Raw genomic sequence first — 56543 nt, forward strand, 5'->3', positions numbered from 1 at the left:
AGCCATGGAATACGCCCAGGCTCACTGGTTGGCCGGGGCGATGCTGGTGTTTTCCTTTCTGGTGTTGCTGGCGCTGTACACCAGCCGCAAAACCCGTGCGGGCTGGAGCTGACCGATGATTGATGCACGTTTGAAAATCGGCTATTCCGGCTTTAGCCTGGACGTTGACCTGCACTTGCCGGGCCGTGGCGTCACCGCGTTGTACGGTCATTCCGGCTCCGGCAAAACCACCTGCCTGCGCTGCATTGCCGGGCTGGAACGTGCCGAACAGGCATTTATCCGCATCAACGGTGAAGTCTGGCAGGACAGCGACCATGGCACTTTCGTCCCGCCACACAAACGCGCAGTCGGCTACGTGTTTCAAGAGGCCAGCCTGTTCGCGCACCTGTCGGTGCTGGGCAATCTGCAATTCGGCCTCAAGCGCATCGCCAAGGCCCAGCGTCGGGTGGATCTCGCGCAGGCCACTGAACTCCTGGGTATCGGTCATCTGCTCGAGCGCCATCCGCAGCACCTCTCTGGTGGCGAACGTCAACGAGTGGGCATTGCCCGCGCCCTGCTGACCAGCCCGAAGCTGTTATTGATGGACGAGCCCCTGGCCGCTCTCGACAGCCAGCGCAAACGCGAAATTCTGCCTTACCTGCAGCGTCTGCATGACGAGCTGGACATTCCACTGCTGTACGTCAGCCACGCGCAAGACGAAGTGGCGCGACTGGCCGATCACCTCGTGCTGCTCAGCGACGGCAAGGCCCTGGCCAGCGGCCCGATCGGCGAAACCCTCGCCCGTCTGGATTTACCGATGGCAATGGGCGACGACGCCGGTGTGATCATCGAGGGTCAGGTCAGTGCCTACGACGCCGATTATCAGTTGCTGAGCCTGCAATTGCCGGCCACCCATTTGCACATTCGCGTCACCCACGCGCCGATGGCATTGGGTCAGGCCTTACGGTGCAAGGTACACGCGCGAGACATCAGTCTCACCCTGCAGAACACCGAGTTCAGCAGCATCCTCAATCGTCTGCCGGTCACCGTGGTCAGTGAACTGGCAGCGGACAACGCTGCCCATGTCCTGATTCGTCTCGATGCCGGCGGCACGCCCTTGGTGGCGCGTATCACGCGCTTCTCGCGGGATCAACTCGGCGTGCATCAGGGCCAGCAACTCTGGGCGCAGATCAAGGCGGTCGCAGTGCTGGCGTAAATCATTCGGCACGACGGCTACAGCGTGCGGTCAATCGTTTACAGACCACGACGCCCCCAAGGAAGCCGCCATGCCCGACACCGTGCTGACCGACGCACTGCCCCCAGACCTGCACTATGTCGATGACACCCAGCCCGGTATCACGCGCAAGAAACTGCGCGGCAAGTTCAGCTACTTCGAACCCTCGGGCCAGCGCATCACTGACCCGGACGAAATCAAACGCATCAACGCCCTCGCGGTGCCGCCGGCCTATATCGACGTGTGGATCTGCGTCGACCCGCGTGGCCACCTGCAAGCCACTGGGCGCGATGCCCGTGGCCGCAAACAGTACCGCTATCACGCGCGCTGGCGCGAAGTGCGCGATGCCGACAAGTATTCACGCCTGCGCGAATTTGGCCTGGCGCTGCCGAAATTGCGCAAACAGCTGGAAGCGCTGCTGGCCGCGCCCGGTTTCAGTCGCGACAAAGTCATGGCCACGGTGATCACCCTGCTCGATGCCACGCTGATTCGTGTCGGCAACACGCAATATGCGCGGGATAACCGTTCCTACGGCCTGACTACCTTGCGCAGCCGGCATGTCGAGGTCAACGGCAGTGCGATCCTGTTCCAGTTTCGCGGCAAGAGCGGGATCGAACATCAAATCACCGTCAAGGATCGCCGTCTGGCGCGAATCATCAAGCGCTGCCTGGAAATCCCCGGGCAGAACCTGTTTCAGTATCTGGATGAAAACGGTGACCGCCACACAGTCAGCTCTTCCGACGTCAATGCGTATCTGCAAACCCTGACCGGCGCCGACTTTACCGCCAAGGACTACCGCACCTGGGCCGGCAGCGCCCTGGCATTGGCGGTGTTGCGTGAGCTGACTCACGAATCGGAGACCGAAGCCAAACGCCACGTCGTCGAGATGGTCAAGGGCGTCGCCAAACAGCTGGGCAATACGCCAGCGGTGTGCCGCAAGTGCTATATCCATCCCGCTGTGGTGGAAAAATTCATGCTCGGCGCACTGGCGCAACTCCCCCGTCCGCGAGTACGCAAAGGGCTGCGCGCCGAAGAAGTGGCGCTGGCAATGTTTCTCGAGCAGATGAGCGAAATGACCGACGCGCCTTGATCCCCGCCTGGCAGTGCCAGCCGACGAGTTGATCTGCCTATTTTTTGCACGATCGCCGCAGCCTTCTATAGTTGATCTGACACGAATCAGCTGCGGTGACGCCATGGAAGACATTTTCGTCGTGAAGCGCTGCAACAAGATCATCATTCACGGTCGACGCGCCGGAGAAAGCCAGCATGATCCCGCCGAAGCCATTGGCTGGTTTCGTATCTGCGACACGCGCACGGGTGGCTTCATCGGCGATGGCTACGACAGGGAGCAAGACGCCAGGTTCGAATGCGAGCGCCTTAACGCAGCGAGTTCTCTACTACCGGTCCGCCAGTCTTCCGGCTGATGCCGATCACCGGCGGGTCTATACTGAAACCAGCTGAAGGAGCAGCACCCCAACGGCAGAAGGCTCGCGACTTGCGGGCTTTTTGCTGCCGCTCAGCGGTTTCATTGAACGGAGGTGTTCCATGTCCGAAAAAGAGTCCATCACCACCCTCCTCACCCTGCTCGACGCCCGGCAGGCCCGCCTCGCGGCCGCTTGCAAGGAGATCGCCGACTGGGTCGATCATCAAGGCGGACACCCCACCGCCCTGCGTATCCGCGATCGGCTGAACGACATCGAAAAGGATGCGCCGCTGATTCGCAATACACTGTCGGCCCTGAAGCCCGTTGATCGGCCGCTGCCACGGTTCAGATAACGACAAATCAGGTCATCGCGAGAGATGGTCATTGTTGCCGGGCGGCCTTCTGCCCGGCAGTTGCTTGTGTGAGCCGAAAAGTTTCTTTTCACGAAGCCATCACATCGACCCGCTTACAGTGAAATCACTCCTTTAGAGATCACTTTCAACGCCCGCCCGCATGCGGGTGTTTTTTTGTCTGCGATTTGTCTCGCCGAACGCGCATGGCTGCCAGTTGTCAAACCATTACACGTCACTCAGGAGACGGTTCATGGTCATTCATTTCAGCGTCGACGGTCATCTGGCCTGCGGTCACAAAGGTCAGCAACTCTCAGCGAGCAAAGAACTCAATCGCGTGAAGTGCCGTAGCTGCCGCAATACCGATGCGTTCAAGCAGGCAAGAAAAGACCAACGCAATGCAGCACGACGCACTGCCCGACAGGCAAAGAACACTCATGGCGCGGTTGATTGGCGCACACAATGGATTGAGCGGCTGACAGCAATGGCCGGACTTCAGCGCCTGCCGCGAGGTTTCAGTGGGCAGGCATTTGTTTAAAGCTACAAAAAAGCCCAGCTAAATAGCTGGGCTTTCGCTTAAAAAAAATGGCGGCTGTCAGGCCAGTGAACGTACGCAACGCCAATAGGCACAATGAAAATTGCGAACGATCAGAAGTATCCATTAGCGGTAATCCATGGGCATCCGATCAAAATACCGCCCCGGAAACAAACAAGGGCTTGCATCAGCTTTCGCCCGCAAACCCTTGATTAGAGATGGTGCCCGAAGCCGGAATCGAACCGGCACGCCCTTACGAGCGGGGGATTTTAAGTCCCATGCGTCTACCAGTTTCGCCATTCGGGCGGTAGCGCGGTGTTGCTCTCTCCTACTTCGCAGTGGCAATCCTGACAGAGTGCACATGCAAGCAGCAGAGCGGGAAATATATACATCACTTCCCGGTGAAGCAAGTTTGCAATGGCCGTTTTCAAGACTAAATCTTGCTGCGCACTGCAAATAAAAAAGCTCCGTAAATCATGGATCTACGGAGCTTGTTTATAGTGGAGGCCGAGGTCGGAATCGAACCGGCGTAGGTGGATTTGCAATCCACGCCACAAAGCCAAGCAGATCAATAGGTTAGCACGAATTACGTTCCGCAAGCTACTGATTTCAAAGCTCTTGAAAGCCGCGATCTGCAAAGGGTGTATCTGAAGTTGCGGAACATTTTTGGAGTGCCGTTGACACTGCTCACTTGGATCTGACGCAGGATCAGCATCAGCATTAAATCCTCATCTGTATTGCCAAATGATCGACCACGCGAGCCGCTGACATTGCTGTCGTAAGGCGACTCCCTTGGAGCCCTGGACGCTCCTCCCCTCGCGCATGGATCGCGGCCGCTTTCCCGTCCTGCGTGAGCCAAAGCATGCCGCTGTCACCGTGAAATGTTCCAGGAAACTCAACCGCGAGGACTAAATCACAGCGTTCACCCATAGCGTCGGCCTCTACGCCAACCACCACTGCCTCTCTCCAGTGATTCGTTGAACCTGGAGCATTCAGTGCGCTAACGGCAACCAGATTTGAACCTAGCAGCGAGCGAGTATTGCTGACAACGGAGAGCACCTGACCGGAATTTGCCCTCGCTTCCAAGGACGCATCATGAAGACTGAAAAGTCCACAATCTAGATACCCATAGTTACCCGCCAATCCAGCACCAGCGGAATAAGCCAGATAGACACTTTCCCCGGCTTCGACCCATCGCTGCTGATTATCTGCAAAATAGGCAACCTCAGTTGGCGTCGCTGGCCTTCCGTCAGCACCTACCAAGCAATGCGCACAGGAAATGCCGAACACTCCAGCATCTGATGAGGCAAAACAAGACAAGGTCCCTTGTGTTTTGCCATCACTGATGATCGTGGGTGTCGCTGTGTATTGCTCAATCATCCGAGGCCATTCGACAACGTCAGTCGTCACTATCTGATTACCCATTTTGAGAGTCATCGGTACTCTCTTACGCGGGCTCAGCTCGGATTTCGGAATTTTCTCTCGGACAAAGTAAGTGATGCCGAGTTGTCGGGTAAGTTTCCCACCACGTATCTTGATTCCTAGCATAGATCCAAGAATTTCGGTTCTACTTCCAACGCGGTCATCGAGCTCCTTGCGAATAGACGCGACAGCACTTATACGCTCAGTGCTGGGGCCTTTGGCACGGCTCATGACAATGAAACCTTACGCAGCACAGGCGCGGCTCCAGGTTGCTGGAGAATTTCGTAGAGTTCGAATGTTGGAAGATCTTCTTTTTCAGGTTGCGTCGTGCTAAATAGTTTTCTCAGTTCTTCTGCCCAAGCTTGAACAATTTGTAGTGAGTTATCTCTCGTCGTGCTCCCCGTTGGAGATGGGTATTTCTTCAAAATCTCACTTTGGGCGTTGATAACATCGAACTGCTGTTGTGCGAACGGTGCATTGGCAGGAGCTAGGAGTGAGTTTCCTGCCGCTTTCAAGGCCTGCGCTACAGTTTTCAGAGTCCGCAGTTCCTGATCGGTAAGCTCCGGAAGACTACCGTTGGTAGCTTTTCGAAGTATTTCATCCGCTATATCCAAAACCTTTTGACCGGCTACGGACGCCGGAATTGCTGATTGCTGGGTACCAATTGCAGCTCGTATTGATTTGGCCTCAGCCTCCGCCTTCTCTGCGCCTGCACGCGCAGTAACTAAGCCCGAAAGAGAAGTAATCAGCTCTGGCACCTTCGTGTCCGTTTGTTGTCCGAACGATGTCATCTGTCCACCAGCGAGGGACATGGTGAGATTTGCGGAGCCAAATCCCGAGCGAGGATAGGCGTAGATGACTTTTTCAGTATTGGGCAAATAAATTATTGATGCCTCTACAGGCTTGTCTTTAGCACCTGTACGAGACACAAGCAAATACGGTTTAGAGCCATAGACCGGAATGCCGGTTCGAGTTTGTAAGGTAGGATCGGTATAGAAGCTGACCCCGGCGCAGCCGCTTAGCACAGCGACCGCGAGAGCGGATAGCACAATCAAACTACTAACGCGATTCGTCACTAGAACCGTCCTTGGCTCAGAGGAGCCTAGCGAAATATGAGTGATCTCAAACCTAGGCATAGCAAAACGACATCATTTGTCAAGTCAGGTTCCGCCGGACTAGAGCTAAATATTTCTGATATTCAAGAAAACATGTTGGTAAGTTTTTAGTGACCTTGCTGGCAGGAAGCGTAACTCACTCTCTACAATGATGGATTGGGCGTAGCACTCTACCTACGACCCGGCCGGACTGGCTAACCTACTGAAATTGCTTCGCTTTGTAGCAATTTCTAAGCAAGCAGCGATTACTGCCTGACAAAGGTACTATGCTTCTACCTTTCTTGAATGGAGTCGATGCTATGTCAGGGGATTATTCGCTGTCGGATGTGCTCGAGAGGATGTACACCAACCAACTGGCGCTGGAGGCGGCCCTGATGGAGCTGACACTGCATGTAGAACAGCAAGGTGTGTCAGAGGTAGGGGCTAACGTTCGGGGTGCGCTTGACACCATTGGTGAAAACTCCGGCCACATCAAACAGGATCTGGCAAAACTTAAGTCCAAAAATCTTTAAGAAGCATTTGACACTTTTCGAAGGATAGTCGCCCCCCCTATTGTGGAACCGGCATTCAAGCAATAGCGTCAGCTATCCTGACGTGTCATAGCTGCCAAATTGACATCGATAAAAGTTTACAATATTTGTGTTTAGCGGTATTTCGCATTAGGCCAGGTTGACTTTTGGCATATTGCGAAAAATTAAAAATACATATAAATACATCCATATAATCACATGTCATTACCAAGGAAAGGATCGTGAATCAAATATTTAAGAAATTAGCGGAAGAATTAAAAGCGGTTGAAAATACGATCACCAGCATCATTCCAGAAGCGGTCATAATAAGTCAGCACGCTAACTATTGGGGATGTGCAGGCATTAATAGGGAGTACTTAATTAAACGCGTTCGGGCTTTGCATGAGATAGTCTCCGAAATTGAAATTGAAGTAGAGGACGGTTCGGTTGAGTCAAAAGACTTAGACTACTTCTTACCTGCTTTCGCTTTCATTCGATCCAATACTATCCCTAACATCCCGTCATCGAATGGTCAAGCAGCAATTCCTGCGCTCACGATCACACTTGATGCTCTAGCATTTGCTCTCACACCATATCAAGATTTTGATGAAAAGAAAGCAGTAGAAAATACAAAAGCCCTCCGTAAGTCAACGAATCAAATTCGAGGATTAGAGACTCGACTGCGAGAGCTAGCTCCAAAGACTGCCACCTTGGAGGAGATGATATCAAGAATCGAACAGGCATACGACGCAGCAGATCAACTCCCATCTGATCTCGAGACATTAAAAGAATCTCGACAGAAAATTTATGAACTTTCACAAGAAGCCGAAGCAGATAGAATAAAAGTTCTTTCTTCAAAAGAAGATTCCTCAAACATACTAGGTGAACTATCAAAAATAAAAAAAGAAGCAGATGACATTATAAAAAAATGTCAATCTGTTTTCTCTTCAGCTACAAGTGTCGGTTTGGCTACTGCATTTACTGAAAGATCAAAATCACTAGATTTATCAATGTGGTTTTGGCTAGCAGGTCTAATCGCTGCGCTTGGAGTAGGAGGTTACGTAGGTACAGGGCAATTGCAAGTTTTGACACAGCTATTAACCCGACCTGATGGAGCCTCGGGAACATTGGTCGTACTTAATATTACAATTGCTATTTTGTCAGTTGGCGCACCAGTTTGGTTTGCCTGGCTTGCAACGAAACAAGTTGGCCAGCGCTTTCGCCTTTCGGAAGATTATGCATTTAAAGCATCAATATCTAGAGCTTACGATGGCTATAGCAAAGAGGCTGGCAGAGTAGACCCTAAGCTCGAAGCTAAGCTGTTGGAATCCGCACTCTCTCGACTAGATGAACAACCCCTCCGACTCGTTGAGTCCGCAAGCTACGGTAGCCCATGGCACGAACTTCTCTCTTCTGATGCATTCAAAGACGCAATGAAGTCAGTTCCAAACTTTGCTAGCCAGATAACTAACTTTGCTAAAGAGTCTTTGACCAAAGGAAAATCTCGACCCGATAATTTAGCTGCAAATTCTGCTCAAGCAGTCGTTCCTCCTGGCGAATCAAAGGTCTGAGTAAAACTAAAGTTAACCATCCCTGTTGCGTAATGCGTAAGAGCTAACATTTTGTTGTTTATACAGCTGATCAGCGGCACCAGATGTTACGCTAGGCCTCCTACTGCTCCGGCCCAGAGCATGCCTGGGCTTGGGCAGTTGCGTAAATGTTCCTTAAATCGGCTGCGCGCGCCCCTTTCCATTGTGTTTCGATGGTTGGCTGATGACCATTAGCCCAGACTCTCTCTAAGCGGCTTTTTGAACGGGTGGCGACACCACCAAGGTTTCGCCTCTCGCTTCGCTCGCTCCCAGTCGTGTTTGAGTAAGAATGCCAGCCGCTTGGAAAACTCAGGGAGGCGCTTCGCAGGTTCTTTGCAGTCAGCAAGCTCTTCAATGCACTTGAGGATGGCGACATCTTCAGGATCATACGGATTCAGCAGCAGCTCAAATACCATCCGCAGCTCGGTTAGCGATGATTTTCTAACCTCGGTGGCTGGACCAATCGCTGCCTTGTGCACCTTGATCGCATTGACCCTAATCTGCTCTCGCCATTTAGCGCGCTCTTGGGTGACATTCTCGATTTGGATCTTCCGCTCTGAGTTCACGAGACTGACATAGCCTCCGACTAGAGCGGACACCACTGCGGATGTTAGCAACGTCTCAAGCATCAACGCATTTTTCCGTTAACTGGTTGGGTCGATCGAATGGCATTCATGGCCGACGCTCCCTCATTAGCAAGCAGGGCGTGTATGTGGGCGAGGTTGATCGCCCGACAGAGATCAACAGCACGGCCTTCTACACTGGTTACATCACCAACTCGCACGCCCGGAAGCTTTTCACCGTCGATCCACTCCTCCTCGTCCACCATGGTTGTGTAGCGTGCCATGTAGTCCGCAATATCGCTGACGTCCACGTGGTGGGCCCCCGCATGGGCCAGCGCATCGGCGTAGTGTATGAGGTTCCAGCCAAACCGTTCTTCAAAGCCGGCCACGCGTACGGCTAATGGGTCAGCAATGGTCAACTGCGGGGCGTGATCGAGGATGAGCTTCCGCATCCACTCGGCAGTTTTCATCCCTGCGTTGATGGCGGCAAAGTGAATACGCTGGGTTTCAAGTGCATTGAAACGTAGTGTTGGCTTGTACTCTGTTGACATATTCCTGCACCTCAGAAGGCTTGCCGGCAAGTGCCGGCACCGAATGCGCAAATAGTGCCGGCATTTGCCGGCACTGTCAACCTACCAGCTTTCCCTCTACCGCTATATGTTATGTTCGATCAGTTGCACCTGCACACCAGATCGAGTGTTACGGCGATCGTTCCTTCAGTACTCCTGTAACTCGTAAACCCCACCAGAACGGATCAAAAGCTCGCGAACCTGCGCCGTGGTGGCTGGTTCGTCAGGACCAATGGCCCATTCATCAAGACCGTGATGAACAACCCAAGTGTCTCCAATCACCCAAGTGATAGGCCACTTTCCGTTCCAACTGCAGAGCCGCGTCATAACCTCTATCAGCAAAGGATTCATCGGATCATCTGGTGCATCCTGCATCGCATTTTCCCAGCAGTTATTGACCGGTCGCTCTAGCTTTTGCCACCTCTACACCGAGAGCAAAAGCGAGAACGCCGCAGGCATTCGCCCACTCAGTGCTGGCCTTCTGGTACTCGGTGTGAAACTGCTCTGTTTGTGCCGGAGTTACCGGTGCGGTCAGCTCGCGATAAGCCTTAGCCAAGGCATAGCGAGGCTGATTGGCGGCATCAACAGCAGCTAGTAGCTCCAACAACGGTTCAGCGTCGATCATCAGTGCCATGTGTTTCTCTCCATTTATCAGTTTCGCGGACGTGAAAGCAGCGCCCCCTCTACGGGCTTAGCCAGCGCTGGGCGGGCTTGGTGGCACCGCGGACTTTCCTTGAAGCCCCGGCATACCAGGGCATGGTTCGTTACAGGCTCTTGGCCGATTCGAGGATTTCGGTAATCAGCATTTTGAGGTCGGCGGCATCTTCGGGCTTGAGCGAGATCTGCCAAAACAGGTCGCTGCTGCTACCACCACATACATTTACCACCGGAATCTTCTCGAAGGTCATCGTAGTGTCTTCGAAGCGCAGCTGGCCCAGTTTCACCGCCATCTTGGTGTAGGGTTGACCGATGTCGACATGCAGGAAAAACGGCGACACCTGAAATTTGACCGGCTGAGCGCCCGATAGGGCAGCAATTGGGTAGTACTCACGGGTTTGCATCAGCATTAATTGGATCCCTATTCAGTTGTTTTATTCTCTTGCGGGGACAGACACGTGCCAATTTTCTTAACTTACGGGTCTTATCCTGGTCGGTACGGTTGGAGCAACTGTTCTTGAGCGCGATCGGTCAAGCGCTTGAAGAATTCTTCCAGTCCATCACACGAAGCCATTACACCCACGCCGAGCGCATAACCGCGTGCAGCTCCTTTAGCATTAGCCAATTTCAGAGCGTCCTTTGAAGACAGCACTTCTCCAACCAGAATGGCTGCGAGCTTTTCAATTGTTGGCTCCAGCCGAAGAGTGCTCAAGTCCTTCAGGACAACTGCGAGATAATCCAGATCCACACCGGAGGTTTTCAGGTCCTGAAGGTACTCAACCTGCATGTTTTCAACAGAGATCATCTTTGCAACTCCTTCCATGGACGCGGTAATCGCGCCGGTAATACTGCCGCGGCCCAGCTCGATGGCTGGGCTTTGGCATGACCGGGAATTTCCCCTAATCATTCGAAGTTGACCAAGGTCCACTCAGGGAACCGAGCGCGTCCCACCTCGAAATGTCCCGCAATCTTACGAAGCAGATCACCGAATTTCTCTGCATCGATCTGTCCAGCGTCATGCATACACTGTGCATAGCCTTTGCAGTATTGGTGCGCTGCAATCAACGTTTCGGTATTAGCGGCGGTATCCATATCCAACATGGCAGCGTGCACAATCTTAAACATCTGGTCGGTTGTTTTACTCATGATTTCCTGCTCGCTCTTGAACCGCAAAAGCCGCGCTTCTCTACTGCCTCGGCCCCACGTTTTGATGGCGGGGCTTGGGGAAAAGCGGGCGATCTTCCTCTAACGTTGCGAATCCATAGCAAATCCCTCTCTGATCCATCGGTAGATCCGGTAGAGCAGCGCTGGAATCACATATGCCAAAATGGCGCACAGCACGACAACCAACCAGCCAATCGGCTTTACTTGAGTGAAGCCGTGAGAAAGGAAGCCGATTGCGGCGATCCACCAAACAACAAACAGCACGCCAACTACCGCGCAAACTCTGCGTACCCCTTCCGGTAGACGATTCATTCGATTCTCCCTTTCGCGGACGCAAAAACCGCGTCTCTTCACGTCCTCGGCCCCGGCTGTTTGACGGCCGGGGCTTGGGCTACAGCGGGCGATTTCTCCTGTCATTTGCGATTCAAATAGGAGAAAGCTCGGATAACGGCACGGCTCAACCCTCCAGACAGAATCACTAGCATCCCATCAAGCTCAGTTTGTTCCAATTCCATCGTAATGATTTCGAACTTGTCGGGAAGGGCATAGACGGTACGGGGCTGTCCTAGCTTGATGCTCGATGTTCCAACGTGACACGTCAGCCCGGAAAGAATGGACCAGCTTTGCGCGTACTGACGCTCGTCAATCAAACCTTGCGAAAGCAATGAAGAAAGCTTCAGGTCGATAGCTTCATAACCGATATACGTTGACTGATGTTGAGGAATATTCATGATCTTCCGTTATTCGTGGAGCTGGTGGTGACGCGATCCATAGAGAGCAACCAACTGGCCTCCAGTAAAGCCTACCACCACTTATTTCGCGGTGTTCACGGAAAGTATCAAGGGACGCTCAGAACAGTCCACCCAACGCCACCGGCTCCCAATTCGTGATCACCAGCTCGCCGCCCACCTCGGCTTTGCTTTGCCGCTGGTTGGTATTGGAGTAACGGATGTCGAGTGTCTCGAAGTGGAAGCCTTCGAACACACGGCGGATGTCTGGGTGGTCGTTGATACCAACACTCAAGCCAGGCACACAAAGCGATTACCAAAAGGGCCTTAAGCAGCTCCGGAATGCATTCGAATCGGCCCCAATCGAGGCAATCTCGCCACAAGTGATTGCTCAATATCGTGACGCGCGCACGGCAAAGGTACGGGCGAACCGGGAGATAGCCCTACTATCTACCATGTTCACCTTTGCTCGCGAGTGGGGCCTGACTGACAAGGCCAACCCCTGCTTCGGCCTGCGGCGGAACAAGGAGACGCCACGGGACTTCTACGCCGGCGATATCATTTGGAATGCGGTCTACGACGAAGCTGGGCAGGATCTTAAGGATGCAATGGACTTGGCATACCTGACCGGACAGCGTCCGGCTGACGTGCTCAAGGCATCCATCACCGATCTCAATCATGGCTTTCTGATGGTTGGCCAAGGCAAAACGGAAAAGCGCCTTAGGATCCGCCTCTACGACGGCGACAACGAGACGGACCTTTGCGTCCTCATCAACGGCCTACTTGATCGACGAGCCCAAGCTGGCACCAGAACATCGACTCTGATCACCAACCAGGCCGGCTTACGCATGAGCTACAACATGTTGCGCAACCGCTGGGACGAAGCCCGGGAAAAGGCAGCGTCCAAAGCAGCTATCGACGGTGACTCGGAGCTGGCCAGTTCGATTCGGAAGTTTCAATTCAGGGACATCCGACCGAAGGCAGGCAGCGAAATCGAAGACATAAAGGCGGCCAGCCGCCTACTTGGCCATTCAACGGAAGAAATGACTAAAAAGGTGTACAGGAGGGTTGGCGAAATTGTAAGTCCAACCAAATAGCGCACACCCCTCCTCCAAATGCCGCAGTTTGTCTTAAGCTGCGGCATTTACGTTTTTTGTTCAGGGTCTACGACGCTTCCACTACCATGCGCATTCCTAGGCCAGCTTTTTTTCGACAATTCTCGCGCCTCATTTGCAGTGATACCTAAAGCCTCAGCTGCTCTGTCAAACTCATAGGAAGCAAGACTGGCGCGTGCCGCACTTCCGACGATCCCATTCCCGATCGATCCCAGCCCTAAAACAGTGCGCACATTGCTAGGATAACTAACTTCGATAGCTGGTTCCGGGCTCAACGCTACTCTATGTTCAAGCTCGCGAACACGACCCGAAAGGGATCGCGTATTGGCTAAAATTTCAGCCAAGATACTGTCTTCCGATCGCGGCTCAACATACTCTTCCTGCGGGGAAGCCAATAACGTTGCAGCAAAATCAGCCTCAAATTTTGGCCAGTATGTATCAAATACTTGCTGAAGGATGCGCTCATCCAAGCGAGCAGCTTCCAGGCATGAGTTCAACGAGCTTATTAGACCCCACATCGAAGTTTGGTCCGGAGTTGTATGATTGAACTGTGCCAAAGGATCCTCTATATCAGCGGGTCCCAAGTCAATCAGAAACGTACAGACTCTGTTGGTGCTCAAGCCCTTGGCGAGAGCTCCGGTTTCAAAAAGAATCCAAGGTTTGTTTTTATTTTCTTGGGTTAAACACACAATACCTGCCGCCGTTTCTCGCAACTGATCGGAAATTTCAGAAAACCATATTGCGCCCTTATCGATGTGGCGCGTGGAGATCCAAGGTTGAGAAGCCTGCAATACACATTTAATCCAATCACTCAACAACTCGGCCACAAGTTTGCTTCGTTTGCCCGACCAACTTACAAAAACTTTCATTCCGTGATCCTTTTTATCGAAAACCCAATCACAATATGTCACACGCATGTTGAGAAAAACACACTGACACAGCTTAAAGATGGCATTCCGCCATGGAACCATGTACGAGGTTCATGACGCTACGATTCAAGGTGAAAAAAGGCTCGATTGCGGAACACCTGTCAAAAATTGCGGAACACCCCGCTTTCTCGCAGGCAATAAAAAACCCCGTAGATCATTGATCTACGGGGTTTTCAATAGTGGAGGCCGAGGTCGGAATCGAACCGGCGTAGGTGGATTTGCAATCCACTGCATAACCATTTTGCTACTCGGCCTCAAAGCATTTGCTGTCAGTAGCACAACAACAAACACGTACAAATTGGAGCGGGAAACGAGACTCGAACTCGCGACCCCGACCTTGGCAAGGTCGTGCTCTACCAACTGAGCTATTCCCGCTTGGTGATGCGCATTCTATAGAATTAAGAAGCTCCGTCAACCCCTTGATTCAAAAAACTTTTATTTCTTTTCGACGTCGGTCTTCAGATGCGGCCAGGCGGCGCGAAGGTATTGAACCATCGACCACAACGTCAGGCCCGCCGATACCATCAGCAAGGCGTAACCCAGAACAACCCAGAAGCTGAAGTCCTTTGGGTTGGCCAGCAGGATGACCAGCGCAAGCATCTGTGCTGCGGTTTTCCATTTACCGAGATTGGAGACTGCAACATGGGCACGAGCGCCGAGTTCCGCCATCCATTCGCGCAATGCCGAAACGACGATTTCGCGACCGATGATGACGGCAGCCGGCAGTGTAAGCCAGAAGTTACCGTGTTCTTGCACTAACAACACCAGCGCCACGGCAACCATGAGCTTGTCGGCCACCGGATCCAGGAACGCGCCAAACGGCGTGCTTTGTTCCAGTCGACGAGCCAGGTAACCATCCAGCCAATCCGTTGCAGCGGCAAAGGCGAACACCGAAGCGGAGGCCATATAGCTCCACTGGTAAGGCAAATAGAACAGCAATATGAAGATCGGGATGAGCAGGACGCGTAGAACGGTAATCAGATTAGGGATATTCATCGGCACAACTGGCTACGAGGTGAGGGGGCATTCTACTCGCTATGCAGGTTTGCATAAATCGACTCTGCGAGCTTTTTACTGATCCCCGGGGCTTTGGCGATCTCTTCGATGCTTGCACGAGACAGCTCCTGCAATCCACCAAAATGTTTCAACAAGTCGCGACGACGGGTTGGCCCGACGCCCGCAACGCCTTCCAGCGTTGACGTTCGGCGGGTTTTGCCACGACGTGCACGGTGGCCGGTAATCGCGAAACGGTGGGCTTCGTCGCGAATCTGCTGGATCAGGTGCAGCGCTGGCGAGTCACCACGCAACGTGAACTCGTGCGCTGCATCATTCAGATACAACGTTTCGAAACCAGCCTTGCGCGTGGCGCCCTTGGCGACCCCGAGAAGGATGAGATCCGGCACTGCCAGTTCGTTGAGCACATCGCGGGCCATCGACAGCTGCCCCTTGCCACCGTCCACCAACAGGATGTCCGGCAACTTACCCTCGCCTTCCTTCAGCTTGCTGAACCGGCGCGTCAGTGCCTGGTGCATGGCGGCATAGTCGTCCCCCGCCGTGACACCTTCGATGTTGTAGCGGCGGTAATCCGACTTGATTGCGCCTTCCGGGCCGAAGACCACGCAAGAAGCGACCGTCGCCTCACCGCTGGAATGGCTGATGTCATAGCATTCCAGCCGCTGCGGCGGCTCATCCAGATTCAACACTTCAGCCAGGGCTTCGAAGCGCGCGGCAGTGTGCTGACGATTGGCCAGTCGCGCACCCAGCGCCTGCTCGGCATTGGTGACGGCCAGTTGCTGCCAACGCGCTCGCGTACCGCGAACCCGATGACTGATGGCCAACTCCCGGCCACGCAACTCATGAATGGCTTCGATCAATGTCGGAAAGTCTTCGTGCACGACGTTGACGATCAGTTCGCTGGGCAAGTCGCGTTCGGGACTGCTGATGAAATACTGCCCCAGGAACGCCGCCATGACTTCGGAAACGTCTTCTTCGATCCCGACCTGAGGGAAGAAATTCTTGCTGCCCAATACACGCCCGCCACGAACACTGATCAGGTGCACACAGGCGCCACCCGGGTTGACGAATGCGGCGATGACGTCGATATCCCCGGTGCCCCCCTCCATGCTTTGTTGATCCTGAACCCGACGCAACAGCGCGATCTGATCACGCAACTCGGCGGCGCGCTCGAACTCGAGATTGATCGCCGCCTCTTCCATCGCCGTGGACAATTCATTGGTCAAGGCATGACTGCGCCCTTCAAGGAACATCACCGAGTGACGCACATCTTCGGCGTAGATCTCAGGCTCGACCAGTCCGACGCAAGGCGCCTTGCAGCGTTTGATCTGATACTGCAGGCACGGCCGGGTACGGTTCTTGTAGTAGCTGTCTTCGCATTGACGGACGAAAAAAGTCTTTTGCAACAAGCTGAGACTTTCACGGATGGCACCGGCACTCGGATACGGACCGAAATACTTGCCCTTGGCCTTTTTCGCGCCTCGGTGGATGCTCAGCCGCGGGAACTGTCCATCGGACAAAAACACATAGGGGTAAGACTTATCGTCGCGCAGCAGGATGTTGTACGGCGGCCGCCATTCCTTGATCAGCGTCTGCTCAAGCAGCAACGCCTCGGTTTCGTTGGCCGTGATGGTCGTTTCGACTTGAGCGATGCGCCCGACCAGCGCCGCAGTTTTCGGTGCCAGGCCGGTCTTGCGAAAGTAGCTGGCCAGGCGCTTCTTGAGGTTTTTCGCCTTGCCGACATAGAGCAGGCGCGCGTCGCTGTCGAACATGCGATACACGCCCGGACGCCCACTGACCGTCGACAGAAAGGCGCCGGAATCGAAAGTTTCAGTCATGGTCAGGCGCTGGCATCGACCATGCCGTGACGCACCGCCAACAATGTCAGTTCGACGTCGCTGCTGATCGAGAGCTTCTCGAAGATGCGGTAGCGGTAAGTGTTCACGGTTTTCGGCGACAAACACAATTTGTCGGAAATGATCTGCACCTTCTGACAGCCAACGATCATCAACGCGATCTGGATTTCGCGTTCGGACAGGGCGTCAAACGGCGAATCATTGGTGGGCTGGAAGGATTTGATCGCCAACTGTTGAGCGATCTGCGGGCTGATATAGCGCTGACCGGCAAAGACCAGACGAATCGCCTGGACCATTTCCGGCAACCCGGCGCCCTTGGTGAGATAACCGGCAGCACCTGCCTGCAGCAGCCGCGTCGGAAAAGGATCCTCTTCACACACGGTGACGGCCACCACTTTGATGTCGGGGTGACTGCGCAAGAGTTTGCGCGTGGCTTCCAGGCCACCGATGCCAGGCATCTTGACGTCCATCAGGACCACGTCAGGTTTCAACTCACGGGCCTTGATCAGGGATTCTTCACCTGATTCGGCCTGACCCACCACCTGCAAGCCATCGATATCGGCCAGCATGCGTGTAATGCCTGTACGAACGAGATCATGGTCGTCGACCACTAGCACCCTAATCAAGCAGACACCTCGCGATATGGTCTTATTGGGATGCGGGACACCTTAGCAAAAAGTGCCGGGCAGACCTAGCGGAAAGCCGTATTTAAAAAGTTTCATTTCATCTTTCAGGGCTTGCCAGCCAAGGGTTTCAGCGCACAGGTGTACTGATATCAAGCTGCATCCGCAAGAAACACTCGTCTTCACCCTGGACCCGTAGTCCTTTTCTTTCATACAAATATTTTGCCGGGTTGTTTTCGAACACCGTGAGGCGCATCGCCGGTCGTCTTTCCTTGCGGGCCATCCCGATAACCTGATCAATCGCCCAGGATCCCGCGCCCTGCCCCTGAAACGTTTCTGCAATTTGCAGTTCACGGATATACAGCGCTCGCGCATCACGACTCAGGCTGAAAAATCCCACCACCACATCAGCGCGCACGATCAGCCAGCTTTCGCGTCCCGACCAGGCCACATCGAACGCTTCGTCCAGCCACAACAAATCATGTTGAATGTAGTACCGCAGCATATTCTGACAGGTGAGATTGCGCGAAAACGCCAGATCATCAGGCGTGGCAATCCGTAACCGGTAGGTCATTGTGCCTCCGTCACGGCAATGACTTGCCCCTGCCAGGTCCCTCCCTCTTGCCGGGCAACGACCAACACGTCACCAGCATCCGGCGCAGCGACGATCAGCGAACCGTCGGCGGACCAGATCGCGCTACGCCCGGCTGACACCCATCCGCCAGTAGAACCACCGTGGTTAGCCATTAACACGACCATCGAATGTTGACGAGCGTATCCCTGCAGCAGAGCGGTATCGGGGGCATAGCCTTTTTCGCTGATCAACACGCCAGCCGCGTAAATATCGGCTCCCTGCTCAGCGGCGGCAGCGGCATGACTGGCGTAGCTGAAGTCGGCGCAGACCGCCAGTGCTACGGTCTTACCGGCAACATCCAGGGTCGGCCCGCCTTGCCCCTCGGCATAGATCACCTCCTCTCCTGAATGCAAATGCTGTTTGGTGTACACACCCAGCGAACCGTCAGCCCCCAGTATCAAAGCACCTATCAACACGACGGGCTTCTCCGGCAATCGAACCGGCATGCCCACGACCGTCGTGACATTCAGCTCACGAGCCAGATCGCGCAAGGGTTGCAATACCGGGTCTTGCGGATGGATGGCCAACGATGCAGCCACCGCACCTTCGTACCCGGTCAGGGACAATTCCGGAAACACCAGCAACTCGACACCCTGTGCCGCCGCGACCGTCATGAAGCGCTTGTGACGGGCAATATTGGCGGCAAGATCGCCAGCAATCGAGATGGCCTGGGCAGCGGCGATAATCAGCGTCGACATGAATCTTCCTTGCTGGTTCAGATGAGTCATGGAGTGTGTCACAACTTTTGAGGCGCTCGATCAATAGGCATTGAACGGCCTACGCAATAGCATTTTCTGATTGCTCCAGCCCATTGGCCTCTAGTAAGCTCGGCGCAACCATCGGAGACAACCCATGTTCAACGCCCTCTCTCAGCTACGTACCGCCAGCGCCTTGCGCTCGGTTTCGGCTGCGCGGGCGACTGACATTTGCGCTCCGGTCAGCTTTTATTTTGGGTATTGGTTTAGCCACTGGCGCGCCTGATACCCACACGGCGCCCATAAAAACGGGTCGCCACCAGAGAATTCTCAACCCCCGGTCGGCCTCCCGACCGGGGGTTTTGTTTTTTCAGGCCCGAACCTTTTTCAGCGACACACCAGACACTTTGAGGAATTACCTAATGAACTACGCCACTTATTACCGTTACGACAGCTTTAGCGCCTGGCGATTTACCAGCTTCCGCTCGGGACAGCCTGCCGCCTCCGATCGGTCACCTACAGGTGGCAAGCACACACACGTAGCCAATACGGCCAATTGTCGAACACCCCAGTAGGGCCGAGTGCGCGGGAAGAACCCGCCGCCTGCCCAGGAAGACCGAATATGAACTCGTCCGTTTCTGCTCTGCCACTGTCCACACTCGACTCCGCCAACGAAGCGCTGACACTGCGTCTGCCCAGCTCGTTGCAACTCAAACAGCAACTGCCTTTAAGCACCGTCCTGAGCCAGCAAGTCGCCGCTCAACGTCAGGCAGTTCGCGCGATCCTCAACGGTGAAGACCAGCGACTGCTGATCATCGTTGGCCCCTGCTCCATCCACGACCCACAGTCCGCCCTTGAATACGCCGGCAAACTCGCCCGACTGGCTGACGACGTTCGTGACGACATGCTGCTGGTGATGCGTGCCTACGTCGAAAAACCACGCACCACGGTCGGCTGGAAAGGCCTGGCCTATGACCCGCACCTGGATGGCAGCGATGACATGGCCGCAGGGCTGACGCTTTCCCGCGAACTGATGCTGGAAATGATCAGGCTGGGATTGCCGGTGGCGACCGAACTGCTGCAACCCATGGCTGCCGGTTACTTCGATGACCTGCTCAGTTGGGTGGCCATTGGCGCCCGCACCACCGAATCGCAGATCCACCGCGAAATGGCCAGTGGTCTCGGTATGCCAGTGGGCTTCAAGAATGGCACCGATGGCGGCGCGGCCATCGCCGTCGATGCCATGCGCTCGGCAGCCCACCCACACCGGCATTTCGGTGTTGACAGCCAGGGCCATCCGGCGATTATTCAGACCCCGGGCAACCCTGATACCCATCTGGTGCTGCGTGGCGGCCACAAGGGCCCGAACCATGATCGCGAGAGCGTGGCCAAAATCCATGCCGATCTGGATCGACTGAAAATCCCGAGCCGAATCATGGTCGATTGCAGTCACGCCAACAGCGGCAAGGACCCATTGCGTCAACCCGCTGTTTTCAATGATGTACTCGAGCAACGCCTGCAGGGTGATCGTTCACTGATCGGCATGATGCTGGAGTCCCATCTGTTCGAAGGCTGCCAACCCCTGAGCACCTCACTACGCTATGGCGTATCGATCACTGACGGATGCCTCGGTTTCAACGCCACCGAACGCTTGCTACTGAATGCCGCGCAGCGTCTGGGCGCGCATTCCGCAGACTGACCAGAAGGCCTGCCCTCCGGCATCATTGAGAACCGGAGGGCTGACGCCGCTGCCCTCAAGCTTCTATCCGCACCTGTGTCACTGCAGATTCCTGACTGACCTCGTCCAGACGTTCCACGGTATAGGCAACCCGCACGGTTCCTCCGTGATGTTCGCGCCAGAACCGATGGGGCACGATAAAGATCAGCGGCTTCCCTGCGGTTTCCAGAGTAATTTCCCGGTCATCCCGGTGATTGAAAAAGTCACCGTCACACTTCAGGTAGACCAACTCGCCTTCTTGCGTCTGTGGGTTGCCGATCACAACGGTCACCCCATCTATCGAGTTTTCCGTACTGAGCACGCCATCCTCGGCTTCCAACACATCGGGAGCGTGCAGTTCGCCACGATGGAACGGAGTAATGCGAAGCCTGGTCGGCTCCGATTCGCGCACTGCCCCACCGACCTGCTCCACGCGGTAACTTACCGTCACCTCACCTCCAAGCTGCGCGGCGATGTGCTCGGGAGCGACCCAGAACGACAAGGGTTGCGCAACGGCGAAGGTTTCGATCTTCAAAGCATCGTTGAACGCCGCCGGCGACGTGTCGCCACACCATGTCAACGAGACCCGATCGCCTGAAGACATTCGGGCGTAAGGCTGAAACATGACGAGCACACCATCCCTCACCCGGGCCGGATCGAGCGTACCGCCGATGACACCTTCGACATGCGGCGCCAGCAGCTGCGGCTGTGCATCCCCCACTGACAGCTGCAACCGTGCAGACATTGCGGGTTCGGGCAGGTTCGCGCTGACCAGTGTCCAGTAAACCTCAAGCGAACCACCGTCCAGTGCAGCAATGTGCATACCCTTGATAACAAAGATCACGTCTTTGCCAACCTGGGATTCGCTGACGAAGCGAACCATTTCATGCTGATAGGCAAAGCCTTCTATATCCAGGCCGTCCCAGCTCAACAGCAATTGATCGCCACACGCCATGTTTGCATAGGGAGCGATCCTGACGATGACCTTGTTCAGGGAAGGATCCAGCGCTGCGCCTTCGAGGGCATCGAGCGTCGCCGCCGGCAACGGCACCTCGGACTGGCACATGCTGACGGGATGGCGCATCCGATAGCAAAACTCGATTTCGTGGGTGTTCATTCGTGGCTCCATTCCTTGGATAAGACGCCAGCTACATCAATGGCGTCGACGACAAATATTGAACGCCATTGTGGTGGTCTTCGCTGTCAGCAAAATGCGCCACAACCCTCGGGCAAAAGCCACGGACCAAGTAGGCCGGCAGGCAATAAATCCGCTTGATCCGTCAGAGGACGTCCACAACTTCCGATTCGGGCCTCACAAAAAACAGAAAACACCTACGTCATCTAGTCCAGATTCATCCGCGAACCTGGGTTTCTTCGTACTTCTCCAACCGTATGAGTGTTTTAGAGTGACCCACAGATTTTCCCGATGAACTTCTGTGATAAAGGTAAGAACATGCGACGGAATGCTACAACTCGCTATCCCATACTGTTGATACACGGCCTGTTCGGATTTGAACGCATTGGCCATTTCGAGCTCTTCCACGAGGTCAAGGAAGCACTTAAGACAACAGGCAACCGCGTGTTCATTCCGCATCTGTCGGCCACGCACAACAACGAGGTGCGGGGCGAGCAACTCCTCAGGCAAATCGATCGTGTCCTCGCAGGCACCGGCGCTGCAAAAGTCAATCTCATCGGTCACAGCCAGGGCGCACTCACTGCCCGGTACGCTGCTGCGCACATGCCACACGTCGTCGGCTCGGTCACGTCGGTCAGCGGGCCGAACCACGGCTCGGAGCTGGCTGACTTCCTGCGCAAGGCGCTGGTACCGGATCAACTGCCGGATTCCGTGGCCCTGAATGTGGTCACACTGTTTTCCGAGTTTTTGACCCTTATGAGCGGCAGCACAACGCTGCCACAAAGCGCACTCGCCGCGCTCAACGCCCTGACCACCGAGGGTGTCAGTCGCTTCAATGACAAATACCCGCAGGGCCTGCCACACACCTGGGGCGGGCATGGCGCGGAGTTGGTTGACGGTGTTCGCTATTATTCCTGGAGCGGCACCTTGCCCACGACCAAAGCCGCCATGCTCGACCCGGTACACGCCCTCTGCCGTGGATTGTCGGAATATTTCACTACCGAGGCCGGACAAAACGACGGATTCGTCGGCCGCTACAGCTCGCACCTGGGCACCGTGATCCGCTCCGACTATCCGCTGGATCATTTGAGCAGTCTGCGCCGGCCTGTTATCGGCGCATCCGCGCTGCCGGACCCGATCCTGCTGTACATCGAGCATGCCCTGCGCTTGCAAGCCGCAAACCTGTAAAAGCCAACAGCGATCACCGAACGGAACTTTGCCGAGAATTCGCCCACTGAATCCGGTAGGCTCCACACTTTACTGAATTAGATTGGAGAGTTTCCCCATGGCTAAAGCCACTGCCCGCCACATCCTGGTTGCCACCGAAGACAAGTGCAACGAACTCAAGACCCAGATCGAAGCTGGCGCTGATTTCGCTGAAGTTGCCAAAAACAACTCCACCTGCCCTTCCAGCCGTCAGGGCGGCGACCTGGGTTCCTTCGGTCCTGGCCAGATGGTCAAGGAATTCGACACCGTGGTCTTCAGCGCACCGATCAACGTCGTGCAAGGCCCGGTCAAGACCCAGTTCGGTTTCCACCTGCTCGAAGTCACCAGCCGTCAGGACTGATCCGTCGCCTGATTGCTCTGCAACGGCCCGCCTTTTGGTGGGCCGTTGTGTTTCAGTTACATATACGGCTGGCGACTGACGCGCCTCTCGCGTACAAATTGCGCTTATCGATTTCCCGGTTCCAAGGCTGACAATGCGACTGGTTTTTCCCACATTGATGCTCACCGCCCTCGCCCTGTTGTCGGGCGCCGCCGGTGTGGACGCTGCACCGCAACACGCGTTGACCGTTTATGGCGAGCCGGCCAAATATCCTGCCGGTTTCAGTCACTTCGACTACACCAACCCGCAGGCGCCCAAGGGCGGCACGATGCGCCGCTCGGCGATCGAGATCGGTCACTTCGACCATGTATTGCCGTATATCGACAAAGGCATCGGCGTCACGCAAATCGACGGACTGCTGTACTCGCCGCTGGCTCAGCGCTCGATGGATGAACCCTATACCGTTTACGGGCTGGTGGCAGAAAAGATGGAGCGCTCGGAGGACGGACTCGCGCTGCGCTTTTTCATCAATCCCAAGGCTCGCTTCGCCGACGGCAAGCCGATCACCGCCGAAGACGTGCGCTACACCTATGAACTGCTGATGACCCAGGGCAGCCTGCGTTATCGCACGCAGTTCGCCGATGTCAAAGGCGTCGAAGTGGAAGCACCGCTGATCGTACGCTTCGATTTCAAGAACAACGAAAACCGCACGCTGCCTCTGGATATCGCGACCCTGCCGGTGTTTCCCGAACACTGGTGGAAGAGCCGCGACTTTGCCGGCGGTGGCGGTTACGAACCGCCACTGGGCAGTGGCCCCTATCGCGTCGGCAAGGTCGACTCGGGGCGCAGCATTACCTTCGAACGCAATGCCGACTGGTGGGGCAAGGACCTGCCGGTCAGTCGCGGCCTCTATAACTTCGACCATTTCAGCATCGAGTACTTTGGCGACACCGACGTCGCCCGTCAGGTGCTGCGCGGAGGCGCGTATGACTACAACCGCGAGTTTTCCGCCACCGGTTATTCGATCGGCTACGACAGCCCCGCCCTGAGCGACGGGCGCCTGCAAAAGGCTCATCTGGCCACCGAAGCGCCGCAATCGGCCCAAGGGTTTGTGTTCAATCTGCAGAAACCGATGTTCAAGGATCGCCGTGTGCGCCAGGCACTGGCGATGCTGTGGGACTTCGAGTGGAGCAACCGGCAGATGATGCGCAACCTGTACATCCGCCAGCAAAGTTACTTTTCCAATACCGATCTGGCCGCTCGCGAGTTACCGGACGCAGCGGAGTTGAAGATTCTCGAACCGCTGCGCGGACAGATTCCCGACGAAGTCTTCACCACGGTCTTCGAGGCACCGAAGACTGACGGCAGTGGCTTGATCCGCGATAAACAACTGCAAGCCCTGGAACTACTTGAGCAGGCCGGCTGGAAACCGGACGGCGATCAACTGGTGAATGCCGATGGCGAACCGCTCAGCTTCACGTTCCTGGTCAGCCAGAACGGCATGGACCGCCTGCTGCTGCCGTACAAACGCACACTGAAACAGATCGGCATCAACCTGGATATTCGCCGCATCGACTCTTCGCAATACGTCAATCGCCTGATGAGCCGGGACTACGACATGATCGTCACCGGCTATCCGGTGACCACCTCGCCGGGTGGCGAACTGCTCAACTACTTCGGCTCTGCGTCGGCCAACGACCCGGGGGCCAACAACTACATGGTGCTGAAAAACCCGGCGGTCGACACCTTGATCAACGGACTGATCCGCGCCTCCACGCAATCGGACATGCTGCACTATGCCCACGCCCTGGATCGGGTGCTGCAATGGAATTACTACTGGATTCCCAATTACTACCCGCCGGGCACTTCGACCGTGTGGTGGAACCGCTTTGGCATCCCTACGATTCAAGCCAGTAATGATGAAGCGATCGAGAGCTGGTGGGAAATCAGCCGCACGCCGCTGACCAACCAACAGATGACCGCCGAAAAAATCGGCCGTGGCAGACCCGGAGGGCCGCACTGATGTGGGGTTACATACTGCGGCGCCTGCTGCTGATCATTCCGACGCTGGTGATCATTCTGCTGGTCAATTTCGTCATCATCCAGGCCGCGCCCGGCGGTCCGGTGGAACAGGCGATCGCCCATCTGCAAGGCATCGGTGGTGGCGGCAACGTCGGCGGCGGTTCGGGTGAAACCATGAGCGGCACCTCGCGCGCGAGCCGGGGCCTGGACCCGCAACTGATCAAAGACATCGAAAAACAGTACGGCTTCGACAAACCAGCCCATGAACGCCTGTGGCTGATGCTCAAGAATTACGCCCGACTGGATTTCGGCAAGAGCTTCTTTCGCGGTGCCACGGTGACTGACCTGATCCTGGAAAAAATGCCGGTCACCATTTCTCTCGGATTATGGGCGACGCTGATTACCTACCTGGTCTCGATCCCGCTGGGCATCCGCAAAGCCGTGCATCACGGCAGCCATTTCGATATCTGGAGCAGCACCGCGATCATCATCGGCTACGCAATGCCGGCGTTCCTGTTTGCGATGTTCCTGATCGTGGTGTTTGCCGGCGGCACTTCGCTGAACTGGTTCCCGGTACGCGGCCTGGTCTCGGACAACTTCGAATCACTGTCGACCCTGGGCAAGATCGCCGATTACTTCTGGCACCTGGTGTTGCCGGTCACGGCGCTGGTGATCGGCGGCTTCGCCACCCTGACGATTCTGACGAAAAACTCGTTTCTCAATGAAATCACCCGCCAATACGTGGTGACCGCACGGGCCAAGGGCTTGAGCGAACGTCGGGTGCTTTACGGCCACGTGTTCCGCAATGCGATGTTGCTGGTGGTGTCGGGCATTCCCCAAGCCTTTATCAGCGTGTTTTTCGCCGGCTCGTTGCTGATTGAAGTGATTTTCTCCCTCGATGGCCTCGGTCGCATGAGCTACGAAGCGGCCGTCTCGCGGGACTATCCAGTGGTGTTCGGCTCGCTGTTCATCTTCACCCTGTTCGGCCTGCTGATAAAACTGATCGGCGACTTGTGCTACACCCTTGTCGATCCGCGCATCGACTTCGCCGCGAGGAACGCCTGATGCTCAAGCTCTCGCCGTTGGGCCGTCGCCGTTTCGAGCGATTCAAGAAAAACCGCCGGGGCTGGTGGTCGTTATGGCTGTTCATCGGCCTGTTCCTGCTGACCCTCGGCGGTGAGCTGATCGCCAACGACAAGCCGCTGGTGGTCAGTTATCAGGGCCAGTGGTACTTCCCGGTATTCAAACGCCACACCGAACAGGAGTTCGGCGGGCAACTGCCGTTTCAGGCCGACTACCGCAGCGACTATGTGCAGAACCTGATTCGCAAGGACGGTGGCTGGCTGCTGTTCCCGCCGATTCCGTTCAGCGACGACACGCCGAACTATGACCTCAATAAACCGGCGCCGAGCCCGCCGACATCGGTCAACTGGCTGGGCACCGACGATCAGGCGCGGGATGTCCTCGCGCGGGTGATTTTCGGCGCCCGGGTGTCGATTCTCTTCGCGTTGATGCTGACCTTTGTCAGCGCCCTGATCGGCATCGCTGCCGGTGCCTTGCAAGGTTATTACGGCGGCTGGGTCGACCTGCTCGGGCAGCGCTTGCTTGAAGTCTGGTCGGGGTTACCGGTGCTGTACCTGCTGATCATCCTCTCCGGGTTTGTCGAACCGAACTTCTGGTGGCTGCTGGGGATCATGGCGCTGTTTTCGTGGCTGGCACTGGTGGACGTGGTACGTGCGGAGTTCCTGCGCGGGCGCAACCTGGAATACGTCAAGGCTGCACGGGCGCTGGGCCTGACAGATCGCAAGGTAATCGTCCGGCACATCCTGCCCAACGCCATGAACGCGACGTTGAGTTACTTGCCGTTCATTCTGACCGGGGCGATTTCCACCCTCACCGCACTGGACTTTCTCGGCTTCGGCATGCCCGCCGGCAGCGCCTCGCTGGGCGAACTGATCGGTCAGGGCAAACAGAACCTGCAGGCACCGTGGCTCGGGCTGACAGCGTTCTTCACCCTGGCGCTGATCCTTTCTTTATTGGTGTTCATCGGCGAAGCGTTACGCGACGCGTTCGACCCTCGATCCTGAAGCGTGGCCATGACTGACAATCTGATTGAAATCCGTAACCTCAATGTCGCTTTCCATGGCCAGCGCGTGGTGCGCGACCTGTGCCTGGACATTCGCCCCGGTGAGTGTCTGGCGCTGGTTGGCGAGTCCGGTTCGGGCAAGTCGGTGACGGCCCACTCGATTCTGCAATTATTGGCAGACAGCGAAGCGCAAACCACTGGCAGCATTCGCTATCGCGGTCAGGAGCTGGTCAGTGCGGACCCCAAGGTCTTGCGTGAGCTGCGCGGTAACCGCATCGCGATGATCTTTCAGGAGCCGATGACCTCGCTCAATCCGCTGCACACCATCGAAAAGCAGATCGGCGAAACCTTGCTGCTGCACCGCGGCCTCGGTGGAAAAGCGGCGCAACAGCGCATCCTCGAACTGCTCGAACTGGTCGGCATCCAGAAACCCAAAGAGCGGCTCAAGGCCTACCCGCACCAATTGTCCGGTGGACAACGACAGCGGGTCATGATCGCCATGGCCCTGGCTTGCGAACCGGAATTGTTGATTGCCGATGAGCCGACCACTGCCCTCGATGTCACCGTACAGCGCAAGATTCTGCTGCTGCTCAAGTCCCTGCAACAACGCCTCGGCATGTCGCTGCTGCTGATCAGTCACGACCTCAATCTGGTGCGCAGCATTGCCCAGCGTGTCTGCGTGATGAAGGCCGGAGAAATCGTCGAACAGGCGCCCTGTGAAACGCTGTTCAGCGAACCGAAGCATCCTTACAGCTGCGTGCTGCTCAACGCCGAACCCGAAGGTGAAGCCCTGCCCCGGGATGAGCGCGAGAATGTGCTGGAGGTCGATGATCTGCGGGTTGAGTTTGTCGTCGGTGGCGGTCTGTTTCAGCGCAAGCAATACCTGCGCGCCGTGGATGGCATCAGCCTGAATATCCAGCGCGGCAAGACCCTGGGTATCGTTGGCGAATCCGGTTCGGGCAAGTCGACGCTGGGACAGGCGATCCTGCGTCTGCTCGATTCCGAAGGCAGCATCCGCTTTCAGGGCGAAGCGCTCGACGGCCTCAATCAGAAACAGCTGCGTCCCTGGCGTCGGCAGATGCAGGTGGTGTTTCAGGATCCGTTCGGCAGCCTCAGCCCGCGCATGTCGGTGGCGCAGATCATCAGCGAAGGCCTGGAAGTACACTGCGAATCGAACGCCGAGGAGTGCGATGAGCAGGTGATTCGTGTGCTCAAGGAGGTCGGCCTCGACCCCGCCAGTCGTCATCGTTACCCCCACGAGTTTTCCGGCGGCCAGCGTCAACGCATTGCAATCGCACGGGCACTGGTGCTCAAACCGGCGCTGATTCTGCTTGATGAGCCGACTTCGGCGCTGGATCGCACGGTGCAGAAACAAGTGGTTGCCCTGCTGCGTCAGCTTCAGGAAAAGCACGGCCTGACCTATCTGTTCATCAGCCACGACCTAGCGGTGGTGCGGGCACTGGCCCACGACATGATCGTGATCAAGGACGGCAAGGTGGTCGAGCGCGGCGCCAGTCACGAGGTGTTCGATTCGCCGCAGCATCCTTACACCAAGGAGCTGTTGGCGGCGGCGCATCCGGGGTAGGCATAATCGGCGCTCGTCTTGAAACCGGGTCGCGGCCTTCGCGAGCAAGCCTGCTCGCGAAAAGACCAGCACACACCACCCAAAATCTGGATCAAACCACCCATGAACACCACCGAAAGCCTCAAGGACTACCAACGGGTTCGCACCCTGGCAATCCGCTCGCTGTTCGAGATCATCGAGCAGTCGAGCGAAGGCACGGTGATTGTCGATCGCGACGCCAACATTGTCTGGATGAACGAGCGCTACGCGCGCCGCTTCGGGCTCGAGTCGGCCGCAGGTGCAATTGGCAAACCCTGCGAAAGCGTGATTCCCGGCAGTCTGTTGCGTGAGGTGGTGCGTACCGGGCGGCCTATTCTGCTAGACATGCAAGACACCCCGAAAGAGCCGCTGGTGGTGATGCGCCTGCCGATCCAAGACGATGTCGGCACGGTAATCGGCGCGATCGGTTTTGCCCTGTTCGATGAACTGCGCACGCTGTCGCCGATGCTCAAGCGCTACTTGAGCATGCAGGAGGAACTGGCTTCGACCCGCTCGCTGCTGCGCGCGCGGCAGACCAAATACAACTTCGCACATTTCATCGGCACCAGCGCCGCCAGCCTCGAAGTCAAACGCCGCGCCCGCCGCAGTGCCAGCACCGAGTCGCCGGTGTTGCTGCTGGGCGAAACCGGCACCGGCAAGGAATTGCTGGCGCAGGCGATTCACAGTGCTTCGCCGCGAGCGCACAAAGCCTTTGTCAGCATCAACAGCGCGGCGATTCCCGAAACATTGCTGGAGGCCGAGTTCTTCGGCACGGCTCCGGGCGCCTTCACTGGCGCTGACCGCAAGGGCCGCACCGGCAAGTTGCAGATCGCCCAGGGCGGCACGTTGTTTCTCGACGAGATCGGCGACATGCCATTGCCGCTGCAAAGCAAATTGCTGCGGGTGCTGCAGGAAAAGGAATTCGAGCCAGTGGGCTCCAACGAGGTCATCCAGAGTGACGTGCGGGTGATCGCCGCGACCTCGACCGACCTGCAAACGGCGATCAAGCGCGGTGAATTCCGCGCTGACTTGTACTACCGGCTCAATGTGCTGCCGATCATCGTGCCGCCGTTGCGCGAACGCCTCGACGATCTGCCGGCACTCAGCGAAGCGATCCTCGAAGAGCTGCGCAGTCAGCATGAACTGAGCCGCACGGCGCTGGATCTGCTGAGCCAGCATGCGTGGCCGGGGAACATTCGAGAGTTGCGGAATGTGCTGGAGCGGGCGGCACTGCTCAGTGATGACCTGATCCTCAGCGAAGCAGACATTCGCGGCTCCATAGGCACGTTTACCCCGGTTGAACGCCCCGCGGCGCCCGCGCTGGAGCCCTTGGCCGACGAGACATTCGCCCAGGCGCGCCAGCGGTTTGACCGGCAACTGATCGAGTCGGCCCTCGCGCAATGTGCGGGTAATGTGCCAGAGGCGGCAGCTCGTCTGGGGCTGGGGCGGTCGACGTTGTACAAGAAGATGCTGGCCTTGGGCATCGCCCAGTCTCAATAAAGAGACTCTAATCTCCATTAATAGAAATGAGCAGAAGCTTCGCGAACGGCCCGCTCCCACAGTGGAATACCTTGCAAATGTAGGCGCGGACCTGCTCGCGAAGGCGTCATCACTTCCAGCATGAATCTCAAAAAAGAGACAAATCTGCGATTCTTTGCAAATCAAAATCCATAAAACTCTTAAATTTCAATGAGTTGTGCATGTGGCACAAATCTCGCTAACACCTCTCCCACACCGGTTTCACCCACAAAAATAACAATTCTGGAGAGACACACCATGAGTGTGATCATTGCCTTGGCCGCCCTCGCGCTGCTGATGCTAGCCGCCTACCGTGGCTACAGCGTTATCCTGTTTGCTCCGATCGCCGCCCTCGGCGCTGTCCTGCTCACCGACCCTTCTGCCGTCGCCCCTGCATTCACCGGGGTGTTCATGGAGAAAATGGTCGGGTTCATCAAACTCTACTTCCCGGTCTTCCTGCTCGGTGCCGTGTTCGGCAAGCTGATCGAACTGTCGGGCTTTTCGCGCTCGATTGTCGCCGCGGCGATTCGTCTGCTGGGCACCCGCCAGGCCATGCTGGTGATCGTGCTGGTCTGCGCCCTGCTCACCTACGGCGGTGTGTCGCTGTTCGTGGTGGTGTTTGCGGTGTATCCGTTTGCCGCCGAGATGTTCCGCCAGAGCAACATTCCCAAACGGCTGATCCCGGCGACCATCGCCCTCGGTGCGTTTTCGTTCACCATGGACGCCCTGCCCGGCACCCCGCAGATCCAGAACATCATCCCCAGCACCTTCTTCAACACCACTGCGTGGGCGGCGCCGTGGCTGGGCGTGATTGGCACGATTTTCGTGTTCTGCGCCGGCATGCTGTTCCTCCAGCGTCAGCGCAACAAGGCCCAGCGCGCCGGCGAAGGCTATGGCACCGAGCTGCGCAATGAGCCAGAAACTGCCGAAGACCTCAAACTGCCGAACCCGTGGATCGCGCTGTCGCCGCTGCTGGCGGTGGGCATCATGAACCTGTTGTTCACTCAGTGGATTCCCCAGTGGTACGGCAAGACCCACAGCCTCGCGCTGCCGGGCATGGCCACGCCAGTGACCACCGAAATCGCCAAACTGACGGCGATCTGGGCGGTACAGGCGGCGTTGCTGGTCGGCATCCTCATGGTGCTGGCGTTCGGCTTCAAAGCCATTCGCAGCAAACTGGCCGAGGGCAGCAAAAGCGCGGTCAGCGGTGCGCTGCTGGCAGCGATGAACACCGCTTCCGAGTACGGTTTTGGCGCGGTGATCGCCTCGCTGCCGGGGTTTCTGGTGCTGGCCGACTGGCTCAAGCAAATCCCCAATCCGCTGGTCAACGAGGCGATCACCGTCACGCTGCTGGCGGGCATCACCGGTTCGGCGTCGGGTGGGATGAGCATTGCCCTGGCGGCGATGTCCGAGCAATTCATCGCCGCGGCCCATGCGGCGAATATTCCGCTGGAAGTGCTGCACCGCGTGGCCGCCATGGCCAGTGGCGGCATGGACACGCTGCCGCACAACGGTGCCGTCATCACCTTGCTGGCGGTGACCGGCCTGACTCACCGCGAAGCCTATAAAGACATTTTCTGTATTACGCTGATCAAGACCCTGGCGGTTTTCGTAGTGATCGGTACTTTCTACGCCACTGGCATTGTGTGAGGTATTCATGACGACTCTTTCCGGCAAGACCGCACTGGTAACCGGTTCCACCAGCGGCATTGGCCTAGGCATCGCGCTGAGCCTGGCCAAAGCCGGCGCCAATCTGATTCTCAACGGTTTCGGTGATGCCTCGACGGTGATCGCCGAAGTCGGCCAGTTTGGCGCCAAGGTCGGCCATCACCCCGCTGACGTCAGTGACCCGGCACAGATTGCCGACATGATCGCCTATGCCGAACGCGAATTCGGTGGCGTCGACATTCTGGTCAATAACGCCGGAATCCAGCATGTGGCGGCGGTCGAGGAGTTTCCGGTGGAACGCTGGGATTCGATCATTGCGATCAACCTGTCTTCGGTGTTCCACAGCACCCGCCTGAGCCTGCCGGGCATGCGTGCCAAAGGATGGGGACGGATCATCAATATTGCCTCCGTGCACGGCCAGGTCGGTTCGACCGGCAAGGCGGCTTACGTCGCCGCCAAGCACGGGGTGATCGGCCTGACCAAAGTGGTCGGCCTGGAAACCGCGACCAGCAACGTCACCTGTAACGCGATCTGCCCGGGCTGGGTGTTGACGCCGCTGGTGCAGAAGCAGATCGACGACCGTGCGGCCAAAGGTGTCGATCCGCAGCAGGCGCAGCATGATTTGCTGGCCGAGAAGCAACCGTCGCTGGAGTTCGTCACGCCGCAGCATCTGGGCGAGCTGGTGTTGTTTTTGTGCAGTGAGGCCGGTAGCCAGGTGCGCGGGGCGGCGTGGAATATTGATGGTGGGTGGTTGGCGCAATAACCTCCACAGAACGATGTGGCCAGGGCGCTTGCTTCCTGGCCACAGGTTACCCACGGTCACAACTGCGTGTATGAACCCGATAAAAAGAGGCAAACAATGTCCGACATCCTCTGGCAAGCCGATGCCAAGCGTATCGCCGGGTCCCGCATGGATAGATTCCGGCGCGCACTCAATCAGCGTCATCACCTGCACCTCGACGACTACCCTGCCCTGCACCAGTGGAGCATCGAGCAGCGTGCCGACTTCTGGCAGGCCATCGTCGACTTCTTCGATGTTCGTTTCCACACCCAGCCTGATGCGGTTTTACGTGAAGGCCGGCAAATGCCCAGCGCCGAATGGTTTCCCGGTGCCACCCTGAACTTCGCCGAACACCTGCTGCGCCGCCGCGACGATGCCGTCGCCGTGGTGGCCGTGGCAGAGCACGGCCAGCGCGAACAACTGACCTGGGCGCAACTGGCCGAGCATGTCAGTGGTTTTCAGGCCAGCCTGCAGGCAGCCGGCGTCGGCCTCGGTGATCGGGTTGCGGCGTGCATGCCCAATACCTGGCAAACCCTCGTGGCGATGCTGGCGACCACCAGCCTCGGTGCGATCTGGTCATGTTCTTCTCCAGACTTCGGTACCCACGGGGTGATCGACCGGTTCGGCCAGATCGAACCGAAGGTGCTGATCACCTGCGGCGGTTATCGTTACGCCGGCAAGACGATCGAGCAGACCGGCAAGCTCAATGAGATTCTCCTGCAACTGCCCTCGCTCAAGCAGTTGATCATCGTGCCCTACGCGCACCCGCACGCACGCATCGAGGATTACCGGACCCGCGCCGAGGTCAGCCTGTGGGATGACTTTTACGAGCCCGGTGGCGAACCGGATTTTATTCCGGTGCCCTTCAACCATCCGCTATACGTGTTGTATTCCAGTGGCACCACCGGTGTCCCGAAATGCATCGTGCACAGCACCGGCGGCGTACTGTTGCAGCACGTCAAGGAACACGGCCTGCATTGCGATCTCGGGCCCGGCGACCGGTTGTTCTACTACACCACGTGCGGCTGGATGATGTGGAACTGGCTGGTGTCGGCGCTGGCCGTCGGCAGCGCGGTGGTGCTGTATGACGGATCGCCGTTCCACCCCGCCCCCGAGCGCTTGCTGGATTTGATCGACGACGAGCGCATCAGCGTGTTCGGCACCAGCCCGAAATACCTCGCTACCCTGGAGAGCAGCGGCGTCAAACCGCGCGCCAGTCATGATCTGGGCAGCCTGAAAACCCTGCTCTGCACCGGTTCGGCGCTGTCGCCGCAAAGCTACGACTTCGTGTATCGAGACTTCAAGGCCGACGTGTGCCTGGCCTCGATGTCCGGCGGTACGGACATCGTCTCGTGCTTCGTCAACGGCAATCCGTTGTCAGCCGTGCGCCGCGGCGAAATCATGGGCAAGAGCCTGGGCATGGCGGTCGAGGTCTGGAATGACGCCGGCCAGCCCGTGATTGGCGAGAAAGGTGAGCTGGTCTGTACCCAGCATTTCCCGGCAATGCCAATTGGCCTGTGGAATGACCCGGACGGAACAAAATTGCGAAAATCCTATTTCAGCCTGTTTCCCGGCGTTTGGGCCCAGGGCGATTACGCCGAAGAGCTGCCGCACGGCGCGATGATGATCCATGGCCGCTCGGACGCCGTACTCAACCCCGGCGGTGTGCGCATTGGCACGGCGGAGATTTATCGCCAGGTGGAGAAAGTCCCGCAAGTGCTCGACAGCGTCGCCGTCGGTCAGCAATGGCAGGATGACGTACGGGTGGTGCTGTTTGTGCGCTTGCACGACGCGGTTGAACTGGATGAAGCCCTGCAAGCGCAGATCCGCCAGGTGATCCGCGCCAACACCACGCCTCGGCATGTGCCGGCGAAAATCCTCAGCGTGACCGACATTCCGCGCACCATCAGCGGCAAAGTGGTGGAGCTGGCTGTGCGCAATGTGATCCACGGCGAGACGGTCAAGAACACCGACGCCCTGGCCAATCCCGAAGCGCTGGAGCAGTTTCGCAATCGCGCTGAACTCGAGACTTGAACCCAGAGGCTGAACCGTTCAGTCCATCAGGCCCCACTCCCCCGTCGTGGGTGGGGCCGGTGTGACATCGCCCTGCAACTTCAAGCGCAGGCGCAGATTGTTCACCGAATCGGCATGTTTGAGTGCTTCTTCCTCGCTGATCGCACCCTCCACCACCAGGCCGTGCAACGCCCCGTCGAACGTCTGCATGCCCAGTTCGGTGGACTTTTCCATGATGCCTTTGAGCTCACCCAATTCATTACGCCGGATCAGGTCCCCGATGGTCGGCGTGCCCAGCATCACTTCCACGGCTGCCCGCCGCTGCCCCTCGAGCGTGCGCACCAGGCGCTGGGAAACAAAGGCTTTAAGGTTGTTGCCCAGTGCATGCAGCAACTGTGGCCGACGCTCCTCGGCAAACAGGTTGATGATCCGGTCGAGCGCCTGATTGGCGTTGTTGGCGTGCAGCGTCGATAAAACCAGATGACCGGTTTCGGCGAACGCCAGCGCGTGCTCCATGGTCTCGCGGTCGCGGATTTCGCCGATCAGCACCACATCGGGTGCCTGGCGCAGAGTGTTTTTCAAAGCCGCGTGAAAACTGCGGGTGTCGACACCGACTTCACGCTGGTTGATGATCGACAGCCGATGCCGGTGGATGTACTCGATCGGGTCTTCAATCGTGATGATGTGGCCACTGCTATGGCGATTGCGATGATCGATCAGCGCCGCCAGCGAGGTCGATTTGCCCGAATCGGTGGCGCCAACAAACAGAATCAGGCCTTGTTTGAGCATCACGGTTTCCAGCAGCACGCGGGGCAACTTGAGGTCTTCAAAGCGCGGAATGTCCAGTTTGACGTTGCGGATCACGATCGACACGTCATTGCGTTGCTTGAACAGATTGACCCGAAAGCGGCCGATGCCGGTGCGCGAGATGGCCAGGTTCATTTCCAGATCCCGGTCGAACTCCCGGCGCTGTTCGGCGTCCATCAGGGAATTGGCGATGACCGCGACTTCACCCGGCTTGAACGGCTGCTCGGCCAACGGCGTCAATACGCCTTGAAAGCGCGCGCTGGGTGGCGCTCCGGTCGACAGGAACAGGTCCGAGCCATGCTGGCTGGCCAAGCGTGTTAACAGTGCATCGATTTCCATGGTCAAATTCACCGACGAAGCATTCAATATTCAGACATGGCCCGCTGTCGTGACGCAGCGGTGCATTGAGCGTCTACCCTCTCGAAGGATAGTAGACGCCGCCTTACCGAATGACGCCCAGGACTAACGCAATGAACGCTGTACCCGGCAACGACGATGCGCAGGCGCTGATCACCCGCACTGACTGGAGTAACAGCGCACTGGGCGACGCTGGTCAATGGCCGCAGAGCCTGCGCACCGCGGTGGACATCGTGCTGCACTCGCCAATGCCGATGTTGCTGCTGTGGGGGCCGCAGCTCACCCAGATCTATAACAACGGCTTCGCCATGCTGGCCGGCAGCAAGCATCCGCACGCTTTCGGACAACCGGCGCACCTGATATGGCCAGAACTTCGCGACTTTACCGACCCGATTTACCGCGCCGTCCTGCAAGGTCAGGTGCGGACCTACAGCGAACGACGCTTTACCCTGCAACGTGACGGCAAGGATTCCGACTTCTGGCTGGATTTGACCTACAGCCCGATTCGCGACGAAACCGCGCAAGTGGCGGGGATCCTGGTCACGGCCATCGAAACCAATGAGCGCCGACGCATCGCGCTGGAACTGCAACAGCGCTCCGAAGACAGCCTCAAGGCGCAACAGCAAACCGAAGAGCGCCTGCAACTGGCCCTGGCAGCCACCGATGCCGTCGGCACCTGGGATTGGGATATCGGCGAAGACCGCTTCATCGCCGACGCTCATTTCGCGCAGTTGCACGGGGTCGATCCGGCGCAGGCGAGCCAGTTGCCGATCAGCGACTATTTGCAGGGTGTGCACCCGGAAGACCGCGCCCTGATCGCGCGCAGCATCAAGCACTGCATCACCCACGGCACCGAGTACGCCGAGGAATATCGTCTGCTGCAAGGCGATGGCGACATACGCTGGGTGTTTGCCCGTGGCCGCTGCTACAAGGATCACCATGGCCGGCCGGTGCGCTTTCTCGGCGCGGCGCTGGACCTGACCGAGCGCAAACACACCGAACAGGCGCTGCGCCAGAGCCAGACCGAACTGCAGCTGATCATCAATGCCATGCCGATCCTCATCAGCTACGTCGACCATGAGGAGCGCTTCCGCCTCAACAACGCCGCGTATCTCGACTGGTATGGCCTGACCCCGCAGGAGCTCTACGGGCGCACCATCCGCGAAGTGATCGGCGAAGAAGCCTATTTTCTGCGCGCGCCGTACATCGCCGAAGCGCTGGCGGGCAGGCCTTGTTCATTCAGCCTGTACACCCCTCACCGCGATGGCAGCATCCGTCACGCGTTGATGAATTACCTGCCGCGACACGGGGCCGACGGTGCGGTCAACGGTTTCTACATCTTTGTGATCGACGAAACCGAACGCAAGAAAACCGAAGAAGCGCTGCGCAACCTCAACGAAACCCTCGAAGAGCGCGTCAGCGCCCGTACCGAACAACTGGCCCAGGCCAACCAGCGCTTGCAGAACGAGATGTTCGAGCGCGAGCGGGCCGAAGATGCCTTGCGCCATGCGCAGAAGATGGAAGCGGTCGGCCAGCTCACCGGCGGTATCGCCCACGACTTCAACAACATGCTCACCGGCATCATCGGCAGCCTCGATCTGATGCAGCGCTATATTGCCGACGGCCGCGCCAACGAGATCGGCCGGTTTACCGAAGCGGCCGTGTCCTCGGCCAATCGGGCGGCGGCGCTGACCCATCGTCTGCTGGCGTTTTCGCGACGCCAGTCGCTGGACCGCAAACAACTGAACGTCAACGAACTGATCCATTCGCTGGAAGACCTGATCCGCCGCACCAAAGGTGATCAGATCGAGCTCAAACTGCAGCTGGCCGACGACCTGTGGCCGGTGAGCACCGATGTGAGCCAGTTGGAAAATGCCCTGCTCAATCTGGTGATCAATGCGCGTGATGCCATGCCCGAGGGCGGCGAACTGCTGATCGAAACAGTCAACGTCTACCTCGACGGCAGCGACATCACCACGCTCGAACCAGTGAAGGCCGGCGATTACCTGATGCTGGCGGTCAGCGACAACGGGACGGGCATGACGCCTTCCGTGCGGTCCAAGGCGTTCGACCCGTTTTTCACCACCAAACCCATCGGTCAGGGCACCGGGTTGGGCCTGTCGATGATTTATGGCTTCGCCCAGCAGTCGGGCGGCCATGTCAGTCTCGACAGCCTGCCCGGACAGGGCACCTGTGTGCGGCTGTATTTGCCGCGTCTGTATGCACTGGAGCCGGAACACGCGCCAGCCAACCCGGTCGAGCCGCCCGCCCACCTGCCGAGCGGAGAAGCCGTGGTCGTCGTCGAAGACGATCCCGCCGTGCGCATGCTGGTGCTCGATCTGCTCAAGGAACTGGGTTATCGCGCATTCGAAGCCGAGGACGCGAAATCCGCGCTGCCCCTGCTGGAATCGGACCTGCGGGTGGACCTGCTGGTGACGGATGTCGGCCTGCCCGGCATGAACGGCCGTCAGTTGGCGGAAGTCGCCCGCCAGCATCGTCCGGGCCTGAAAGTGTTGTTCATGACCGGTTACGCGCAGAAAGCCGCCGAACGTCAGGGTTTTCTCGAGGACGGCATGGACATGGTCGCCAAACCGTTTGCCATTGAGCTGCTGGCGAGCAAGATCCGCACGATGATCAGTCAAACCCGGTGACTTGAGGCATAATCCGCGCCCCGCCGTCACCCCGTTATCAGGTATCGCACGATGAAAGCCCAAGCCCGCCACATTCTGGTGAAAACCGCCGAAGAGGCCGAACAGCTCAAACAACGCATCGCCAAGGGCGAAGCGTTCGATGTGCTGGCCAAGAAATTTTCGACCTGCCCGTCCGGCAAGCGCGGTGGCGATCTGGGTGAAGTCCGTCCGGGGCAGATGGTTGGCGCGATTGACGCGGTGATCTTCAAAAAGCCGTTGCGTACCGTGCACGGGCCGATCAAGAGCAAGTTCGGCTATCACTTGGTGCAGGTGTTTTACCGCGATTGACGGGTTGGCTTCAGGGCCCTTTCGCGAGCAGGCTCGCTCCCACATTGAGAATGCAATCCCCTGTGGGAGCGAGCCTGCTCGCGAACCGATTGCGCCGCAAGCGGCCATTCAAATCTATTTCGGGATCAGTGCTCCTGGCACCTGAATCACCCGACTTGCCAGCAGATGCCCGGCCTCGGCAGCCTCCGCCGGACTCCCGCCCTGCAATCGACTGGCCAGATACGCCGCACTGAACGAATCCCCGGCCGCCGTGGTGTCGACGACTTTCTCGACGGTCTGCGCCGGCACCTCGAACGCTTCGCCATCACAGCGAATCAGGCACGCGTCGGCACCGCGCTTGAGCACCACTTCCGGCGTATCGAACTGCGCGTAAGCCGCGAACACCGCATCGCCGTCGGCAAATCCGAACAGCGCCTGCTCGTCATCCACTGTCAGCAACGCCAGATCAACGTAGGGCAACACGCTGCGATACGCCGAACGCGCCTCTTCGACTGAGGCCCACAAACGCGGCCGGTAGTTGTTGTCGAACACAATGCGTGCATCCCGCTGGCGGGCCTCGATCAGCGTCTGGATCAGCTTTTCCCGGCCCAGCGCACCAAGCACAGCGAGGGTGATACCGCTGAAATACAACACGTCGTAATCGGCCAGCGCCGCCAGAATCGGCTCGGCCGCCGGGGTGGTGAAACAGTCGCGGACGGCCGCTTCGTTGCGCCAGTAAAGGAAGCGGCGTTCGCCGTTGGCGTCGGTCTGGATGCAGTAGAGGCCCGGCAGACGCCCGGGCAGACGTTGCACCAGGTCGAGGCCAATGCCTTCGCTGCTCCAGATTTCACACATCGCGTCGCTGAAGCTGTCATCGCCCAGCGCGGTGACGTAATCGACTTGCGCTTTATCGCCAAGGGCGCGGGACAGGTAAACCGCCGTGTTAAGCGTGTCGCCGCCGAAGCTTTGCTGCAGGCTGCCGTCGGCGCGCTGTTGCAGTTCGATCATGCATTCGCCGATCAGCGCGATGCGCGGGATGTTCGGGCCCAGAGGGCTGAGGGTGGTCATCGGGTGTGTCTCTGCTGATTCGGTGGTGTTTGATCCGGCCTCATCGCTGGCAAGCCAGCGCCCACATGATCTTCACAGTCCATGAGATCCCTGCGGGAGCTGGCTTGCCTGCGATTGGCCGCAACTCGGTCTCAAGCCCTAGAAGCAAGTCTCCATGCTCTCAACCACCGCCAACTGCTCATCCACCAGCAACCCCACACGCCACTTGTCGAACGTCAGGCACGGGTGCGAGGTACCAAAGGAAATAATGTCCCCCACCCGCAGCTCAACCCCCGGCGCCACACTCATGAACGCGTGTTGGTCCATCACCGCCGTGACCTTGCACGCGCCCACGTCATCGCCCACCGCCGGCACAATGCCGGCCTTGTAACGCCGCAACGGCACCGGCAAACCGGCATCGAACGCCACGTCGCGCTTGCCCAGGGCAATCACCGCGAACCCCGGCTCCGGCAACGACTGCACATGCGCCCAGACCTCCAGCGCCGGACGCAAACCCTCGTGCAAGTCACTGCGACGGTCGAGCACGCAGCACTGCGCCTCTTTGTAGATGCCGTGGTCATGGGCCACGTAACTGCCCGGACGCAGCACGCTGAGAAAGCGTCCGCTTGCGTTCTGCGCTTCGAACGATTCGGCGATCAGGTCGTACCAGGCCGAACCCGATGCGGTGATGACCGGCTTGGGAATGGCGAATGCGCCGCTGTCCTGCAGTTGCACCGCCAGGCGCACCAGCGACGCGGCGAATCGGCGAATGCCGCTGACCGCGTGGTCGCCGTGAATCACACCTTCGTAACCTTCGATGCCGGTCAGGGCCAGCGCCGGTTGGGCGTTAATCGCCTTGGCCAGCGCGATAACTTGCGCCTCACTGCGGCAACCGCAACGACCGCCGACCACGCCGTACTCGATCATCACGTTCAGCTTCACCCCGCGCGAGGCGAAGTAGGCGCCGAGATCGGCGACGTTGTCCGGGTGATCGACCATGCAGTAGAAATCGAACGTCGGATCAGCCAGCAGATCGGCGATCAGCGCCATGTTCGGCGTACCGACCAACTGGTTGGCCATCAACACCCGACGTACGCCGTGGGCATAAGCCGCGCGGGTCTGGGTCGCACTGGCCAGGGTGATGCCCCAGGCACCCGCGTCAAGCTGACGCTTGAACAGCGCTGGAGTCATGCTGGTCTTGCCGTGGGGCGCCAGCTGCGCCCCGCTGTCGCTGACGAATGTCTGCATCCAGCGAATGTTGTGCTCCAGCGCCCCGCGATGCAGCACCAGGGCCGGCAGGCTGACGTCACGCACCAGATGCGCGCCGATCGCGGCATCGCCCTTTTCCACAGCAGAATTGATGGCAGTCGTCATGGTCGAACTCCTCACTGTCGCGGCCGCAGGCAGCCGCGCTTATTCGTTGATTCGTCGGGCGAGGCTGTTGGCGCTCTCGATCAAAACCCGGCGATAGTCGTTGTAATTGTTCTTCGCATCGGCCCGAGGGGCGACGATGCACAGGGTGCAAATGGCCACGCCGTTGGCGTCTTTGACCGGGGCGGCGAAGCAATGGGTAAAGGTGTCGGCGACGCTGTCGAACGAGAAGAAGCCATCGAGGCCGGCCTGACGGATTTCCGCCAGAAAACGTTCCAGCGGCAGACGCTCGCCGTCGGGCAGGATGAAATCGTCTTCGTCGATCAGGTCGATGATCTGTTGGTCGCTCAAATGGGCGAGCAGCAGGCGCCCGGACGCGGTCCACGGGATCGGCGCGTTTTCACCGATATCGGAAGAAATGCGGAAATGCCGCTCGCCCTCCTTCATCAGCGCCACCGTGTATTTGCGCCCGTTAAGCAAGCACATCTGCGCGGTTTCCCGGGTCTGGCTGACGATCTCCTGCAAGGCGTGATCGGCCTCGCGGCTGAGGTCGAAATGACGCAGATGCGCCTGCCCGAGAAAATACAACTGCCGGCCGAGATAAACGTGACCGTCCTTGCCCACCGGCTCCAGAATCCGTCGCTCCAGCAGTGACGCCACCAGTTCGTAGACCGTGGATTTCGGGCTGCCGATGCCGTTGGCGATGTCGTTCGGACGCAGCGGCTGGCCGATTTCCTTGAGGAAATCGAGGATATCGAACGCCCGGTCCAGACCACGGGCCCGGCGTTTGATGGTGTCTTCGGTCATGTCTTCAATTCCCAATGAAAGTGCCGGGAGTTTACCGAGAGTGCGCTGTCGACGGTTAGATCGCTTTCGCGAGCAGGCTCGCTCCTACACGACAACGTATTCCAACGGTAGGAGTGAGCCTGCTCGCGATAGGGTCACCTCGGTTCAGGCCTTCTTCTTGTAAGCGATACAGTCGATCTCGACCTTGCAATCGACCATCATGCTCGCCTGCACACAGGCTCGCGCCGGGGCGTGCTCAGGTTTGAAGTACTCGCCGAAGACCTTGTTGAAACTGCTGAAATCCCGTGGATCGTCCAGCCACACGCCGGCACGCACCACGTCTTCGAGGCCATAACCGGCCTCTTCGAGAATCGCGATCAGGTTCTTCATGGTCTGGTGGGTCTGCTCGACGATGCCACCAACGATGATCTCGCCATCCACCGCCGGCACCTGGCCGGACACATGCAGCCAGCCATCCGCCTCAACAGCGCGAGCGAAGGGACGTGGCTGACCGCCGGCGGCGGTGCTGCCGGTGCCGTAACGCGTAATGCTCATGGGTATTTCTCCTGATTACAAAACAACAGATTAAAACCGCGTGCTTTTGAGAAACTCCGCCAGACGCGGCGATTGCGGGCGTTCGAACAGTTCCTTGGGAGGCCCCTGCTCTTCGATCCGCCCCTGATTCATGAACACGATCTTGTCCGAGACCTCGAAGGCGAAACGCATTTCGTGGGTCACAAGCAACATGGTCATGCCGTCTTCGGCCAGGCCCTTGATCACGTTCAGCACTTCGCCGACCAACTCCGGGTCCAGCGCCGAGGTGACTTCGTCGAACAGCATCAGGCTCGGGTTCATCGCGATCGCCCGGGCAATCGCCACGCGCTGTTGCTGACCGCCGGACAACTGCCCGGGAAAGTGATTGCGCCGCTCCAGCAGGCCGACGCGTTCCAGCCATTTTTCGGCGAGCACCACGGCTTCGTCCTTGTGCATTTTCTTCACCTTGAGCAGACCCAGGGTGACGTTCTGCAACGCCGTCAAATGCGGGAACAGGTTGAATTGCTGGAACGCCATGCCAGTCATTGCGCGATGGCGGGCGATGACTTTCTCGGCATGCCGCACGCGTTTGCCGTTGACCTCGTCGTAGCCGATGGATTCGCCGTCAAGCAGGATCTGCCCGCCCTGGAACTCTTCGAGCATGTTCACGCAACGCAACAGTGTGGTCTTGCCCGACCCGCTGGAACCGATCAACGTCACGACGTTGCCGCGCTGCATGCTCAGATCGACACCTTTGAGCACTTCCACCGCACCGTATTGTTTGTGCAGGCCGCGAATGTCCAGCAACGCCTGATTCTGTGAGGAAACTTGAGCTTGAGTCATGGCAGGACCACCCGCTTTTCAATGTACCGGCCGAGTAATTCGATGCCGTAGTTGATGACGAAGAACAGAAAACCGGCGAACAGGTAGAACTCCAGGGTCATGAAGTTCCGGGCGATGATCTGTTGAGTACTGAGCAACAATTCGGCCACGCCGATCACCGAGAGCAAGGTCGAGGCCTTGACGATTTCGGTGGACGAGTTGACCCAGGTCGGCAGGATCTGCCGCAGCGCCTGAGGCAACAGCACGTAGCCGAGGGATTGGTAGAACGTCAGGCCGATCGCCTTGCTCGCTTCCATCTGCCCACGGGGCAACGCTTGTAACGCGCCACGAACGATCTCGGCCACGTGCGAGCCGCAGAACAGCGTCAGGCCCAGGGCGCCGGCCTGAAACGCGCTGATCTGCCAGCCCAGTGCAGGCGCCATGTAGAAGCACGCCAGCACCAGCACAAACACCGGCGTGCCGCGAATCAGGTCGACGTAAAAACGAAACGGCGCGCGCATCCAGAATTTGCCGTAGGTCAGCACCAGACCCGCGACCACACCGACCATCGTGCCGAGCAGAATCGCCAGTGCCGACACCTGCACACTGGTCAAGAAGCCTTGCCACAACGGCTCGCGCGCCACCCACAACTCATGCAACCAACTCGGGGATTCGTACATCGCGGCCTCCTATCGGCGAATCGCCAGACGCTGCTCCAGGTAACGCAGCAGCATGGCAATGAGGTAACAGGCCGCGACATACAACGCCGTGGTCACCAGCCAGGTTTCGATCACCCGGTAGCTTTCGACATTGATCTTGCGCGCGTAATAGGTCAGCTCCGGCACTGCAATCGCAGCGGCCAGCGAGGTGTCCTTGAACAGCGAGATGAAGTTGTTCGACAGCGCCGGCAAGACGTTGCGCAGCATCACCGGCACCGTCACGTAAGCCTTGACCTGCCATTCACCGAGACCGATGGCCAGCCCCGCTTCGCGCTGCCCTTTGGGAATGCTCAGCAAACCGCCACGGAACACTTCGGTCAGGTACGCCCCGGCATACAGCGACAGGGTGATGATGAACGACGGGATCTTGTCCAGACGGATGCCCAGGCTCGGCAGTGCAAAGTAGATCAACAGAATCAACACCAGAATCGGCGTGTTACGCACCACCGTGACGTACACCGAGGCCAGTACCCGCAAGGCGCGATGCTTCGACAGCAAGGCAAACGCCATCAGCAGGCCGATCACGCAGCCGATGGCGATCGACACCAGCGCCAGTTCAAGGCCCAGACCGAGCCCCGCCAGCAAGGTGTCGAAATCGCGCCACACGGCGGCAAAGTTCAACTGATAGTTCATGGTCAGCAGTACCTTGAGCGGGGCGATGCAGGCGCCCCGCTCTCACGGGATCATTTGAATTCGACGGGGAAACCGATGGCCGGCGACGGTAGATCGACACCGAACCATTGTTTGAACGACGCCGCGTAAGTCGGGAATTCGACACCGGTCATGGCTTCATGCAACGCCGTGTTGACGAAGTTCAGCCAGTCCTGATCGCCGCGCTTCACTGCGCATGCGTAAGTCTGCGGGCTCCAAGCGTAGGTCGGGCTGCGGTAGCGACCCGGGTTCTGCACCATCAGGTATTTGACCGAAGACTGGTCGGTGGCGGCCGCGTCGGCGCGACCGGAGTTCACCGCCTGATACATCAGGTCAACGCTGTCGTACTGATCGACCTTGGCTTTGGGCAGCGCCTGATGCACCAGTTCTTCGGCATAGACGTTTTGCAACACGGCCACGGTGACGCTGTCGCCGGCGGCCTGCAGGTCTTCGATTTCCTTGTACTTGCTGTTGGCCGGCAACAGCAGGCCGACACCCTCGCGGTAGTACGGCAGGGTGAACGCCACCTGTTGAGCGCGGCTGGCGGTCACGGTGATGAACTGGCAGCTCATGTCGACCTTGTCGGTCAGCAGATTGGGAATCCGCGCATCCGACGATTGCACCACGAATTCGACCTTGCCCGGATCATTGAACAGCCCCTTGGCCACAATCCGGGCGATGTCGATATCAAAGCCCTGCAACTTGCCGTCTGCACCTTGAAAGTGCCACGGCGCATTCGTGCTGCCAGTACCGACAATCAGTTTTCCACGGGCCAGCACACTGTCGAGCTTGCTGTCGGCTGCCTGGGCCATACCCATGACAGCGGACGAAGCCGCGAGAACAAAAACACACGCTTTGAACAAGGAAGGTCGGCGATGCATGGCAAGCACTCCAGAGGTTGTTTATTCCGCTATACCGGAACTCGGTTTGTTACTACGGAATAGACAGCAGAAAGTGTGCCACAGGATCGGTGGGGAATCTGTAATGGTTTGAAAGATCTGCAAAATCAAAGGGATGCAGATAAGGCTCGGTGCAGTGTTACGCGCGGGGCCATGAGGACACGCTACCGTTGGCCACACATAGAGGGTATTCGGGCCACATTTCGGGGCGGCCTGCACAAAAAAACACAATGTGCACCTGTCAGCTCTGACAGTAGCCGGAAGGGTCAGTCTGGCTTACGGTCGACAGACAACGCAGCACCCGACAAGGAGACCGTCATGAGTGTGAACATCCCTTTCGCCGAACTACCGCCCACTTACCGCAAAGCCCTGAAAACCTGGCGCCCGGTGATTCTGTATTTCGCCAATGAACACTGCCCCGCCTGCGAGTGGGCCGGGCCGGTGTTTCGTGAGGTAGCCGAACCGTATCGGCTCCGGGCAAACATTTACATGCTCAACACCAGTCAATCGCCGCGCCATCCACTGGTTACCGGCACGCCTACGGTGCTGTTCTACAAGGACGGCAAACTGCTGAAGCGGCTCAAAGGCATCGGCACCGAAGAAACGCTGGCACAGGACTTCGCCCAGCACATCGGCAAGATCAAGGCTCCTGCCCCTGCGCGCAAACGCCCGCATGACCTGGCCTGGTTGCGCCAGACGCTGCGCACACTGCGCACGATCACGCGTGCACCACGGTGGAACTTTTCCTGAAGGTGCCGTGAAGCGTTAACGATGGAAGGCTGGATCGCTGGGTATTTTTCCCGCAGCGTTGTTGCGTCGGACGAATCGCTTTCGCGGGCGAGCCCGCTCCCACAGGGGCGGTGTGATGCAGCGGATTTCACTCACACCGTCATCGGTGCAGGAGCTGCCACGGGCTGCGGCAGCTCCTGCACTTACAACGATGGTTCAGATCGGGTGACGCGTCAGCAACACCCGCGTCACCCGCCGCTCTTCAACCGCTTCCACGGTCATTTGCCAGGCGTCGTATTCCAGTCGATCACCAATGATCGGCAACCGATCCAGCAGGCTCATCACCAACCCCGCCAGTGTCTGGTAATCCTCGGTAGGCGCAGCGCAGAAACCAGTGAGCTGGCGCACGCGCGCCAGATTCAACGCACCGCTGACCACAAACCCGCCCCGCTCTTCGATCACGTCCGGTCCCTCGACTTCGCTGGCATCAGGCAACTCGCCGGCAATCGACTCAAGGATGTCGGTCATGGTCAACACACCGACAAAGTCGCCGAACTCGTTGACCACAAAGGCGATGTGGGTCGAAGCCGCACGCATTTGTTCCAGCGCATTGAGGATCGAATAGCTGTCGAGCAGGTTGATGGACTTGCGCACCAGATGTTCCAGGTTCGGCTCGTTGCCGGCCAGGTACTCCTTGAGCAGTTCCTTCTTGTGCACGAACCCCAGCGGTTCATCCACCGCACCGTTGCGAATCAACGGCAGGCGCGAATAGGACGAATGCATCAACTTTGTACGAATCGCCTCAGCGTCATCGGCAAGGTCGATGGTGTCGACGTCGGCACGCACGGTCATCAAGCCACGGATCGGCCGCTCGGCCAGTTGCAGGACGCCGCTGATCATCACCCGTTCGCGACGGTCGAACAGCTCCGCGCTTGGCACATCACCGTTATCCAGCAGGTCGGAAATCTCTTCGCCGACCTCCTCGACCGCCAGCTTGCGCCCGCCGAGCAAGCGCATCACCGCGTGTGCAGTGCGCTCACGCATGGGGCGCAGGCCCTGCATCGAACGCTTGCGCCGGGCGCGGGCAACCTGGTTGAACACCTCGATCAAGATCGAGAAACCAATAGCGGCGTACAAGTAACCTTTCGGGATGTGGAAACCCAGACCCTCAGCGGTCAGGGCGAAGCCGATCATCATCAGGAAGCCCAGACACAGCATGATCACCGTCGGGTGGGCGTTGACGAAGCGTGTCAGCGGCTTGCTCGCGACGATCATCAGGCCGATCGAAATGATCACCGCAATCATCATCACGGCCAGTTCATCGACCATGCCCACGGCGGTAATCACCGCATCCAGCGAGAACACCGCATCCAGCACCACGATCTGCGCGACGATGGGCCAGAACAACGCATACGCCGTGTTGGTCGAGCGCTCGCCGACATGGCCTTCCAGCCGTTCATGCAGCTCCATCGTCGCCTTGAACAACAGGAACACGCCGCCGAACAACATGATCAGGTCACGGCCGGAGAAGCTCTTGCCGAACACTTCGAATAAAGGCTGCGTCAGGGTCACCAACCAGGAAATACTCGCCAGCAGGCCCAGACGCATGATCAGCGCCAGGGACAAACCGATGATCCGCGCGCGGTCACGCTGATGCGGCGGCAACTTGTCCGCAAGAATTGCGATGAACACCAGGTTGTCGATACCCAGTACCAGTTCCAGCACGATCAGAGTCAACAAGCCTAACCAGGCCGTGGGATCCGCTAACCATTCCATAAAATGTCTCGATCTCTCTTCAGTGAATTCAGGCTGCCGGACACGACAAAGCGCAACGCGAAGGCTCTGCAGCCGCGTTGTCAACAATAGTCGGGAGTCGGAAAACCGGATGCTGCGAGTGCGTCAAGACCGCGCCACGGCGCGAGGAGAAGCTACGACTGGGAGGCTCCGAGAGGGTGTTCATGCAAATCCTGAATGAAAAATGGCCTTGGAGCGTACAGGCTCTGGCGACAATTCCTACAGCGCAAAATCATTTCAAAATCTGTACACCATTGGCTTTGTTTCATCCTTGCGAGTTAAGCGACGACAGCACACGCTTGGTATTCGTCAAGCAACTTATGCCTTCTGGCCGCGAGTGAATACCGTCAATCACCTCCAGCAAATGTGTTTTGATCTGCGCCAAGTGCTTCTGCGTGGCTTAATCTGCTCAACCTTGCGCAATAGCCCCGCTAACAGTTCCTCCTCACTGAATTCGCCAGGAGCGGCGTCCGACAGCACCGTTTTGAGTTCTTCAAGAGAGACGACAGCCTGCTGGGCGCAGCGGGTCGCGCAGCTCATCCCGAGGCGTCAGCACTCCTGATGGATCCGCGACCAGTTGTACCTCACTCACGCTGCAAGTCAGTACCGCCAGCATTACCTGATTGTCTTAGCCATCAAACGAGTAGCGCTGGATAATTGCAGTGTAATTTTTCACCCTATGGCTCGCTCCAACCCGCTGCTTCAAGACCAAGTCGTCATATATCTTCAATATTTCTTCAAGCCGTTTGTATTCAGCCAAACTATCTTCATATTGCTTGGCCGTGATAAGTGTTTTGATCGCTTTCATCTCAAAACTATCTGACCTCTCATTAACGGAATGAAGCAAGTTCGAAAAACACCGCGGGGTCGCCATTGCAATCGCCAAAAGTGTGAGCAGTGCCTTGTACTCTCCGTCCTCCAAAACCTTTAAATCGTCGGGCTTGAGGCTGACTTTGATCAAGCGATAGACATTCAGGAATCGCAGAGCACGTCGAGGCGATGCGCCCATGAAACGCGCCAGTTTTTGCATCGCTTGCGTCTCGCCTTCGGTGAGGCGCATCGGTTCTGGCGTGGTACCTTCGACATTGACGACCTCAACCGCAGAATGCTCATCAAGAACCGGAACAACGCCCTCCACCGAGCCAGCACTCTTGATTCTTTCCAGCTGACTCTGCAAAAACTGCTCACTCGATGCACTGTCCATTGGCCGCATCCAATAGGGTATTTGGAAGATTTTCTCCAAGTAATCTGACACCGAGGCGGTCTGAGGCTGCTCTTCATTTGCAGCCATCAGGTTCGGGTAATGTTCGAGCAAAGCCTGACGTACCCAACGCACATCCACAGCAACCATCACTACAAATAACGGAAACGTAAGCAGCAAATGCACGGCCTGCAAGACTTCGACGACCTTATCAGGTGGGCAACGATCCAGATCGTCGATGTACAGTGCAATACGCTTGAATGATCGAACCTCAGTGGGTGGCTGTGTTGCAGCGGCGCGCAACTTCGCTATGTCACCCTCATCCAGAAGTTCGCTATTGGCTTCCAGAAATTTCTCCATCTTCGCCACGAATGCCTCTCGCTCTGCCTCGACTGACTCGCGAAGACTGCCCGTTTCGGCCACATTGAACGCCAGCTCTTCGAAGTCCTTGCGTACAGTGGCAATCAACCCAAGGTGTTGCGCATACTCACCATCAGTCGCACGAGCGCGAACGAACTTCTTCAAACGCCCAGCACCGGTTCCCTGAGAAAAATCGTGTGTTGCGTGAGCCAATTGTTCGCTGGTGACTTGAACCAAAGCCTTGGCCTCATCGACGGATGCATTCATCCTTGCGAGTTCTTGGCTTGCCACCTCAAATGTACCTTGCTCCTTGGCAAGCTGACTGTTGATGACGTCATCCAGTACTTTCTTGCCGGACTCCAATTTTTCCAGTGCGCCGCGAACCTTGCCCCAGACGCAACGCAGGCGCGCAGTGACCGCTGTCACTACAACACTCAAAAGGATCAGATCTTCATGCAGACCGCCCAGCGAAGGAAGCTGGTTTTTTAGCACAGTCAGTCCTGTCGCGATCCATGGCAATGCCAGCATGAGCCCAATGAAAGCGCCCACGCTCCACCAATTCAGCAGTTGCGACTTGTAACCGCTGGCAAGTAACTTCGCCTTTCCGATCTCGCTTCGCAGGGCATTGGATACCTCCTGAAAGTCTTTGACGTTCACGGCCAATGTGTCGATTCCAAGCGACTTGACGGCGTTCGTCATATCCTCTTTTGCAGTTTGAACCTCCTTGTCTTGATTCTCGGCGGCAAATATTTGGTTCAGAGTTTTAAGATAGGTCGAGGGCGAAGAAACAGCTTTTGCGTGAGCATCTTCCAACTCTTTACGAGCCTTGAGCAGTTGTTCGGCTGCAGCGCGCTGGTCGCGGCGGCGCCGAACCAGCTCCTTGGCAGCATCCAGCGTCAACATTCGAGAAGTTGATAAATGCTCAAGCAAAGGGTCTCGCGCTCCCGGATTGTGTTTCGTGTACCAGCGATCGAGTTCAATGAATAAATGGCTGACCAGACTCGCCCATAGATTGGTCTCTGCGTAGTGCCACGCATTGAATCGAATCTGTACGACATCCGTATGGAACGCCTTAGAACCCGCTTCGGGCGCTTGGGCGCTCGGCTCTCCCTGAATCAAACGCTCGATGTGCTGATAGATCAGCCGCATGAAAAATGACTTTCCGCTACCCCAGTTGCCAAACAATCCAATGGCTAGTGGAGGAGTGAAATCCTTGGCGACGGCAAGGCGTGCAAAAGCTTTAGCTTCATCGTTGGCACCTAGGCGATCGTCCAAATCATTTGCCCAAGGGTCATCGTTTTGAGTTATTGCTATGGGAGTGATGATTGGCTTTCTCGGGTTCTTCTCAAAATCCTCGAACACTGCTGCCGCATCAGGCAATGGAAATGGCGGACCTTGCGGGATCGTCTTGGCTTGCTTGGAGCGCTGCCGCAATGTGTTTTTTTCGTCGGAATTTATTCTTCTTTTCTGTTCTTCCATAAGATCAGAATACGACAACGATGAGGTCGTAAATGGAATCGGTCGGGGATCCGTCGAGCTATCCGATGCGCCCCCATCAGCGCCACGCCTTATCAATTCATCGTCTTTGTTTTTCATGACGCACTCCAATTGCATGAGCAACCCGGGAAAAATTCGGTTATTCGAATTTAATTGATCTGCTCTGTTTCGCTAGCGCCCGGCAAAACGCAACCGCGACAACTGCCGCAAATCCCCCTCCACGTAATAATCGTTGGTCCAACGGTCATCCACCGCCAACGGACTCACCTGCTTCAGCTCCAGTTTTTTCGCGAAATAACGAAACCGGTAATGCTCGTAGAACCGCAGCAGTTCCAGGCCGTAGCGGTCAGCCAGGTCAGTGTCGCCGCGAATGATCAGAAAGTTCTCGTCGTTGCCGTTACTCGCCGAAGCGCTGAAGTTATGGCTACCGCTGATGATGGTCGGTGCATCCGTCGTGAAATCGGTGACCACCGCTTTGGTGTGCACCAGCAGGTTGCCTTTCTGGCCTTTCATGTTTTCCTTCAGCCAGCCTTCCAGGCCAGTGTTGAGCAAGGCAGTGGCGGCGAATTCGGCGGTACGGTCGGCATGAAATCCGGTGATGCTGCTGGCGGTGTTCTGCAAGCCGTAACGGAGGATGTCGTCATGGGGCTTGCCGAGCAGTGCATTGAGAATCGCTTCCGGCAAGGTAAACGCCGTAACGAACAGCACATCCTTTTTGGCCGCCCCGATGATCTCGACGAACTCACGCAGATCGGCACCGCCGCTGCGTGGCGAGAACCCGGCGAACAGCGGCTGCGCAGGGTCCATCGGGTTGTGTTCAGTGATCCAGGTGCGTGTTGCGCCGACATTGGCGGGGTTCGCCCAGACCTCTTCGAAAGTTTGCAGATACCGCGTGGCAATCGTCACGTCGTCAAGCGTGTGCACCACGTTGGCCTGGCGATACACGCCATTGGCGGTGAAGTTGGTGCTGCCACACAGCACGGCTTGCGGTTGACGCTGCCCGGCATCATCGACACGACTGAGGACAATGAACTTGTCATGAAAGATATTGTGAGTGACCCGGCCGCGCTTGCTCGACGCCGGCAACTGCGCGAGGCTGGTTTCGTTCAGGGTCGTATCGGGGTCGTCCGCGCGGGCGTGATACAGCACGCGCACTTGAACGCCTCGGGCGAACGCCGCATTCACCGCTTCGACTATCGCCTGCAACTGATACTCGTAGATCGCGATATCCAGCGCCCACCGGGCGTCCACTGCGCGCTCGATGTACCCGAGCAATCGCTCCAGCAGGCCGTTCTCCAGCCACAGACGCGCCGCGTCGGGCCACGCTTCGATCGGCAGGTTCCTATTGGCGCTGATCTGCGCATCCAGATCGGGAAACTTGCGCTGAAAGGCCTGACTGGCGGCCACGGCGCGGTTGAAGATCACGCTCTGGCTGGCCGGGTGGCCGTCATCGCTGGTGATGCTCAACTCCAGCGCTTCGCCCAGTTGTGGCGCGTCCGCCGTACCGTAAGCCAGATGCACCCGATAATGCATCGTCGTGCCCGGATTGACCGCGTAATCGGCCCAGCGGAATTTCTGCAGGGGCGCTTTATCGCTGGGCGTGGCGTGATATTGCGCGAAGGTGTGAGCCTTGCCGGGAAACGTCAGGCTGTTGAACAGGAATAGCCAGGGCTTGTCGCCCTGCTGCTTTTCGATGGCGAAGCCGAGCAGGCCTTTGCGCCGTGGCTCGGCCAGGTCCATGGCGAGCAGGACGCCGTTGGTGCCGGCGTAGGCTTTGACGCGAAAATCGTCCTGAGGATTGGCGACCAGTACCCGCATGATTCACTCCTTGTGATTGGGGCTGAGGTGCAGCATAGAGCAGCGATGCGGGGTTTGTGAGGCAGATTTGAGACCGAGGCGATGCCTTCGCGGGCAAGCCCGCTCCCAGAGCTTTCCCACTGTTCGACACAAATTCCGTGTGAGCGGGCTTGCTCGCGAAGAGCCCCACCCAGGCATCACACATCGTCGATATGCCGATAATCCAGTTCCAGCGCCGCTGCCAACTGCCTGGACCGGCCCAAGCGAATCGGCCCACGTTCAATGTCGATCAACAAGCCCGGACACTCCAGCGACGGTATCGGTGGCAAGGCTTTCAAGCGCCCGTCCGTTACCACCAGCAATCGCTGCTGCTCGGCAGCAAAACGCTTTTTGCGCTGCACCAGCCACTGCTGTGCCTGCATCAGTGCGGCCAGCAACGGTGTCCCGCCGCCCGCGCCCAGCGCCTCCAGCCAGGATCGCAGACCACTCGATGCCTTCAGGCCCTGCACCTGCCAGGTCGGCGCGCTGCCACTGGCGGTCAGCAACGCCAGACGCGCGCGCTGTCGATAGGCATCATCGAACAGTTGCGCGAGCAAGCCCTTGGCATCGCTCAAGGCCTGATGCCGACGCGTCGAGGCCGAGGCATCGACGATCACCAGCCACAGTTCATGGGCGCAGCGAGTGCGCAACTGGAACTGCAGATCTTCCCGTGTCTGCGGCCGGCCGTTGAGCAGCGTGCCCGGCCAGTTCACCAGGCCGCTGCGTGCGACGTGGCGCTTGCCCTGGCGTCCGTGGTCGAGTTGTCCGGCGCGGGGTCTGGCATTCGCCCCCGCGTCGGATCGGGGACGAATGCCGGTTACTTTTTTGGCCAGCTCGGCACTTCGCGGCGGGCGCCAGTGGCCAGTGCCGGAGCCGGCATGTCACCCCACTGGCCCTGCCCTTCGCTGAGGTCGGCGGCAGAATGCGCCGGCGGTTGCGCGGGTTGTTGAGGGCTGGACGATGAGGGCTCGCGACGCCGATGGCGCAGGGCAAATTCAGCAACGGCGTCGATGTCTTGCACGGCGATTGCCGTCGCGCCACGCCAGGCCGCATGGGCGCGGGCCGCACGCAGCCAGACCAGATCGGCGCGCAGACCGTCGACACCGGCAGCGAAACAGCGCTCGGTGATGTGCGCCAGCGCGGCGTCGTCCAGCGGAATCTCGCTCAAGCGGCTTCGAGCGTTTTCGCAGCGTTCACGCAGGTGTTGTTGTTCGGCTTCCCACTGCGCACAGAACCCGTGGGGATCGCTGTCGAAATCCAGACGCCGACGAATGATCTGTCCGCGCTCGGTCGGTGCCGTGTGGCCGCTGAGGGCAACGTTCAAACCAAAGCGGTCAAGCAATTGTGGACGCAGTTCGCCCTCTTCGGGGTTCATGGTGCCGATCAGTACGAATTTCGCCGAATGCCGATGGGAAATGCCATCGCGCTCGATCAGGTTGGTGCCGCTGGCCGCGACGTCGAGCAGCAGGTCGACCAGATGATCCGGCAGCAGGTTGACCTCATCGACGTAGAGCACGCCGCCATCTGCCTTGGCCAGCACACCGGGCGAAAACTGCGCCCGGCCCTCGCTCAGGGCCGCGTCAAGGTCGAGGGTGCCGACCAGACGTTCTTCGGTAGCGCCCAGCGGCAAGGTGACAAACTGGCCGCTGGCAAGCAGATCCGCCAGACCGCGCGCCAAGGTGGATTTGGCCATGCCGCGCGGGCCTTCGATCAGCACCCCGCCAATTTTCGGGTCGATGGCGGTCAGGCACAGGGCAAGTTTCAGGTCATCGGCGCCGACCACGGCGGAGAGCGGAAAATGCGGGGTGTCGGTCATTTGGGTTTCTCTGTCGTGGTCTTTGGTGTTGTGGTGTGTCAGTGGGGAGGCCCTCACCCTAGCCCTCTCCCAGGGGGAGAGGGAACTGACCCAGGTGTTCTTTCGAATTCCGTCGACCTGATACGTTGGGCCGAACTCAGACTTCGACAGCAACGCAAATCGGCTCCCTCTCCCCCCGGGAGAGGACTGGGCTGAGGGTAGCTTTTGGCCGGTTACATATCTTCCTCAATATCCAGCAGCAGACTCTCCAGCGCTTCCTTATAAGCCCCAGGCTCCTGCCACATCCCGCGCTGCTGCGCTTCCAGCATCCGTTCGGTCATGTCGCGCAACGCATGCGGGTTATGCTCGCGAACAAAATCCCGGGTGGCCGGGTCCAGCAGGTAGGCATCGGCCAGCAATGCGTACTGGTGATCATCAATCAATTGCGTGGTGGCGTCGAACGCGAACAGGTTATCGACCGTCGCCGCCAGTTCAAACGCGCCTTTATAGCCGTGGCGCTTGACCCCGTCGATCCACTTCGGATTCGCCGCCCGCGAGCGGATCACCCGGTTCAGCTCTTCTTTCAGGGTGCGAATCTTTGGCAAGTCCGGCTGACTGTGATCACCGTGGTAACTGACCGCCGCTTCGCCACGCAAGGTTTCCACCGCCGCGAGCATGCCACCCTGGAACTGGTAATAATCGTTGGAATCGAGCAGGTCGTGCTCGCGATTGTCTTGATTCTGCAACACCGCCTGCACCTGACTCAGGCGCTGGACGAATTGCTCGCGGGCGGCGGTGCCTTCGTCGGCACCGCCATAGGCGTAGGCGCCCCAATTCAAGTAGACCTCGGCGAGATCCTCGCGGGTTTGCCACAGACGGCCATCAATCGCGCCTTGCACACCGGCCCCGTAGGCACCGGGTTTGGCGCCGAAAATCCGCCAGCCGGCCTGACGCCGCGCCGTGTCTTCGTCGAGGCCCGATTGCAGCAAGGCTTCGCGTTCGGCACGCACCCTGGCAGCCAGCGGATTGAGATCGTCCGGTTCGTCCAGCGCCGCCACGGCTTGCACGGCGGCGTCGAACAGGCGGATCAGGTTGGCAAAGGCATCGCGGAAGAAACCCGATACCCGCAGCGTCACATCGACTCGCGGACGATCGAGCAGGCTCAGCGGCAGAATCTCGAAATCATCCACCCGTTGACTGCCGGTGGCCCACACCGGACGCACGCCCATCAGGGCCATGGCCTGAGCAATGTCATCACCGCCGGTGCGCATGGTCGCGGTGCCCCACACCGACAGGCCGAGCTGACGCAGGTGATCACCGTGATCCTGCAGGTGCCGCTCGAGAATCAATGTGGCCGACTGGAAACCGATGCGCCACGCGGTGGTGGTCGGCAGGTTGCGCACGTCCACCGAGTAGAAGTTGCGTCCGGTGGGCAACACGTCGAGACGGCCACGGCTGGGCGCGCCGCTGGGGCCAGCGGGGACGAAGCGACCGCTGAGGGCGTCGAGCAGGCCGCGCATTTCTGCGGGGCCGCAGGCATCGAGGCGTGGGGCGACGACTTCGCGCAGATGGTCGATGATTGCACTGAC

At 58.1% G+C, this 56543-nt stretch carries 56 protein-coding genes, 3 tRNA genes and 1 pseudogene (2 of these 60 only partly in view); 23 read left to right on the forward strand and 37 right to left on the reverse strand.

Annotated features, from left to right (window positions below):
* From modB to PseuLF5_RS04635, 6 genes are all read left to right on the forward strand, one after another.
* On the forward strand, positions 1–112 hold the final stretch of the coding sequence (gene modB, locus PseuLF5_RS04610) for a molybdate ABC transporter permease subunit (protein WP_186745899.1). It extends 569 nt beyond the left edge of the window; only the last 112 of its 681 coding nucleotides appear in the window; its start codon lies beyond the left edge, outside the window; it ends in the stop codon at positions 110–112.
* Between the two features lie 3 nt (positions 113–115).
* The gene (gene modC, locus PseuLF5_RS04615) at positions 116–1195 is read left to right on the forward strand and encodes a molybdenum ABC transporter ATP-binding protein (protein ID WP_340133036.1); all 1080 of its coding nucleotides are present in this window, start codon (positions 116–118) and stop codon (positions 1193–1195) included.
* 70 nt (positions 1196–1265) lie between these two features.
* Positions 1266–2303, forward strand: coding sequence for a DNA topoisomerase IB (locus PseuLF5_RS04620; RefSeq protein ID WP_186745887.1), 1038 nt, complete (start codon positions 1266–1268; stop codon positions 2301–2303).
* A 103-nt stretch (positions 2304–2406) separates the two neighbouring features.
* Positions 2407–2637 (forward strand): hypothetical protein, encoded by a 231-nt coding sequence (locus PseuLF5_RS04625; RefSeq protein ID WP_340133037.1) that lies wholly within the window; start codon positions 2407–2409, stop codon positions 2635–2637.
* Between the two features lie 121 nt (positions 2638–2758).
* Positions 2759–2989 (forward strand): hypothetical protein, encoded by a 231-nt coding sequence (locus PseuLF5_RS04630; protein WP_008082703.1) that lies wholly within the window; start codon positions 2759–2761, stop codon positions 2987–2989.
* 250 nt (positions 2990–3239) lie between these two features.
* A complete protein-coding gene (locus PseuLF5_RS04635) occupies positions 3240–3524 on the forward strand; it encodes a hypothetical protein (RefSeq protein ID WP_128615308.1) in 285 nt (94 codons plus the stop codon).
* A 216-nt stretch (positions 3525–3740) separates the two neighbouring features.
* On the opposite strand, the gene PseuLF5_RS04640 is transcribed toward PseuLF5_RS04635, so the two are convergent.
* From PseuLF5_RS04640 to PseuLF5_RS04650, 3 genes are all read right to left on the reverse strand, one after another.
* Positions 3741–3827, reverse strand: a tRNA-Leu gene (locus PseuLF5_RS04640).
* A gap of 414 nt (positions 3828–4241) precedes the next feature.
* Positions 4242–5174: a hypothetical protein gene (locus PseuLF5_RS04645; protein ID WP_340133038.1), complete on the reverse strand. Its 933-nt coding sequence runs from the start codon at positions 5172–5174 to the stop codon at positions 4242–4244.
* Complete coding sequence (locus PseuLF5_RS04650) at positions 5171–6019, reverse strand: hypothetical protein (protein ID WP_340133039.1); 849 nt, start codon at positions 6017–6019, stop codon at positions 5171–5173. The genes PseuLF5_RS04645 and PseuLF5_RS04650 overlap by 4 nt, the downstream gene beginning before the upstream one ends.
* Positions 6020–6357: 338 nt before the next feature.
* Between PseuLF5_RS04650 and PseuLF5_RS04655 the strand changes: the two genes are divergently transcribed.
* Together PseuLF5_RS04655 and PseuLF5_RS04660 are read left to right on the forward strand one after the other, a co-directional pair.
* Positions 6358–6570 carry a hypothetical protein gene (locus tag PseuLF5_RS04655; protein ID WP_340133040.1) on the forward strand — a complete coding sequence of 71 codons (213 nt, stop codon included), beginning with the start codon at positions 6358–6360 and terminating at the stop codon, positions 6568–6570.
* Between the two features lie 239 nt (positions 6571–6809).
* Positions 6810–8138, forward strand: coding sequence for a hypothetical protein (locus tag PseuLF5_RS04660; RefSeq protein ID WP_340133041.1), 1329 nt, complete (start codon positions 6810–6812; stop codon positions 8136–8138).
* A 209-nt stretch (positions 8139–8347) separates the two neighbouring features.
* On the opposite strand, the gene PseuLF5_RS04665 is transcribed toward PseuLF5_RS04660, so the two are convergent.
* From PseuLF5_RS04665 to PseuLF5_RS04710, 10 genes and pseudogenes are all read right to left on the reverse strand, one after another.
* The gene (locus tag PseuLF5_RS04665; protein WP_340133042.1) at positions 8348–8785 is read right to left on the reverse strand and encodes a hypothetical protein; all 438 of its coding nucleotides are present in this window, start codon (positions 8783–8785) and stop codon (positions 8348–8350) included.
* The gene (locus PseuLF5_RS04670) at positions 8785–9270 is read right to left on the reverse strand and encodes a hypothetical protein (protein WP_340133043.1); all 486 of its coding nucleotides are present in this window, start codon (positions 9268–9270) and stop codon (positions 8785–8787) included. The genes PseuLF5_RS04665 and PseuLF5_RS04670 overlap by 1 nt, the downstream gene beginning before the upstream one ends.
* A 165-nt stretch (positions 9271–9435) precedes the next feature.
* A complete protein-coding gene (locus tag PseuLF5_RS04675) occupies positions 9436–9663 on the reverse strand; it encodes a hypothetical protein (protein WP_340133044.1) in 228 nt (75 codons plus the stop codon).
* Positions 9664–9679: 16 nt separating this feature from the next.
* The gene (locus PseuLF5_RS04680) at positions 9680–9922 is read right to left on the reverse strand and encodes a hypothetical protein (protein WP_340133045.1); all 243 of its coding nucleotides are present in this window, start codon (positions 9920–9922) and stop codon (positions 9680–9682) included.
* A 130-nt stretch (positions 9923–10052) separates the two neighbouring features.
* On the reverse strand, positions 10053–10355 hold the full coding sequence (locus PseuLF5_RS04685) for a hypothetical protein (protein ID WP_340133046.1): 303 nt from the start codon (positions 10353–10355) through the stop codon (positions 10053–10055).
* A gap of 74 nt (positions 10356–10429) precedes the next feature.
* A complete protein-coding gene (locus PseuLF5_RS04690) occupies positions 10430–10750 on the reverse strand; it encodes a hypothetical protein (protein ID WP_340133047.1) in 321 nt (106 codons plus the stop codon).
* Between the two features lie 98 nt (positions 10751–10848).
* On the reverse strand, positions 10849–11091 hold the full coding sequence (locus PseuLF5_RS04695) for a hypothetical protein (RefSeq protein ID WP_340133048.1): 243 nt from the start codon (positions 11089–11091) through the stop codon (positions 10849–10851).
* Positions 11092–11190: 99 nt separating this feature from the next.
* Positions 11191–11421 carry a hypothetical protein gene (locus PseuLF5_RS04700; protein WP_340133049.1) on the reverse strand — a complete coding sequence of 77 codons (231 nt, stop codon included), beginning with the start codon at positions 11419–11421 and terminating at the stop codon, positions 11191–11193.
* 101 nt (positions 11422–11522) lie between these two features.
* Positions 11523–11840, reverse strand: a complete 318-nt coding sequence (locus PseuLF5_RS04705) for a hypothetical protein (protein WP_340133050.1) — start codon at positions 11838–11840, stop codon at positions 11523–11525.
* A 118-nt stretch (positions 11841–11958) separates the two neighbouring features.
* Positions 11959–12126, reverse strand: a pseudogene (locus tag PseuLF5_RS04710) (DNA adenine methylase); the annotation flags it as partial.
* A gap of 166 nt (positions 12127–12292) precedes the next feature.
* Between PseuLF5_RS04710 and PseuLF5_RS04715 the strand changes: the two are divergent.
* On the forward strand, positions 12293–12934 hold the full coding sequence (locus PseuLF5_RS04715; RefSeq protein WP_429541002.1) for a tyrosine-type recombinase/integrase: 642 nt from the start codon (positions 12293–12295) through the stop codon (positions 12932–12934).
* A gap of 47 nt (positions 12935–12981) precedes the next feature.
* Here the strand turns inward: PseuLF5_RS04715 and PseuLF5_RS04720 are convergent, their stop codons facing one another.
* The 8 genes from PseuLF5_RS04720 to PseuLF5_RS04755 form a co-directional block, all read right to left on the reverse strand.
* A complete protein-coding gene (locus tag PseuLF5_RS04720) occupies positions 12982–13821 on the reverse strand; it encodes a hypothetical protein (protein WP_340133051.1) in 840 nt (279 codons plus the stop codon).
* A gap of 240 nt (positions 13822–14061) precedes the next feature.
* A tRNA-Cys gene (locus PseuLF5_RS04725) sits at positions 14062–14135 on the reverse strand.
* A 45-nt stretch (positions 14136–14180) separates the two neighbouring features.
* A tRNA-Gly gene (locus tag PseuLF5_RS04730) sits at positions 14181–14256 on the reverse strand.
* A gap of 60 nt (positions 14257–14316) precedes the next feature.
* Positions 14317–14877, reverse strand: a complete 561-nt coding sequence (gene pgsA, locus PseuLF5_RS04735) for a CDP-diacylglycerol--glycerol-3-phosphate 3-phosphatidyltransferase (protein WP_123468275.1) — start codon at positions 14875–14877, stop codon at positions 14317–14319.
* 32 nt (positions 14878–14909) lie between these two features.
* The gene (uvrC, locus tag PseuLF5_RS04740; RefSeq protein ID WP_160058208.1) at positions 14910–16733 is read right to left on the reverse strand and encodes an excinuclease ABC subunit UvrC; all 1824 of its coding nucleotides are present in this window, start codon (positions 16731–16733) and stop codon (positions 14910–14912) included.
* A gap of 2 nt (positions 16734–16735) precedes the next feature.
* A complete protein-coding gene (gacA, locus tag PseuLF5_RS04745; protein ID WP_024012761.1) occupies positions 16736–17377 on the reverse strand; it encodes a response regulator transcription factor GacA in 642 nt (213 codons plus the stop codon).
* Between the two features lie 127 nt (positions 17378–17504).
* Positions 17505–17948 carry a GNAT family N-acetyltransferase gene (locus PseuLF5_RS04750; protein ID WP_128613942.1) on the reverse strand — a complete coding sequence of 148 codons (444 nt, stop codon included), beginning with the start codon at positions 17946–17948 and terminating at the stop codon, positions 17505–17507.
* Positions 17945–18706, reverse strand: coding sequence for a carbon-nitrogen hydrolase family protein (locus tag PseuLF5_RS04755; RefSeq protein ID WP_340133052.1), 762 nt, complete (start codon positions 18704–18706; stop codon positions 17945–17947). Before PseuLF5_RS04755 ends, PseuLF5_RS04750 begins: the two co-directional genes overlap by 4 nt.
* A 619-nt stretch (positions 18707–19325) precedes the next feature.
* On the opposite strand from PseuLF5_RS04755, the gene PseuLF5_RS04760 reads away from it, so the two are divergent.
* Entirely contained in the window at positions 19326–20402 is a 1077-nt protein-coding gene (locus PseuLF5_RS04760; protein WP_123468267.1) for a 3-deoxy-7-phosphoheptulonate synthase, read from the forward strand.
* A gap of 55 nt (positions 20403–20457) precedes the next feature.
* Here the strand turns inward: PseuLF5_RS04760 and PseuLF5_RS04765 are convergent, their stop codons facing one another.
* A complete protein-coding gene (locus PseuLF5_RS04765; protein WP_123468265.1) occupies positions 20458–21537 on the reverse strand; it encodes a hypothetical protein in 1080 nt (359 codons plus the stop codon).
* Positions 21538–21873: 336 nt separating this feature from the next.
* Between PseuLF5_RS04765 and PseuLF5_RS04770 the strand changes: the two genes are divergently transcribed.
* The 10 genes from PseuLF5_RS04770 to PseuLF5_RS04815 all read left to right on the forward strand — a co-directional run bounded on the left by PseuLF5_RS04770 (position 21874) and on the right by PseuLF5_RS04815 (position 34813).
* The gene (locus tag PseuLF5_RS04770; RefSeq protein ID WP_340133275.1) at positions 21874–22743 is read left to right on the forward strand and encodes a lipase family alpha/beta hydrolase; all 870 of its coding nucleotides are present in this window, start codon (positions 21874–21876) and stop codon (positions 22741–22743) included.
* Between the two features lie 97 nt (positions 22744–22840).
* The gene (locus PseuLF5_RS04775) at positions 22841–23122 is read left to right on the forward strand and encodes a peptidylprolyl isomerase (RefSeq protein ID WP_123468263.1); all 282 of its coding nucleotides are present in this window, start codon (positions 22841–22843) and stop codon (positions 23120–23122) included.
* 133 nt (positions 23123–23255) lie between these two features.
* Entirely contained in the window at positions 23256–25124 is a 1869-nt protein-coding gene (locus PseuLF5_RS04780) for an extracellular solute-binding protein (RefSeq protein WP_186745779.1), read from the forward strand.
* Positions 25124–26188 carry a microcin C ABC transporter permease YejB gene (locus PseuLF5_RS04785; protein ID WP_123468259.1) on the forward strand — a complete coding sequence of 355 codons (1065 nt, stop codon included), beginning with the start codon at positions 25124–25126 and terminating at the stop codon, positions 26186–26188. The genes PseuLF5_RS04780 and PseuLF5_RS04785 overlap by 1 nt, the downstream gene beginning before the upstream one ends.
* Complete coding sequence (locus tag PseuLF5_RS04790) at positions 26188–27210, forward strand: ABC transporter permease (RefSeq protein WP_123468257.1); 1023 nt, start codon at positions 26188–26190, stop codon at positions 27208–27210. The genes PseuLF5_RS04785 and PseuLF5_RS04790 overlap by 1 nt, the downstream gene beginning before the upstream one ends.
* Positions 27211–27219: 9 nt before the next feature.
* Positions 27220–28794, forward strand: coding sequence for an ABC transporter ATP-binding protein (locus PseuLF5_RS04795; protein ID WP_340133053.1), 1575 nt, complete (start codon positions 27220–27222; stop codon positions 28792–28794).
* A gap of 102 nt (positions 28795–28896) precedes the next feature.
* Positions 28897–30312, forward strand: coding sequence for a sigma-54 interaction domain-containing protein (locus tag PseuLF5_RS04800; RefSeq protein WP_267795055.1), 1416 nt, complete (start codon positions 28897–28899; stop codon positions 30310–30312).
* A gap of 276 nt (positions 30313–30588) precedes the next feature.
* Positions 30589–31980, forward strand: a complete 1392-nt coding sequence (locus tag PseuLF5_RS04805; protein WP_123468250.1) for a GntP family permease — start codon at positions 30589–30591, stop codon at positions 31978–31980.
* 7 nt (positions 31981–31987) lie between these two features.
* Complete coding sequence (gene hbdH, locus PseuLF5_RS04810; protein WP_123468248.1) at positions 31988–32761, forward strand: 3-hydroxybutyrate dehydrogenase; 774 nt, start codon at positions 31988–31990, stop codon at positions 32759–32761.
* 96 nt (positions 32762–32857) lie between these two features.
* Positions 32858–34813 (forward strand): acetoacetate--CoA ligase, encoded by a 1956-nt coding sequence (locus tag PseuLF5_RS04815; RefSeq protein WP_340133054.1) that lies wholly within the window; start codon positions 32858–32860, stop codon positions 34811–34813.
* Positions 34814–34831: 18 nt separating this feature from the next.
* Here PseuLF5_RS04815 and PseuLF5_RS04820 read toward each other — a convergent pair whose 3' ends face one another.
* Positions 34832–35938 carry a PilT/PilU family type 4a pilus ATPase gene (locus PseuLF5_RS04820; RefSeq protein WP_128614074.1) on the reverse strand — a complete coding sequence of 369 codons (1107 nt, stop codon included), beginning with the start codon at positions 35936–35938 and terminating at the stop codon, positions 34832–34834.
* Between the two features lie 131 nt (positions 35939–36069).
* Here PseuLF5_RS04820 and PseuLF5_RS04825 point away from each other — a divergent pair, with 131 nt between their 5' ends.
* On the forward strand, positions 36070–38607 hold the full coding sequence (locus PseuLF5_RS04825; RefSeq protein ID WP_123468242.1) for a PAS domain-containing hybrid sensor histidine kinase/response regulator: 2538 nt from the start codon (positions 36070–36072) through the stop codon (positions 38605–38607).
* A gap of 51 nt (positions 38608–38658) precedes the next feature.
* Positions 38659–38934, forward strand: coding sequence for a peptidylprolyl isomerase (locus PseuLF5_RS04830; protein ID WP_007912322.1), 276 nt, complete (start codon positions 38659–38661; stop codon positions 38932–38934).
* A 114-nt stretch (positions 38935–39048) separates the two neighbouring features.
* On the opposite strand, the gene PseuLF5_RS04835 is transcribed toward PseuLF5_RS04830, so the two are convergent.
* From PseuLF5_RS04835 to PseuLF5_RS04870, 8 genes are all read right to left on the reverse strand, one after another.
* Entirely contained in the window at positions 39049–39981 is a 933-nt protein-coding gene (locus PseuLF5_RS04835) for a sugar kinase (RefSeq protein ID WP_340133055.1), read from the reverse strand.
* Between the two features lie 138 nt (positions 39982–40119).
* Positions 40120–41334, reverse strand: a complete 1215-nt coding sequence (locus tag PseuLF5_RS04840) for an amino acid deaminase (protein ID WP_340133056.1) — start codon at positions 41332–41334, stop codon at positions 40120–40122.
* Positions 41335–41373: 39 nt separating this feature from the next.
* Positions 41374–42138, reverse strand: a complete 765-nt coding sequence (locus PseuLF5_RS04845; protein WP_123468235.1) for an IclR family transcriptional regulator — start codon at positions 42136–42138, stop codon at positions 41374–41376.
* 144 nt (positions 42139–42282) lie between these two features.
* Positions 42283–42672 carry a RidA family protein gene (locus PseuLF5_RS04850; RefSeq protein WP_007912330.1) on the reverse strand — a complete coding sequence of 130 codons (390 nt, stop codon included), beginning with the start codon at positions 42670–42672 and terminating at the stop codon, positions 42283–42285.
* 30 nt (positions 42673–42702) lie between these two features.
* A complete protein-coding gene (locus PseuLF5_RS04855) occupies positions 42703–43494 on the reverse strand; it encodes an amino acid ABC transporter ATP-binding protein (protein WP_123468231.1) in 792 nt (263 codons plus the stop codon).
* Complete coding sequence (locus PseuLF5_RS04860; protein ID WP_340133057.1) at positions 43491–44153, reverse strand: amino acid ABC transporter permease; 663 nt, start codon at positions 44151–44153, stop codon at positions 43491–43493. Before PseuLF5_RS04860 ends, PseuLF5_RS04855 begins: the two co-directional genes overlap by 4 nt.
* A gap of 9 nt (positions 44154–44162) precedes the next feature.
* On the reverse strand, positions 44163–44825 hold the full coding sequence (locus tag PseuLF5_RS04865) for an amino acid ABC transporter permease (RefSeq protein ID WP_003225455.1): 663 nt from the start codon (positions 44823–44825) through the stop codon (positions 44163–44165).
* Between the two features lie 50 nt (positions 44826–44875).
* Positions 44876–45724, reverse strand: a complete 849-nt coding sequence (locus tag PseuLF5_RS04870; protein WP_123468226.1) for a transporter substrate-binding domain-containing protein — start codon at positions 45722–45724, stop codon at positions 44876–44878.
* Between the two features lie 336 nt (positions 45725–46060).
* On the opposite strand from PseuLF5_RS04870, the gene PseuLF5_RS04875 reads away from it, so the two are divergent.
* Complete coding sequence (locus PseuLF5_RS04875) at positions 46061–46492, forward strand: thioredoxin family protein (protein ID WP_123468224.1); 432 nt, start codon at positions 46061–46063, stop codon at positions 46490–46492.
* A gap of 195 nt (positions 46493–46687) precedes the next feature.
* On the opposite strand, the gene PseuLF5_RS04880 is transcribed toward PseuLF5_RS04875, so the two are convergent.
* From PseuLF5_RS04880 to cobN, 6 genes are all read right to left on the reverse strand, one after another.
* Entirely contained in the window at positions 46688–48247 is a 1560-nt protein-coding gene (locus PseuLF5_RS04880; protein ID WP_123468222.1) for a TerC family protein, read from the reverse strand.
* 646 nt (positions 48248–48893) lie between these two features.
* Positions 48894–51422: a P-loop NTPase fold protein gene (locus tag PseuLF5_RS04885; RefSeq protein WP_267795091.1), complete on the reverse strand. Its 2529-nt coding sequence runs from the start codon at positions 51420–51422 to the stop codon at positions 48894–48896.
* Between the two features lie 72 nt (positions 51423–51494).
* Positions 51495–53141 (reverse strand): phospholipase D-like domain-containing protein, encoded by a 1647-nt coding sequence (locus PseuLF5_RS04890; RefSeq protein WP_340133058.1) that lies wholly within the window; start codon positions 53139–53141, stop codon positions 51495–51497.
* 176 nt (positions 53142–53317) lie between these two features.
* Positions 53318–53992, reverse strand: a complete 675-nt coding sequence (locus PseuLF5_RS04895; protein ID WP_445262413.1) for a vWA domain-containing protein — start codon at positions 53990–53992, stop codon at positions 53318–53320.
* Positions 53977–54975, reverse strand: coding sequence for an ATP-binding protein (locus PseuLF5_RS04900; protein WP_186745798.1), 999 nt, complete (start codon positions 54973–54975; stop codon positions 53977–53979). The genes PseuLF5_RS04895 and PseuLF5_RS04900 overlap by 16 nt, the downstream gene beginning before the upstream one ends.
* Before the next feature lie 212 nt (positions 54976–55187).
* On the reverse strand, positions 55188–56543 hold the 3' end of the coding sequence (cobN, locus tag PseuLF5_RS04905; RefSeq protein WP_340133059.1) for a cobaltochelatase subunit CobN. 2493 nt of this gene lie beyond the right edge of the window; only the last 1356 of its 3849 coding nucleotides appear in the window; the start codon falls outside the window, past its right edge — the gene reads right to left on this strand; its stop codon occupies positions 55188–55190.

The organism is Pseudomonas sp. LF-5 (assembly GCF_037626295.1).
Classification (GTDB): Bacteria; Pseudomonadota; Gammaproteobacteria; order Pseudomonadales; family Pseudomonadaceae; genus Aquipseudomonas; species Aquipseudomonas monsensis.

Excerpts from the sequence above, each read along its gene's own strand:
- modC (WP_340133036.1), top strand. The coding sequence starts at position 116 with ATGATTGATGCACGTTTGAAAATCGGCTATTCCGGCTTTAGCCTGGAC.
- PseuLF5_RS04620 (WP_186745887.1), top strand. The coding sequence starts at position 1,266 with ATGCCCGACACCGTGCTGACCGACGCACTGCCCCCAGACCTGCACTAT.
- PseuLF5_RS04625 (WP_340133037.1), top strand. The coding sequence starts at position 2,407 with ATGGAAGACATTTTCGTCGTGAAGCGCTGCAACAAGATCATCATTCAC.
- PseuLF5_RS04630 (WP_008082703.1), top strand. The coding sequence starts at position 2,759 with ATGTCCGAAAAAGAGTCCATCACCACCCTCCTCACCCTGCTCGACGCC.
- PseuLF5_RS04635 (WP_128615308.1), top strand. The coding sequence starts at position 3,240 with ATGGTCATTCATTTCAGCGTCGACGGTCATCTGGCCTGCGGTCACAAA.
- PseuLF5_RS04645 (WP_340133038.1), bottom strand. The coding sequence starts at position 5,174 with ATGAGCCGTGCCAAAGGCCCCAGCACTGAGCGTATAAGTGCTGTCGCG.
- PseuLF5_RS04655 (WP_340133040.1), top strand. The coding sequence starts at position 6,358 with ATGTCAGGGGATTATTCGCTGTCGGATGTGCTCGAGAGGATGTACACC.
- PseuLF5_RS04665 (WP_340133042.1), bottom strand. The coding sequence starts at position 8,785 with ATGCTTGAGACGTTGCTAACATCCGCAGTGGTGTCCGCTCTAGTCGGA.
- PseuLF5_RS04670 (WP_340133043.1), bottom strand. The coding sequence starts at position 9,270 with ATGTCAACAGAGTACAAGCCAACACTACGTTTCAATGCACTTGAAACC.
- PseuLF5_RS04675 (WP_340133044.1), bottom strand. The coding sequence starts at position 9,663 with ATGCAGGATGCACCAGATGATCCGATGAATCCTTTGCTGATAGAGGTT.
- PseuLF5_RS04680 (WP_340133045.1), bottom strand. The coding sequence starts at position 9,922 with ATGGCACTGATGATCGACGCTGAACCGTTGTTGGAGCTACTAGCTGCT.
- PseuLF5_RS04685 (WP_340133046.1), bottom strand. The coding sequence starts at position 10,355 with ATGCTGATGCAAACCCGTGAGTACTACCCAATTGCTGCCCTATCGGGC.
- PseuLF5_RS04690 (WP_340133047.1), bottom strand. The coding sequence starts at position 10,750 with ATGATCTCTGTTGAAAACATGCAGGTTGAGTACCTTCAGGACCTGAAA.
- PseuLF5_RS04695 (WP_340133048.1), bottom strand. The coding sequence starts at position 11,091 with ATGAGTAAAACAACCGACCAGATGTTTAAGATTGTGCACGCTGCCATG.
- PseuLF5_RS04700 (WP_340133049.1), bottom strand. The coding sequence starts at position 11,421 with ATGAATCGTCTACCGGAAGGGGTACGCAGAGTTTGCGCGGTAGTTGGC.
- PseuLF5_RS04705 (WP_340133050.1), bottom strand. The coding sequence starts at position 11,840 with ATGAATATTCCTCAACATCAGTCAACGTATATCGGTTATGAAGCTATC.
- PseuLF5_RS04715 (WP_429541002.1), top strand. The coding sequence starts at position 12,293 with ATGTTCACCTTTGCTCGCGAGTGGGGCCTGACTGACAAGGCCAACCCC.
- PseuLF5_RS04720 (WP_340133051.1), bottom strand. The coding sequence starts at position 13,821 with ATGAAAGTTTTTGTAAGTTGGTCGGGCAAACGAAGCAAACTTGTGGCC.
- pgsA (WP_123468275.1), bottom strand. The coding sequence starts at position 14,877 with ATGAATATCCCTAATCTGATTACCGTTCTACGCGTCCTGCTCATCCCG.
- uvrC (WP_160058208.1), bottom strand. The coding sequence starts at position 16,733 with ATGACTGAAACTTTCGATTCCGGCGCCTTTCTGTCGACGGTCAGTGGG.
- PseuLF5_RS04750 (WP_128613942.1), bottom strand. The coding sequence starts at position 17,948 with ATGACCTACCGGTTACGGATTGCCACGCCTGATGATCTGGCGTTTTCG.
- PseuLF5_RS04755 (WP_340133052.1), bottom strand. The coding sequence starts at position 18,706 with ATGTCGACGCTGATTATCGCCGCTGCCCAGGCCATCTCGATTGCTGGC.
- PseuLF5_RS04760 (WP_123468267.1), top strand. The coding sequence starts at position 19,326 with ATGAACTCGTCCGTTTCTGCTCTGCCACTGTCCACACTCGACTCCGCC.
- PseuLF5_RS04765 (WP_123468265.1), bottom strand. The coding sequence starts at position 21,537 with ATGAACACCCACGAAATCGAGTTTTGCTATCGGATGCGCCATCCCGTC.
- PseuLF5_RS04770 (WP_340133275.1), top strand. The coding sequence starts at position 21,874 with ATGCGACGGAATGCTACAACTCGCTATCCCATACTGTTGATACACGGC.
- PseuLF5_RS04775 (WP_123468263.1), top strand. The coding sequence starts at position 22,841 with ATGGCTAAAGCCACTGCCCGCCACATCCTGGTTGCCACCGAAGACAAG.
- PseuLF5_RS04780 (WP_186745779.1), top strand. The coding sequence starts at position 23,256 with ATGCGACTGGTTTTTCCCACATTGATGCTCACCGCCCTCGCCCTGTTG.
- PseuLF5_RS04785 (WP_123468259.1), top strand. The coding sequence starts at position 25,124 with ATGTGGGGTTACATACTGCGGCGCCTGCTGCTGATCATTCCGACGCTG.
- PseuLF5_RS04790 (WP_123468257.1), top strand. The coding sequence starts at position 26,188 with ATGCTCAAGCTCTCGCCGTTGGGCCGTCGCCGTTTCGAGCGATTCAAG.
- PseuLF5_RS04795 (WP_340133053.1), top strand. The coding sequence starts at position 27,220 with ATGACTGACAATCTGATTGAAATCCGTAACCTCAATGTCGCTTTCCAT.
- PseuLF5_RS04800 (WP_267795055.1), top strand. The coding sequence starts at position 28,897 with ATGAACACCACCGAAAGCCTCAAGGACTACCAACGGGTTCGCACCCTG.
- PseuLF5_RS04805 (WP_123468250.1), top strand. The coding sequence starts at position 30,589 with ATGAGTGTGATCATTGCCTTGGCCGCCCTCGCGCTGCTGATGCTAGCC.
- hbdH (WP_123468248.1), top strand. The coding sequence starts at position 31,988 with ATGACGACTCTTTCCGGCAAGACCGCACTGGTAACCGGTTCCACCAGC.
- PseuLF5_RS04815 (WP_340133054.1), top strand. The coding sequence starts at position 32,858 with ATGTCCGACATCCTCTGGCAAGCCGATGCCAAGCGTATCGCCGGGTCC.
- PseuLF5_RS04820 (WP_128614074.1), bottom strand. The coding sequence starts at position 35,938 with ATGGAAATCGATGCACTGTTAACACGCTTGGCCAGCCAGCATGGCTCG.
- PseuLF5_RS04825 (WP_123468242.1), top strand. The coding sequence starts at position 36,070 with ATGAACGCTGTACCCGGCAACGACGATGCGCAGGCGCTGATCACCCGC.
- PseuLF5_RS04830 (WP_007912322.1), top strand. The coding sequence starts at position 38,659 with ATGAAAGCCCAAGCCCGCCACATTCTGGTGAAAACCGCCGAAGAGGCC.
- PseuLF5_RS04835 (WP_340133055.1), bottom strand. The coding sequence starts at position 39,981 with ATGACCACCCTCAGCCCTCTGGGCCCGAACATCCCGCGCATCGCGCTG.
- PseuLF5_RS04840 (WP_340133056.1), bottom strand. The coding sequence starts at position 41,334 with ATGACGACTGCCATCAATTCTGCTGTGGAAAAGGGCGATGCCGCGATC.
- PseuLF5_RS04845 (WP_123468235.1), bottom strand. The coding sequence starts at position 42,138 with ATGACCGAAGACACCATCAAACGCCGGGCCCGTGGTCTGGACCGGGCG.
- PseuLF5_RS04850 (WP_007912330.1), bottom strand. The coding sequence starts at position 42,672 with ATGAGCATTACGCGTTACGGCACCGGCAGCACCGCCGCCGGCGGTCAG.
- PseuLF5_RS04855 (WP_123468231.1), bottom strand. The coding sequence starts at position 43,494 with ATGACTCAAGCTCAAGTTTCCTCACAGAATCAGGCGTTGCTGGACATT.
- PseuLF5_RS04860 (WP_340133057.1), bottom strand. The coding sequence starts at position 44,153 with ATGTACGAATCCCCGAGTTGGTTGCATGAGTTGTGGGTGGCGCGCGAG.
- PseuLF5_RS04865 (WP_003225455.1), bottom strand. The coding sequence starts at position 44,825 with ATGAACTATCAGTTGAACTTTGCCGCCGTGTGGCGCGATTTCGACACC.
- PseuLF5_RS04870 (WP_123468226.1), bottom strand. The coding sequence starts at position 45,724 with ATGCATCGCCGACCTTCCTTGTTCAAAGCGTGTGTTTTTGTTCTCGCG.
- PseuLF5_RS04875 (WP_123468224.1), top strand. The coding sequence starts at position 46,061 with ATGAGTGTGAACATCCCTTTCGCCGAACTACCGCCCACTTACCGCAAA.
- PseuLF5_RS04880 (WP_123468222.1), bottom strand. The coding sequence starts at position 48,247 with ATGGAATGGTTAGCGGATCCCACGGCCTGGTTAGGCTTGTTGACTCTG.
- PseuLF5_RS04885 (WP_267795091.1), bottom strand. The coding sequence starts at position 51,422 with ATGAAAAACAAAGACGATGAATTGATAAGGCGTGGCGCTGATGGGGGC.
- PseuLF5_RS04890 (WP_340133058.1), bottom strand. The coding sequence starts at position 53,141 with ATGCGGGTACTGGTCGCCAATCCTCAGGACGATTTTCGCGTCAAAGCC.
- PseuLF5_RS04900 (WP_186745798.1), bottom strand. The coding sequence starts at position 54,975 with ATGACCGACACCCCGCATTTTCCGCTCTCCGCCGTGGTCGGCGCCGAT.